This window comes from Bradyrhizobium canariense (genome assembly GCF_019402665.1).
Classification (GTDB): Bacteria; Pseudomonadota; Alphaproteobacteria; order Rhizobiales; family Xanthobacteraceae; genus Bradyrhizobium; species Bradyrhizobium canariense.
The window spans coordinates 57,431-100,213 of the sequence record NZ_VSST01000059.1; the positions used below are offsets into that span (position 1 = coordinate 57,431).

Annotated in this window: 34 protein-coding genes and 1 pseudogene (1 of these 35 running past the window's edge); 13 read left to right on the forward strand and 22 right to left on the reverse strand. The window is 64.0% G+C overall.

What is annotated here, in order from left to right; translation table 11 throughout:
- Positions 1-296 carry the final stretch of a LabA-like NYN domain-containing protein gene (locus FXB41_RS29355; RefSeq protein ID WP_007595558.1) on the forward strand. It extends 316 nt beyond the left edge of the window, so only the last 296 of its 612 coding nucleotides appear in the window; its start codon lies off the left edge, out of view; its stop codon occupies positions 294-296.
- 18 nt (positions 297-314) lie between these two features.
- Here FXB41_RS29355 and pcaG read toward each other — a convergent pair whose 3' ends face one another.
- On the reverse strand, positions 315-941 hold the full coding sequence (gene pcaG / locus FXB41_RS29360; RefSeq protein ID WP_219684240.1) for a protocatechuate 3,4-dioxygenase subunit alpha: 627 nt from the start codon (positions 939-941) through the stop codon (positions 315-317).
- 4 nt (positions 942-945) lie between these two features.
- The gene (gene pcaH, locus FXB41_RS29365) at positions 946-1,734 is read right to left on the reverse strand and encodes a protocatechuate 3,4-dioxygenase subunit beta (RefSeq protein ID WP_219684242.1); all 789 of its coding nucleotides are present in this window, start codon (positions 1,732-1,734) and stop codon (positions 946-948) included.
- A gap of 93 nt (positions 1,735-1,827) precedes the next feature.
- Here pcaH and FXB41_RS29370 point away from each other — a divergent pair, with 93 nt between their 5' ends.
- A complete protein-coding gene (locus tag FXB41_RS29370) occupies positions 1,828-2,757 on the forward strand; it encodes a LysR family transcriptional regulator (RefSeq protein WP_219684244.1) in 930 nt (309 codons plus the stop codon).
- Between the two features lie 388 nt (positions 2,758-3,145).
- On the opposite strand, the gene FXB41_RS29375 is transcribed toward FXB41_RS29370, so the two are convergent.
- The 5 genes from FXB41_RS29375 to FXB41_RS29395 form a co-directional block, all read right to left on the reverse strand.
- Positions 3,146-3,484 carry an immunity 53 family protein gene (locus FXB41_RS29375; protein ID WP_219684246.1) on the reverse strand — a complete coding sequence of 113 codons (339 nt, stop codon included), beginning with the start codon at positions 3,482-3,484 and terminating at the stop codon, positions 3,146-3,148.
- Between the two features lie 120 nt (positions 3,485-3,604).
- The gene (locus FXB41_RS29380; protein WP_219684247.1) at positions 3,605-5,251 is read right to left on the reverse strand and encodes a GMC family oxidoreductase; all 1,647 of its coding nucleotides are present in this window, start codon (positions 5,249-5,251) and stop codon (positions 3,605-3,607) included.
- 16 nt (positions 5,252-5,267) lie between these two features.
- Positions 5,268-5,861 (reverse strand): GNAT family N-acetyltransferase, encoded by a 594-nt coding sequence (locus tag FXB41_RS29385; RefSeq protein ID WP_219684248.1) that lies wholly within the window; start codon positions 5,859-5,861, stop codon positions 5,268-5,270.
- A 200-nt stretch (positions 5,862-6,061) separates the two neighbouring features.
- Positions 6,062-6,988, reverse strand: coding sequence for an SMP-30/gluconolactonase/LRE family protein (locus tag FXB41_RS29390; RefSeq protein ID WP_219684249.1), 927 nt, complete (start codon positions 6,986-6,988; stop codon positions 6,062-6,064).
- A 134-nt stretch (positions 6,989-7,122) separates the two neighbouring features.
- Positions 7,123-7,956, reverse strand: a complete 834-nt coding sequence (locus tag FXB41_RS29395) for an AraC family transcriptional regulator (protein WP_219684250.1) — start codon at positions 7,954-7,956, stop codon at positions 7,123-7,125.
- A 179-nt stretch (positions 7,957-8,135) separates the two neighbouring features.
- Here FXB41_RS29395 and FXB41_RS29400 point away from each other — a divergent pair, with 179 nt between their 5' ends.
- Entirely contained in the window at positions 8,136-9,239 is a 1,104-nt protein-coding gene (locus FXB41_RS29400) for a mandelate racemase/muconate lactonizing enzyme family protein (protein WP_219684252.1), read from the forward strand.
- A gap of 9 nt (positions 9,240-9,248) precedes the next feature.
- Here the strand turns inward: FXB41_RS29400 and FXB41_RS29405 are convergent, their stop codons facing one another.
- Entirely contained in the window at positions 9,249-9,599 is a 351-nt protein-coding gene (locus FXB41_RS29405) for a hypothetical protein (RefSeq protein ID WP_219684254.1), read from the reverse strand.
- A gap of 181 nt (positions 9,600-9,780) precedes the next feature.
- On the opposite strand from FXB41_RS29405, the gene FXB41_RS29410 reads away from it, so the two are divergent.
- Positions 9,781-10,005, forward strand: a complete 225-nt coding sequence (locus FXB41_RS29410) for a hypothetical protein (protein ID WP_007595594.1) — start codon at positions 9,781-9,783, stop codon at positions 10,003-10,005.
- A 280-nt stretch (positions 10,006-10,285) separates the two neighbouring features.
- Here the strand turns inward: FXB41_RS29410 and FXB41_RS29415 are convergent, their stop codons facing one another.
- Positions 10,286-10,942 (reverse strand): glutathione S-transferase family protein, encoded by a 657-nt coding sequence (locus FXB41_RS29415; protein WP_007595595.1) that lies wholly within the window; start codon positions 10,940-10,942, stop codon positions 10,286-10,288.
- A gap of 182 nt (positions 10,943-11,124) precedes the next feature.
- On the opposite strand from FXB41_RS29415, the gene FXB41_RS29420 reads away from it, so the two are divergent.
- The gene (locus tag FXB41_RS29420) at positions 11,125-12,348 is read left to right on the forward strand and encodes a polyhydroxyalkanoate depolymerase (protein ID WP_007595596.1); all 1,224 of its coding nucleotides are present in this window, start codon (positions 11,125-11,127) and stop codon (positions 12,346-12,348) included.
- A 129-nt stretch (positions 12,349-12,477) separates the two neighbouring features.
- Here the strand turns inward: FXB41_RS29420 and FXB41_RS29425 are convergent, their stop codons facing one another.
- Entirely contained in the window at positions 12,478-15,807 is a 3,330-nt protein-coding gene (locus FXB41_RS29425; protein WP_219684255.1) for an adenylate/guanylate cyclase domain-containing protein, read from the reverse strand.
- Between the two features lie 317 nt (positions 15,808-16,124).
- Positions 16,125-16,640, reverse strand: a complete 516-nt coding sequence (locus FXB41_RS29430) for a hypothetical protein (protein WP_007595598.1) — start codon at positions 16,638-16,640, stop codon at positions 16,125-16,127.
- Positions 16,641-17,209: 569 nt separating this feature from the next.
- On the opposite strand from FXB41_RS29430, the gene FXB41_RS29435 reads away from it, so the two are divergent.
- Entirely contained in the window at positions 17,210-18,136 is a 927-nt protein-coding gene (locus FXB41_RS29435; RefSeq protein WP_219684256.1) for a catalase family peroxidase, read from the forward strand.
- Positions 18,137-18,138: 2 nt separating this feature from the next.
- Here FXB41_RS29435 and FXB41_RS29440 read toward each other — a convergent pair whose 3' ends face one another.
- The 7 genes and pseudogenes from FXB41_RS29440 to FXB41_RS29470 form a co-directional block, all read right to left on the reverse strand.
- Positions 18,139-19,065, reverse strand: a complete 927-nt coding sequence (locus FXB41_RS29440) for an AraC family transcriptional regulator (RefSeq protein WP_219684257.1) — start codon at positions 19,063-19,065, stop codon at positions 18,139-18,141.
- 270 nt (positions 19,066-19,335) lie between these two features.
- Positions 19,336-21,204, reverse strand: a complete 1,869-nt coding sequence (locus FXB41_RS29445; RefSeq protein WP_219684258.1) for an ABC transporter ATP-binding protein — start codon at positions 21,202-21,204, stop codon at positions 19,336-19,338.
- A gap of 201 nt (positions 21,205-21,405) precedes the next feature.
- Entirely contained in the window at positions 21,406-22,332 is a 927-nt protein-coding gene (locus FXB41_RS29450; RefSeq protein ID WP_219684260.1) for a 2-hydroxyacid dehydrogenase, read from the reverse strand.
- Between the two features lie 12 nt (positions 22,333-22,344).
- Complete coding sequence (locus FXB41_RS29455) at positions 22,345-23,673, reverse strand: NAD(P)/FAD-dependent oxidoreductase (RefSeq protein WP_219684262.1); 1,329 nt, start codon at positions 23,671-23,673, stop codon at positions 22,345-22,347.
- Positions 23,674-23,731: 58 nt separating this feature from the next.
- Positions 23,732-24,607, reverse strand: a complete 876-nt coding sequence (locus FXB41_RS29460) for an ABC transporter permease (RefSeq protein ID WP_219684264.1) — start codon at positions 24,605-24,607, stop codon at positions 23,732-23,734.
- Positions 24,608-24,610: 3 nt separating this feature from the next.
- A complete protein-coding gene (locus FXB41_RS29465; protein ID WP_219684265.1) occupies positions 24,611-25,561 on the reverse strand; it encodes an ABC transporter permease in 951 nt (316 codons plus the stop codon).
- A gap of 27 nt (positions 25,562-25,588) precedes the next feature.
- Positions 25,589-27,278: pseudogene (locus FXB41_RS29470) on the reverse strand (peptide ABC transporter substrate-binding protein).
- A 220-nt stretch (positions 27,279-27,498) separates the two neighbouring features.
- On the opposite strand from FXB41_RS29470, the gene FXB41_RS29475 reads away from it, so the two are divergent.
- The 4 genes from FXB41_RS29475 (at position 27,499) to FXB41_RS29490 (ending at position 31,756) form a co-directional block, all read left to right on the forward strand.
- Positions 27,499-28,131, forward strand: coding sequence for a cupin domain-containing protein (locus tag FXB41_RS29475; protein ID WP_007595614.1), 633 nt, complete (start codon positions 27,499-27,501; stop codon positions 28,129-28,131).
- Positions 28,132-28,272: 141 nt separating this feature from the next.
- Positions 28,273-30,114: an ATP-binding protein gene (locus tag FXB41_RS29480; protein WP_219684267.1), complete on the forward strand. Its 1,842-nt coding sequence runs from the start codon at positions 28,273-28,275 to the stop codon at positions 30,112-30,114.
- A 77-nt stretch (positions 30,115-30,191) separates the two neighbouring features.
- Positions 30,192-30,641 (forward strand): cupin domain-containing protein, encoded by a 450-nt coding sequence (locus FXB41_RS29485; protein ID WP_007595617.1) that lies wholly within the window; start codon positions 30,192-30,194, stop codon positions 30,639-30,641.
- Positions 30,642-30,682: 41 nt separating this feature from the next.
- Positions 30,683-31,756, forward strand: a complete 1,074-nt coding sequence (locus FXB41_RS29490; RefSeq protein ID WP_219684268.1) for a hypothetical protein — start codon at positions 30,683-30,685, stop codon at positions 31,754-31,756.
- A gap of 191 nt (positions 31,757-31,947) precedes the next feature.
- On the opposite strand, the gene FXB41_RS29495 is transcribed toward FXB41_RS29490, so the two are convergent.
- Positions 31,948-32,466, reverse strand: a complete 519-nt coding sequence (locus FXB41_RS29495; protein WP_007595621.1) for a GNAT family N-acetyltransferase — start codon at positions 32,464-32,466, stop codon at positions 31,948-31,950.
- 16 nt (positions 32,467-32,482) lie between these two features.
- Complete coding sequence (locus FXB41_RS29500) at positions 32,483-33,301, reverse strand: ABC transporter substrate-binding protein (protein ID WP_219684269.1); 819 nt, start codon at positions 33,299-33,301, stop codon at positions 32,483-32,485.
- A gap of 255 nt (positions 33,302-33,556) precedes the next feature.
- Between FXB41_RS29500 and FXB41_RS29505 the strand changes: the two genes are divergently transcribed.
- A complete protein-coding gene (locus tag FXB41_RS29505; protein ID WP_219684270.1) occupies positions 33,557-34,750 on the forward strand; it encodes an efflux RND transporter periplasmic adaptor subunit in 1,194 nt (397 codons plus the stop codon).
- A gap of 15 nt (positions 34,751-34,765) precedes the next feature.
- Positions 34,766-37,921 carry an efflux RND transporter permease subunit gene (locus FXB41_RS29510; RefSeq protein ID WP_219684272.1) on the forward strand — a complete coding sequence of 1,052 codons (3,156 nt, stop codon included), beginning with the start codon at positions 34,766-34,768 and terminating at the stop codon, positions 37,919-37,921.
- 124 nt (positions 37,922-38,045) lie between these two features.
- On the opposite strand, the gene FXB41_RS29515 is transcribed toward FXB41_RS29510, so the two are convergent.
- Positions 38,046-40,313, reverse strand: a complete 2,268-nt coding sequence (locus FXB41_RS29515) for a cation:proton antiporter domain-containing protein (protein ID WP_219684273.1) — start codon at positions 40,311-40,313, stop codon at positions 38,046-38,048.
- A gap of 400 nt (positions 40,314-40,713) precedes the next feature.
- Positions 40,714-41,886, reverse strand: a complete 1,173-nt coding sequence (locus tag FXB41_RS29520; protein ID WP_007595638.1) for an MFS transporter — start codon at positions 41,884-41,886, stop codon at positions 40,714-40,716.
- 60 nt (positions 41,887-41,946) lie between these two features.
- Between FXB41_RS29520 and FXB41_RS29525 the strand changes: the two genes are divergently transcribed.
- The gene (locus tag FXB41_RS29525; RefSeq protein ID WP_219684274.1) at positions 41,947-42,783 is read left to right on the forward strand and encodes an AraC family transcriptional regulator; all 837 of its coding nucleotides are present in this window, start codon (positions 41,947-41,949) and stop codon (positions 42,781-42,783) included.

A 42,783-nucleotide genomic window follows, 5' to 3' on the forward strand; every position in this document is an offset into this window, starting at 1 on the left:
AGCTCGCCGAGCACGTCGATCAGATCGTGTTGTTCTCGGGCGATGGGAATTTTCGTTCGCTGGTGGAAGCCCTGCAACGCCTCGGTGTCCGCGTGACGGTCGTCTCCACACTCTCCACTCAGCCAGCCATGGTCGCCGACGAGCTGCGCCGACAGGCGGACATATTCATCGATTTGGCAGAACTGCAACCAAAAGTGGGGCGCGATCCGGCCAATCGGCCGGGATCGCGCGAGATGCGTCAGTCACCGCAATTCCGCGCGCGCGTAGCGATCGATCGCGGCGACCAGGTGGAGTGAACCTTCGGGCGGCGGCTCTCACACGTCGAAGAACACCGTCTCTTCGGGCCCCTGCAAATTGATCGTGAAGGCATACACGATCTTGCCAGCGCGTTCGCTGCGCTTTGCGATCAGCGTCGAACGTCGCATCGGCTGTTCGATCAGGCTGAGCACGGGGTCGGCGGCGTTGGCGGCCTCTTCGTCCGAAAAATAGAGGCGCGTGTTGAGACCGATGTTGATACCGCGCGCGACGATCCAGACATTGATGTGCGGCGCGCCTTTGCGGCCGGTCTTGTCGATGATCGCGCCCGGCTTGATGGTCTCGAAGGTGACGAGACCGCTCTCGAAGTCGGAGCCGGCGCGGCCCCAGCCGCGAAATTCCTCGTCAAGCGGGCCGGTCGACCGATCGGCCGGATGGTTGTAGCGGCCGGCCGCGTTCGCCTGCCAGATCTCCAGCAGCACGTCACGCAGCGGCGTGCCGCTGCCGTCGATCACCTTGCCCTCCAGCGTGATGCGTTCGCCTTGCGTGTTCGGCGTCACCAGCACATTGGAGAAGTTCTTCTCGAAAATGTCGAATCCGGCCATGGCCGGGATCAACCCGATATGCACGTAGGGCCCGGCCGTCTGCGAGGCGGTTTCCTTGAGGTAGTTGAGCGGCTGCGGCATGGACCTAGTTCCCTGCGGTGCGATTTTCAAAGTAAGTGGAGCGCCGGCCGCGCAAGACGATGTCGAAGCGGTAGGCGAGCGAGTCGAACGGGGTCGATGCATTGAGGTCGAGCGGCGCGACCAGGCGCTCCAGCGCATCCTTGTCCGGGATCGTCGTCAGGATCGGGCAGACCGGGATCAGGGGATCGCCCTCAAAGTACATCTGGGTGATCAGACGCTGCGCGAAGCCCGAGCCGAACACCGAGAAGTGGATGTGAGCTGGACGCCAGCTGTTGACGTAGTTGCGCCAGGGATAGGGTCCCGGCTTCACCGTGCGGAAATAATAGTAGCCGGTGTCGTCGGTCAGCGCGCGACCGCAACCGCCGAAATTCGGATCGATCGGCGCCAGATACGTGTCCTTCTTGTGCCGGTAGCGGCCGCCGGCATTGGCCTGCCAGAACTCGACCAGCGTGTCCGGCACGCCGCGGCCCGTCTCGTCCAGCACGCGGCCGTGGACGATGATGCGCTCGCCGACGGGATCGCCGTCCTTGGCGTAGTTGCGGATCAAATCATTGTCGAGCGGGCCGAGGTCGTTGTGACCGAATACCGGCCCCGTGATCTCCGAGACCGAGGTCTCAAGCGACAGCAGCGCCTGGCGCGGCGAGCGCAGCACCGAGGATTTGTAGCCTGGCGCGTGCGCCGGCGGATGCATGGAACGGTCGCGCTGGAAGAAGCCACCGTCACCGAGCGGAGGCGTGAACGGCTCGGGGCGGTTGAGGCGGGGATCCCGCAAAGCTGGCGCCTGGGCATGCATCGGCGTTGTCTCTCCCTCTGGCGCCCGTTGGGGCGCACGATTTATCGAGAGATGATGGCGCGAGCTATTCTCAAGATAAATAGATCGATTATAATGAATTCCATGAGAAAAATCGATCATTTGGCGCTCGATGGCCACGCGCTGGAGCTGTTCCTGTCGGTGCTGGAAGAGGGCTCGGTGACGGCGGCCGCAACGCGGCTCGGCCTGACGCAATCCGCGGTCAGCCACGCCCTCAACAAGCTGCGGCGGATCGTCGGCGATCCGCTGTTTGCCAAATCCGGCCGCGGCATTGTGGCCACGGCGCACGCCCAGGCGCTCGCGGCAAAGGCGCGAGCGCTGATCGACGAGATGCGGAGCTTTGCCGGCGGCGTCACGTTCGAGCCGGCGAGCGCGCAGCTTTCGCTGACAATCGCCGCGAACGACTTCCAGCGCGACCTGCTGCTGCCGCGGTTCTTCGATCATGTCGCCGCGCAAGTGAGGAGCCTGAACCTGCGCGTGATCCCCTCGCAGTCGCCGTCGCCAGCGATGCTTCGGGAAAACCGTTGCGACCTGCTGATCACACCGCTGCCGCCGTCCGGCGTCGACATCGTGCAGAAGCGCCTGCTGCAAGACCATTACGTTTGTTACTACGACCCCAAAGCGCGTGCCGCGCCGGCTACGCGCGGCGCCTATCTCGCGGCGCGTCACATCACGGTGGTCTACACTGACAATGAGCGCCTCGACTTCGATCGTCGGCTTGCAGCCAACGGCTTCCACCGCGACATCGCGATCTCCGTGCCGAGCTTCTCCGGCGTGCCGTCCTTCCTGCGTGGCTCGCAAATGCTGGCGAGCATGCCGAGCCTGCTGGCGCCCGGCGTGATGCACGGCTTCGCGCAGGTGCGGATACCGCTGGCCTCGCGCACGCGAACCCTGGCCGAGCTGCCGATGTTCATGGTCTGGCACCAGCGCTATCAGAAAGATCCGGCCCACCGCTGGCTCAGGAACCAGCTCGAGATCATCGCGGCGACGGCCGCGGGCCGCTGAACACCCCGGCTGCGGCGCATAAGCCACACCCAAATCCTGTGTGATTCCGCAAGGAAAACGCCGCCTTGCGCGCGAACCAGCAGTTGCACGAAGAAAATGCGGGCTGAAATCGTAAAATTGAAGCACAGTGCAACCTACGGGTCGTCCTGGCGAAAGCCAGGGCCCATACCGCGTGACCTTTCGATAAGAATCCCCCCGCGGTGACAGACTGGATTGCTTCGCTGCGCGCTGCGCTCGCAATGACGGAGCAAGGGCGAGCATCGCCTTCTCCAACTCGCATTTCAAATCGCATCCTCGCGGCGCATCCGCCCGAGCTATGCTCTCTCCATCACCTCCTTCAAACAAAGAGGGTGCAGGGAAGGCCGGGTACCGGCTTGGACCATCCGGTCTATCTTGCGAGCTTTTCGATCTGCTCCGCCGAGCGCGTTTCAGCCCAGCGCAAGAAGATCGAAATGACTTCGCCGAGCCTGTCAGGAGGACAGGCCCCCGCGAACACATCGTCCTTCACGCGACAATGAAAAAACTTCCGATGATCGCTTGATTGAGGCTCGGCAACTTCTTCGAAAGTCCGGCCGGACAAATATGTATCCCTTAGCTCCACCTTGAAATTCCAGCCGGGATTATCCAACGTCTCGATCGTTATACCGTAGGTATGCTCCCAATCTCCGTTGCATTGAGCCGCATACCAGCGCTCCAGTCGTTCAAGCACGTCGCCTACGTCTTGCATCGGATTTCTGTCCGTTGGATGATCAGCTTGTAGGGTGGGTCAGCGTCAGCGTAGCCCACCTCCTTTGTCTCCGCGTCGAGAGGCGTGGTGGGTTACGCTTCGCTAACCCACCCTACAAGGTCACGCCAGCGCCGCATCCGGCACGCGCGCGGCTTCCATCGGCTGCTTGCCGCGGATGAGGTCTGAGGCGCGGTCGGCGATCATCATGGTGGAGGCATTGAGGTTGGCCGAGATCATGCGCGGCATCACGGAGGCGTCGATGACGCGGAGACCTTGCACCCCGTGAACGCGGAGCTGGTCGTCGACCACCGCCCAGGTCGAATCCGCCGGGCCCATGCGGCAGGTGCAGCCGGGGTGGAAGGTGGTGGTGCCGCGCTCGGTGGCTGCGGCCAGGAATTCGTCGTCAGTGTTGATGTTGGGACCCGGGAAATCCTCGTAGGCGTAATAGGGCGACAGCGGCGCGCTCTTCAAAAGCCTGCGCGCAAGCTTCATGCCGCCGACGATGACGCGGCGGTCGAGCTCGGCGTCGAGATAGTTGGTTTGGATGATCGGCGGCGCGAACGGATCAGACGAGCGGATGCGGACATATCCGCGGCTCTCGGGGCGCTGCTGCCAGGAGGCCACAGTCATGCCGGGCTCGTCCTCGAGCTGGCCCTGCACGCCTTCCTTGTAGCTCGCCGGTGTGAAGGTGAGCTGCAAGTCGGAGCTATCCGCACTCTCGCCGGAGTGCCAGAAGCAATAGACCATGGTCGGCGACAGCGACAGCAGGCCGCCGCGCGTGGTAGCCCATTTCAGCGCTTCGACCCAGAGCGACAGACCACGGCGGAGCTCGTTGATAGTCCTGATGTCTTTGACGCGCGCGACCGTGCGCGGCGCGTAGTGATCTTGCAGGCCCTCGCCGACCGGCAGCGCGTGACGCACGGCGATGCCGTGGGCCTGCAACAGATCCGGTGAGCCGATGCCGGACAACTGCAACAGCTGCGGTGAATTATAGGTGCCGCCGGACAGGATCACTTCCTTGTTGGCGCGGACCTCGACCGGCGTGCCGCCAGAGCCGCCCTTCATGTAGCGCACGCCGACGGCGCGCTTGCCTTCGAAGATGATCTCGGTCGCGTGCGCGTGGGTGTGGACGTGCACGTTCGGCCGCTTCATCGCGGGCTTGAGAAAGGCGGTGGCGCCGGAGACGCGCAAGCCCTTATCGATGGTGCGCTGGCAATACGAGACGCCTTCCTGCTTCGCGCCGTTGTAGTCGGGGTTGCGTGGAATGCCGAGGCTCACCGCGCCTTCCATGAAGGCTTCGCAAAGCGGATCGCGCCAGTTCATGGTGGTAACGGTGAGATTGCCGTCGCGGCCGCGGTAAACGTCCTCGCCCTCGCCGACGCGCTTCTCCAGCCGCCGGAAGTAGGGCAGCACGTCGGCATAGCCCCAGCCGCGATTGCCCATCTGCGCCCAGGTGTCGAAATCCATGCGCTGGCCGCGATTGTAGATATGGCCGTTGATCGAGGACGAACCGCCGAGCGTCTTGCCGCGCGGCGCGTAGATGCTGCGCCCGCCGGTCCAGGGCCCGACCTCCTGCTGGTAGGCCCAGTTGATGCTCTTCATGTGGAAGGTCTTGATGAAGCCAGCCGGCAGATGGATGTAGGGATGCCAGTCGCTCGGGCCCGCCTCGAGCACGCAGACGCTGGTGGCAGGGTCTTCGCTCAGGCGGCTGGTGAGCACGCAACCGGCGGAGCCCGCGCCGACGATCACATAATCAAATCTGTCCATGGTGCCTCGGCCGCCTCTAGCGCGGCTTGTCGTTGAGTTGATAATTCAAATGCGTTCGCACCGTCGGCCATTCGGCCGCGGTGATGCTGTAGACCACAGTATCGCGCAGCGTGCCGTTCGGCGCGACCTGATGGCTGCGCAGGATGCCGTCCTGCTTGGCGCCCAAACGCTCGATGGCGCGGCGGCTCTGGTGATTGAAGAAGTGGGTGCGGAATTCCACCGCGATGCAGTCCAGGGTTTCGAAGGCGTGGGTGAGCAGCAGCAGCTTGCACTGCGTGTTGAGTGGGCCGCGCTGCGCGCTCTTGCCATACCAGGTCGAACCGATCTCCACGCGGCGGTTGGCGGCATCGATGTTCATGTAGGTCGTCATGCCCACGATCTTACCGTTGCTATCGAACACGGTGAAGGGGAGCATCGAGCCCGCGGCCTGAAGACCGAGCCGCCGGTCGATTTCCTTGCCCATGTTGTCCGGCGTCGGAATCGCGGTGTACCAGATGGTGGAGAGCTCGCCATCCTTCACGGCCTCGATCAGCCCCTCGCGGTGCTGATGCGACAGCGGCTCCAGACCGGCATGCTGTCCGCGCAGGGTGATGGGATCAGGCCAGGGCATTGCAGGTCTCTCTCTGTTGTCATTGCGAGCGAAGCGAACCAATCCAGGCTGTCAGCTCCTCATCCTGAGGAGCGCGGCACGCGCGTCTCGAAGGATGAAGGCCCTGCTGGTGGCCTCGCCCTTCGAGACGCGCGCGAAGGGCGCGCTCCTCAGGGTGAGGGTCTGCCGGATTGCTTCGCTCCTCGCAATGACGGCTTGGCTCACTTGTTCAGGAAATTCAACGGCAAACCGCCGCGCGGCCAGTCCATGGCGATCAGCTCGCCCTTGCCTGAGAGCGTGATGTAGGCGGTCTTCAGCTCGGGGCCGCCGAAGGCAATGTTGGTGGTGACGCGGTCGCCGGTCGGGACCTGCTCGACCAGGGTGCCATCGGGTGCGATCACCGAGATGCAGCCGGAGACGAGGGTGGCGACGCAGACATTGCCGTTCGCTTCGACCGCCAGCGAGTCGAACATCTGGTAGCCGCCGAGGCCGCAGATCGGTTTGCCCCGCTCGCCGCGATAGATCACGTCGCGCGGCTTCAGCGTGCCGGGCGCGGACAGCTCGTAGGCCCAGAGCCGGCCCGTCGGCGTCTCCGCGATGTAGACGGTGGCCTCGTCCGGCGACAGGCCGATGCCGTTTGCCGGCAACACGCCATGAACGACCTCGACGATCTCCTTCATGCCGGGCTTGAGATAGTACATGCCGCCGACGTCCATCTCGCGCGCGCGGCGCTTGCCGAGATCGGAGAACCAGAGGCCGCCCTGCTTGTCGAACACCAGATCGTTCGGCCCGCGCAGATCGTGCTCGCCGCAACGCGTCACGACGGTTTCGATCTGGCCGGATTGCAGATCGACGCGCTGGATCGAGCCACCGAGGTAATCGTCGGGCTGCGGACCCGGCATGATCATGTTACGGGTCGGGATCCAGGAGAAGCCGCCATTGTTGCAGATGTAGATCTTGCCGTCCGGCCCGAGGGCCGCGCCGTTCGGGCCGCCCGGAATCTTCGCGACGATCTCCTTGCGCCCGTCGGGATGGATCCGGGTCAGGCGCTGGCCGCGGATTTCCACCAACACCACCGAGCCGTCCGGCATCACGACCGGCCCTTCGGGAAATTCGAGGTCGGTGGCGAGAACGCGGACGTTGGACATGTGGGACCCTCCCGGCTGCTTGTTATGACTTGCACGGGATGTCCGGCACGGGCCCCACACGCAAGATTGCCTGCGGTTATGACAAAGTCGCCGGGGCTTGCCAAGCAAGCGGGATGGTATGCCAGCGTTGCGCGCTAATCTCGCACGGGTATCCAAATCTCCAGGCCGCCATTGCCGGTGGCGGGATCGAAGTTCTCGTCGTAGCGCTCGAAATTCGGTGCATCGGCAGCCTTCAGGCCGGAGGCCGGCAGCCACTGATTCCAGATCGCGTTGACGGTACGCCTGATCGAGGCGACGTGGTCGGCGTGGGTGAACACCGCGTAGCGCTGCTCGGGGATACGGATACGGCCGAAGCGGCGCGGCAGCTCGGAGAAATCGGCGACCTCGACGCCGGCGATGTAGTCGAAATTGCCGGCATCGTCGCTGTTGCAGCAGACGCCATAGGCGACGGGCCCAACGCGCGCGGGAATGTCGGCGACCTCCTGGTGGAAGCGCTGCCACAGTCCAGGAATGGCCGCGCCGTTGTCGCAGGAAATGCGCTCGTTGATGCCAGCGACGAGGAAGGCCCTTGTGGTTTCGAAGCGCGGGGCGGCGAGTTTGTCTGCGATGGTTGAGTCCATGAGGATCGGCTCCTGAAGCTTGAGATGGCCGGTGCATTGCGCGGCCCGCACCGCTTCGGGCGTGGTGCCGAACTGGTCGCGGAACGCGCGGGTGAATGCTTCGTGCGAGCCGTAATCCGCCTCCAGCGCCAGCGACAGGATGTCCGGCGCGCCGTTCGCAAGACTGCGCGCCGCTTCGCTCAGCCGCCGCGCGCGCACGTACCGCATCACCGGCAGGCCGGTGGCTGCGGCAAACGCGCGCACGATGTGGAACCGCGACACGCCCGATATCGCAGCGATCTCGTCGAGCGTCATCGGCTCGGCCAGATGGCTCTCGACATACCAGAGCGCACGCTGGGCTGGGTTCATGGCGTCTCTCTCGTTCGAAGCGCGACCATGATGCATGGAAGTCCGCGGGTTTCGCTTGATTGGCGTTGCGGTCCCGCAAGAGGATAACGCTGGAACAGCCACTGGCAACGTCCGGGCGTTCATGGCTACACTCGGGTTGTTCTTGAAACCGCTCACGAGAAAGCAGGAGGAACCGCGTCATGAAGATCACCGATGTGCGGCCGCACCATATCCGCATCCCCTATGACGCCGGTGTCGCGAGCTTCCGTCAGGGCGCCTCCGCCATCACCGCCCTCGACATGGTGATCGTCGAGGTCACCACCGACGCCGGCTTGACCGGCTGGGGCGATGCCTTCGCCTATGTCTGCCCCCGCACCACGCGCAGTGCCGTCGAGGAAATGATCGCACCGCAGGCCCGCGGGCTGGAGGTTCCCGATGCCGCCGGCATTCCCGCGGTGATGGAGCAGATCCAGCGTAACCTGCATCTGTTCGGGCGTTACGGCATCACCATGTTCGCGATCTCCGGGCTGGACATCGCGCTGTGGGACCTCGCCGCCAAGATCAAGGACGTGCCGCTGCACCGCCTGCTCGGCGGCACCAGGCGCCCGGCCATTCCGGCCTATGCGAGCCTGTTGCGGATCGGCTCGCCCGACAATATCGCCGCCGAATGCAAGAAGGCGCTCGCGCTCGGCTACGGCGCCATCAAGCTGCACGAGACCACGGCGCCGGCGGTGTTTGCCGCCCGCGCGGCGATCGGGCCCGGCATTCCGCTGATGGTGGACATGAACTGCCCGCTATCAGGCGAAGAGGCGATCGCGTTCGCCAGCACATGCCGGGACGCGCAGCCGATGTTCCTGGAGGAGCCGGTCTGGCCGCCGGAGGATTTTGCGGCGCTCGCCGAAGTCCGCAGCAAGGGCGGGCTCGGCGTCGCCGCCGGCGAGAACGCCTGCACCGAATATCAATTCCGCCAGATGATGGATGCGGGCGCGGTCAGCCACGCCCAGCCGTCGGTGATCAAGGTCGGCGGCATCACGGAATTTCTGAAGGTTGCGGCGCTCGCGGATCGGCTCGGCGTCAAGATCGTTCCGCACTCCCCGTATTTCGGCCCCGGCCTGCTGGCGACCTTGCATCTTTTGGCGGGGCGCGACGACGGCTTCGTCGAGATGTTTTATCTGAAGCGCGAGGCCTGCCTCTGGGGCGGCCGCGCCGATGTCGATGCCACCGGCCATGTCGCGGTGCCCACCGGACCGGGACTCGGCTATGAGCCCGATCGCAGCGTGATGGAGCGATATCGCGTCGCCTGAGCGCGGCGCCTATTTCGCCGCATCCTTCGGCGGCGCATCCTGTTTCTTCTTCACATCCTCTGCGATCTTCGCCTGCGCGGCCTGGAGATCGCCGAGCGTCTTCTGCAAACCGGCCACGGTCGTCTTCAACGCATCGATCTGGCGACCGGCGGCGTCCAGCTTCTGCTGGTGATCGAGGTTCAGCTTGGTGATCGTCTTCTGGAGGAAGTCGACATTGCTCTGGAGGCAGCTGGTGCGGCGCTCCATCGTCTTCTCGACGGTGCAGATCTCGATGCCGGGCACGTCCTGCGCGCGGACCGGCACAATCGCCAGCGTGGCGAGTACCATCGCGAAACAGACGCCGGCGCTTCGAAGCAACATGCAGGTTCCTCGTCAAATCAATCACGGCAATGTGCGCTTTTTGCACGCAGCCTGCCGAGGCTACCACACTCGCACCGCATTCTCGCGTTGAGCTTGCAGCTGTTCCCTCGGACGGGGAGCGATGATCTGCATGCGGAGGAAATGGGCGCTCCTTCCGCGGCTTTGTTTAGGGGAGTTTTTGATGGCAACGCGCGACAGACGACTGGCGGAATTCGACGGCGCCGGAGAACCGCCGCCTGGCCTTGCAGTCGAAGTGCTGTGCGAGGACCACAGCGGGACTTATCAGCTGCCGTTCGCCTGCCGCTATGTCGAGGGACGGTGGCAGAACCACACGGCCGGCGTCGCCGTCGAAGCTACCGTCATCGGCTGGCGCGTCCCGCGCATGAAGCATTCGGGCGTGGCCTGAGCACTGATTTCTGTCTCAAAATGCAACGGGGCCGCGTCCCGTCTTAACCTCGGGAACGCGGCCCGAACGAATCACGTCCGAATCAGCCGCAGGGCCCCGTACGCGCCTGTTCACGGCTAGATGTCGCAACTGGCCACCAGGCGCATACAATATCTGCGCAACGCGTGAGCAGGGCCAGCCGGCCACCAGCGCCAAAAGTTAACGGCTTTCAATGACATGACTGCGGGGGTGCGGCGGTTGGATGCTCGCTCCCAAAACAGGCAGATGGCAACCGGCCTGCCTAATATTCGACCTCGAGCTCCTCGATCTCGGCCGGCTCATCCCTTGCCGCCGCGATCCATTCCTTCATCTCCGGCATGGCCATGATGGTATCGGCATAGGCCTGCAGTTGCGGCTCGAGCTTGACGTTATAGGTCACGAAGCGCGTCACTACCGGTGCGTACATCGCGTCAGCCATGGTGCGGGTCTCGCCAAACAAGAAGGGCCCGCCCGATTTGTCCAGGCAGTCGCGCCAGATCGCCCAGACGCGATCGATGTCGGCCTGCGCGCGCGACCAGATCTTGAAGCCGGGGAAGTGCCCCTTCAAATTGACCGGCAGCGAGGCGCGCAAGGTGGTGAAGCCGGAATGGATTTCGCCGCAGATCGAGCGGCAATGCGCGCGCTGGACGCGATCCGCGGGCAACAGCCCTGCATTCGGCATCGCCTCGTTGAGATATTCGCCGATCGCCAGCGTATCCCAGACGACCGCGCCGTCGTGCCGCAGGCACGGCACCAGGATCGATGACGACAACAGCAGGATTTCGGCGCGCGCCGACGCGTCGTCCGGCGCGGTGACGATCTCCTCGAAATCGAGCCCGGAAAATTTCGTCAGCAGCCAGCCACGCAGCGACCAGGACGAATAGTTCTTGCTGCTGATGGTCAGTGTCGCCTTCGCCATGTGGCCTTCCCTCACGCCTGTGACTCACGCCTAAGACATGCACCCCGCCCGGACTGCGGGAGTGCGCAGCGCCTGTGCTTCCCGCAAAAAGAGCAGCAAGCGACGTGCCAATCTTGAGGGCGGCCCATCCCGGGTTTGGCTCCGATGTTGCATAGCAGCACGGGACAGGTGGGCGTTTCAGTATGATGTCGATGTATTATCAGGCCTTTCAGAACCAAATGGACCTGACGGCGCCGTGGCGGTCGGGCGCTTCGTCCGCGCTCAAATTCCTCAATCTGGTGCCGCAGGGCTTGTCGGATCAGGTCGTCGGCCGGCTGTCGGCCGCGCTGGAGCTGATCTCCCGCTCCACCCTCACCTATCACCGTCCCGCCTACGGCATCGACAGCGTCATGGTCGGCAATCGCGAGGTCGCCGTGACCGAGGAGATCGCTTACGCGACCCCGTTCGGCTCGCTGCTGCGTTTCAAGAAGGAGGGCGTGGGCGAGCAGCCGCGCATGCTGCTGGTGGCGCCGATGTCCGGCCATTTCGCGACGCTGCTGCGCGGCACCGTGAAGACGCTGCTCCAGGACCACGACGTCTACATCACCGACTGGCACAATCCGCGCGACATTCCCCGCAGCGAGGGCCGTTTCGGGCTCGACGACTATACCGAGCATCTCATCGACTTCCTCGGCCAATTGGGCCCGCGCCCGCATATGGTCGCGATCTGCCAGCCCTCGGTCTCGGCGCTCGCGGCCGCCGCGATCATGTGCGAGGGCAACCATCCTTCGCGGCCGGCGACGCTGACGCTGATGGCCGGCCCGATCGACACGCGCATCCAGCCGACCAGGGTCAACGAATTCGCCAAGAGCAGGCCAATCGACTGGTTCGAGCAGAACCTGATCAACTACGTGCCGATGCAGTGCCGCGGTGCCTTGCGGAAAGTCTATCCCGGCTTCGTGCAGCTCACCGCCTTCGTCTCGATGAATCTCGAGCGCCACATCAAGCAGCATATCGATCTCGCCGATCACATCGCCAAGGGCGAGAAGGAGAAGGCGGCCAGCATCAAGACCTTCTACGACGAATATTTCGCCGTGATGGACCTGCCTGCCGAGTTCTACATCGAGACCGTGCGCGACGTGTTCCAGGAGCATCTTCTGCCCCAGGGCAAGCTGATGCATCGGGGACGTCCGGTGGACACCAAGGCCGTCAGCCGCATGGGGCTGATGACGGTCGAGGGCGAGAAGGACGACATCTGCTCGATCGGCCAGACGCTGGCCGCGCAAGACCTCTGCACCGGCGTGCGCGCCTACCGCCGCGTTCACCACATGCAGGCCGGCGTCGGCCATTATGGCGTGTTCTCGGGCAAGCGCTGGAACAACGAGATCTACCCGCTGCTGCGGGATTTTGTGCACGTGAATTCGTAACCCGTCAGCCCCTGGCCCGTACGTCACGAGCGAACTTCAACGCGCATTGCAGTGAGGCGACCGGAGATGCTGGGGCAGGATCTCGACGCCTCTCCTGACCAAACGGCCAGCTAGAGAAACCGCACGTGCCTAATGCACTTGCTTGAGCAGCTCTCTGGCTTCAACGACTTCGGGAAGATTGCGCTCCGCATCGAATTCAGCGAGCACGGGAGCAAGCACCTCGGATACCGCGCCCGCTCGGCCATTTGTCTTGTGCAGGCGTGCAAGTCCAAGGGCGCTGCGCAGCTCGAAAGTCTTCACCTGTTGGTGCCGTGCGATTTCCAGCGCTCGGTTTAGCGCATTTTCGGCACTGGCTAGGTCCGAAGGATCATGACGCAACAAAAGCTCCCCGTAGACGCGATGCAGCTCGGCATCAAGCCAATGCTGACCGGATTGCCCCGCCCATGCGATCAATCCGCTCAAGATTTCGAGCCCGTTTTCGAGTCGGCCCGACTCTGCATCCGCCATCGCGACATGCATCCCCCAAAACGGCTCACAGAGGTAGCAGTCATTCTCGTGCAGCAAGGTCCAGCCGCGACGCATTTCCGTTAGCCCGGCCATTCCGTCGCCGGCACGCCACTTGGCCAGGCCATTCAGGTAGGTGCCGGCGGCCACATACAGCGGCATCGTGTGGTCGCGAGCGAGACCGAGCGCCAGGATCGTCTCTGTTTGCTGCAACATGCCCCCGCATAGTCCGTCGAACACAGCTCGATGAACAAGCGCATTGGCCTGAGAAAGCGCCCGTTTTTCTCCGGAAGCACTTATCGCTTCCACGGCGAGGCGACGTGCGCGAGCGATCCTGCCAAGCGGCCAAAGCACCAGGGCAAGAAACCTCATGATCACGAATGGGAGATCCAGTGCCGAGCCCCTAAACGTCGCGGGATCCGGCTCGTCACCATAGATCTCTAGTGCCTTCTCAAGATGTACTCTCGCGTTCAAGTAGTCGCCCCCGAACCAGCAGGTAACCCCGCCCGTCCAATGTGCAACGACGGCGGCCACCGGTGAGTCCGGTCGCCGTTCAGCGGCGTTCACGATGGCATCCACCAGCGCCCGCATCGGCGCGAGTTCGCCGTGTGTCAGGCAGGCATTGAAGAGACCCGAATGGACTGGCGCAAGTTCAACCGGATCATTGATGTCGGCTGCGAACTGTCGGGCGCGCGTCCATGCGGCTACCGTTTCGGGAGCGCTGTGCCCGAGGCTGCCCCGTAATGCACGGCCATATGCGATTTGAAGATGTAGCCTACTCATCATCCGGTCGTGCTCATCGGGCAGCTCATCGGCGACGGCAATCGCCTTGCCGAGATGTGCAATCGCCTCGGAATAGGCGGAGCGTTTCAGCGCCTGCAGGCCCGCCTTGCGCCACCATTCGAGGGCGACCTCGTTCAGCCCCGCCTCAGTGAAGTGGTGTGCCAGAACTTCCGGCTCAGTCTCGGCGACGACTGGAAACTTCTCGCGCAGGACATCGCCGATGCGCTTGTGAAGCACCTGCCGTTTGCTCTTGAGCAGGCTCTCGTAGGCCGCTTCCTGAACGAGAGCGTGCTTGAAACTATAGTTTGCTTCGGGCGGAGCCCCGCGACGCACCAGCAGTTCGGCCTCTTCGAGTTGCGCTAGCGCAGCGCTCAGCGTCAGATCATCGCGTCCCGCCACATATCTCAGCAGCGCGTATGAAAAGTCGCGACCGATGGCGGCGCCTATCTGCGCCAACTCCTTGACCGGGGCCAGCCGGTCAAGCCGCGCCATCAGCGAATCCTGCAGCGTCGCGGGAATAGCGAGCGGCGGGAGCGGATTATCGAGGCGATAGCGCCCGGCATCTTCGACGAGTAGCCCGGACTCCAGCACCATCTTGGTCAATTCCTCGACGAATAGTGGGATGCCATCCGTCCTATCGATGATCTGCTTCATCATCTCGCGTGGCAGCTGGCGACCAACGGCCACCTGTTCGACCAGCGCGCGCGAGTCCTGCCGATCGAGTCGGTCGAGCCGCAACAGACTGACGTTGGCAAGGCCCGACCAGGAGGGCTCGAACTCTGGCCGAGATGTCATGAGCACGAGTATCGGCAGTCCTCTGATCCGATCGACCGCGAGATCGAACAGTTCAAGTGTCGTGGCATCGGCCCAATGCATATCCTCGCAGATAATCAGCAGGGGTTGCTCTCGCGCCAACCCCTCAAGTTGATCCAGAAGGGCGGCAAATGTCTGTCGCCGCTGCTGCGCCGGGCTCAAACTCAGCGGCGGACAATGGTCGTCGGTGGGAATCGAAAGGAGAGCCGCAATGAGCGGTGTCGCTTGGGCGACCTGCTGTGTTCCAAGCGCCAGCATTGCCTCGAGCTTGTCGAGCTTTTGCCCAGGCGTGTCGTGCGACCTGATGCCGGCGGCGCGCTCGAGCTGCGCGACAAAGGGATGGAGCGCACTGTTGATATGGTAGGGCGAACACTGATATCGCACCCGGCGGTGAGCCCCCAACGAGGGGCTTTCGGACAGCGTTGCGACAATGCGCGACTTGCCGATGCCCGCTTCGCCAGAAATCAATACCATCTGCCCCTGCCCCTGCCATGCCAGCCGCTGGCGCGAGAGAGTGAACTCGATCTCGTCCCTGCGGCCGACAAAACCGATCGAGCGTACCGCGCGGACCGCCTCGAAGCGACTCTCGGATGCGATCGCTCCCTCCACCGCCCAGACTGCGATGGGTTCGGCTATGCCCTTGACCTCACGGCGGCCGAGATTGCGAAACGTGAAGAGATCACCAAGCAGCCGGCGCGTCGACGAAGCAACGACGACCGCGCCCGGTTCCGCCAGGCTCTGGAGCCGAGCGGCAAGGTTTGGTGTGTCGCCGACTGTTGCCTGTTCCTCTGACGCATCTCCGCTGATGAGGTCACCGACCACCACAAGCCCTGTCGCAATTGCGATGCGCAGTTCAACCCGTTCGTCGGCGCCTGTTTTGAGCTGCCCAATTGCGGAGATAGTGTCGAGACCCGCTCGCACTGCGCGCTCCGCATCATCCTCGTGGGCGCGAGGATAGCCGAAATAGACGAGTATTCCGTCGCCGACGAACCTGGCTATCCTGCCGTCATAAGCCGCAACGACGCTCGCGCAGGCGGCGCGGTAGGCCCGGATCACTTCCCACATATCCTCGGGATCGAGACGCGCCGAGAGCGCGGTCGAGCCGACCAGATCGCAAAACATAACGGTGAGGTGGCGCCGCTCGGCGTCCTGAGGAGGCGTCGGCGATGCGATCAACGCGGCTGGATCGAGGTCGGCAATAGCACGCAGCATTTTGCGGCGATGGCCTAGCAGGACTCCGAGCTTATCAAAGTCCTCGTCCATCAGTTCGGGGAGGATGCCCACGTCGATTGCATTCTGGGCAAAACGCTCTGCGTATTGCCCAAGCCCCAGTTTGTCGAGCCACTCCGCAATCTGCATTGGCTCCACCGATCGTGTGGTTGGCGGTTAGCAGGATTTTGGACCACGGCGCGGGGACGATATCCCAACATCGCCATGATGGCACGTCTTGTTTGTTGTGCGATAATTTAGGTTACTCAGTACCGACACGGCTTCCAAGCCGGGTCGCCGCCCGATGCGAACGACTGCGCTACCCAACATCGTCTTCACGCAGCGTTGCACGACAGAGGTTGCGATGAGTGATCACGACTCACTCGGGACCTGAAGCCGAATCCAACGCTGCGGCTTGTGCTCTCGTCATGACGCCAAGCAGACGTTATTGGGTGAGCACAATTCCTTCATTGCTTGTCCATGCGTGCTTCGTAGTTGCGAGCCATCGTGCCCGCCGCGACTTGGAGCGAAGAACCAACCACCCAACAGCCGGCAACAAAGGCTATCAGCCCATTGGCTGGGTTATGATCAAGGACAAGGATGCTGACGGACAGAGTTGCGGCAATCGCGGCGCCGAACGTTCCGGCCGCACTCATGATCTCAGCCGGCTCGGAACCATTCCACTCTTCCGAGGTGCTCGAAATCGACTTCCGCGCGACACTGCGAGACAAATCAATTCCGACGTAATAGCTAAGAGCTCCGTAGAGCATCGTTATCAGCACGATCCAGCCGCTTTCAAACAGTCCGCCTTTCTCACGCAACAGGGCCGCACCCACATAGAGGCCGCAAGAGGCCCCAACGGCTGCGAGCCCAATTCTTTCAAGAAGATGGGCCGACCTGATCAGACCGGAACGAGCGATCCGAAGATTGCCGGAGCCCCTCGTTAGGGAAAATGCGCTGGAAATTGCATCACTAATTTTCATTGGGGGTCTCCTTCTTAGGTAAGTAGCGGCCTACCGGCCGACCCCGAATAGAGGCAGCCTCGTGGACGCGTTTTGCGATTGCCTTGATTCCAACTTCTGAAAAATCTGTGCTGAGTGATGGGGCTGGCTTGCTCGTGAGCAAGACGAGAGCCAATCCAAAGCTGCGAGCACGCGGCTACGCAGGCATTGCATCTCACCCGTGCCTGTCAGTTAAATCCGGGTGCGGCAATTTCTTGCGGGAGTGATAGCTCGAAAAGAGAGTGGTGAATATGAGACGGTTCACATAACGCGGTTCCCCGTTGCTCTATCCGATCACAATTTCCGGAGGACAAGTCTGCATCGTCGCGAGACCCGGGAGCGCGGGAGCTGAAAGAGCCATCAGTAAACAAGTTGTCCCGCGTCTCGCCGACATCAGATCTATCCACTCATACCATGTTTTGCCCACGTGAATTCCCGAAGCGCGAGCAAGCAATCAGCAGGATCGGACAAGGCAGCGCGGCTTTGGGAAAGACGCCGGCGCTGCACCAGACCTAAAACCTGGCCATGCCGCTCGCGCCGGAGGCCAAGCCATGTCCGAACTTCCCACCCCCGCTGCAACACCCGCCGCGGTCGTCGATGCATTGAAGGCGGTCGCAGGCAATCCGCCGAAGGTGCGCGCGAGCTTCGCCAAGGGTCGATGTGTGCGCGGGACCTATGCCCCGTCCGATCGCGCGGCAGAGATTACGCGATCGCTGAGTTTCACCAAGCCCTCGCGCGTGCTGGCGCGCTTCTCCGTTGGCGGCGGCAATCCCGGGGTGACCGACACCAACAATCTCGTGCTGCGCGGCTTCAGCTTCAGGCTTGGCGACGACGCGCATCGCTCGGACATCCTGACGGAAACCGCTCCGGTGCATTTTGCACGGACGCTCGACCAGATGCTCGCCTTCCTCGAGGCGCGCATCCCGGGCGCGGACGGCAAGCCTGACATCGAGAAGGTCCGGGCCTTTTCCGCGGCCAATCCTGAAACACTGAACCAGGCGAATTACGTCGCGGCACGCCGGCTGCCCGGCAGCTTTGCCGGCACGACTTATTGGGGCGTGCACGCCTTTCCCGCGACGAACGCCAAGGGTGAAACCCGCTTCATCAAGTTCAAGGTCGCGCCTGTGGGCGGTGACGTCACCTTGAGCGAGGACGAAGCGAGGGCGAAGTCGGCTGATTTCCTGCATGACGATCTCGCGCGGAGGATCGCAGCCGGCGATGTCCGCTTCAACGTGATGGCCTTGCTCGACCGTCCCGGCGATCCCACCATGGACGTGACCCTGCGATGGCCGGACGAGGACAACCGTGAGCAGGTGCGGCTAGGGACGATCGTCATCACCAGCCTTGAGGCCAACGAGGCCTGCGACGGCTCCATCTTCAATCCTGCCAATGTTGCCGACGGCATCGGCCATCCGCCGGACGAGATCTTTGCGGCGCGCCGCACGGCCTACACGATCTCGCTGGCGAAGCGCCGGTAAGTTCAAGCCTTGTCCCGTCCGCCATCCGTTTCGCGGCGCCACGCGCCCGGACTGACACCGACGATGGACGAGAACACCCGCGTGAAATGGCTCTGATTGGCAAATCCGGCCGAGATGGCAATCTCGGACAACGGCAGGTCGCGGACTGTCATAAGTTGCTTGGCCGCCTTGACGCGCTGCTGAAGCAGCCATTGATGCGGCGGCAGGCCGGTGGAAATCCGGAATGCGCGTGAGAAGTGGCTGACTGACAGACCAAGCTCGGTCGCGATCAGCTGCAGCGCGATCTTGCCCGAGAGATCGGAATCGAGCCGGTCACACGCACGTTTCACCTGCCAGGGCGCGAGACCGCCGCGGCTCGGTTCTGCGGCTGGCTTCAGCCCACCATAGGTCTGGGCGACATGGGCGGTGAGCGCAAGCATCATGTGATCGACGAAAAGCTGGTTGGTCTCGTCGGGCCGGCACAGTCCTTGCCGCAAGGAGGCACCGACATGTCGAACGACCTCGTCGTCATGACCGACACCTGGCTCGTAGCTGAGCTCGCCAACGCGCGGCCCGCCCGGTTGCCTGGCAATGCCGTTGAGCGCCGAGCGCGGCAAATAGAAGAAGAGCGAGTGAAACGGCTTGTCGATCACATAGCGCGGGTCGCGCTTGAGGTCGTACAGATAGGTCGCACCTGCGCGAACATCCGCCTTGGTGACACAGCGGCCCTCCTCCCAGCATTCGCAATCCGGATAGTCGCGGAGTTTCAGGCTGAGGAGATAGGCATCTTCCGCAGCCAGGGAACCGGAAATATCCGGCGTCGGATCGTCGTTGCGAACCTCGGTGACCGCGAGCTCGGCGCTGTGCAGCGAACGCGTGATCAGGACCGGTGCTTGCTTGGAGCGAAGGCCCTGCCCGAGCCTCTGCCCGTAGACGCCTGCTTGTGTCATTCTAGTAAATCCATCCGTAAAGGCACGCCTTCGCCGGCCTTCCCGAGATCCGCGCATTATCGGAGATCGACGGCCAACGGTCCAGCTGCAGCGCATAGCACGAAGCTGGCGCGGCCGGCCGTCGCACCGGGTCGCGACGCGATGATTTCATTGTGATTTCAGCGTGATGTCACAGGCCCGGCAGAGCGAAAGACAACACCGTTGACCTGCCCGGCAGATCGCGGCGCGACCTCATCGTGCATTTTGGAAAGGATTTGCGGCCTGCGCACGTCAGTTGGACCATTCCTCGCCCCAGACCTGGACGACGTGGCCCGGCGACACCTCGCGATATTGGCGCACGGGCGGCTGGTAATCGGGCGAGCGCACCGGGCTTCTGATTTCGTCGTTCGCTACCTGGCGCCTGATGCCGCGGCGCGCTGGATCGGGCACCGGCACGGCCGCCATCAGCTTCTTCGTATAGGGATGCTGCGGATTGCCGAACAAGGCCGCGCGCGGGCCGGTCTCGACGATCTCGCCGAGATACATCACCGCGACGCGATGGCTCATGCGCTCGACCACAGCGATATCATGGGAAATGAAGAGATAGGCAAGTCCCATGCTGGCCTGAAGATCGAGCATCAGATTGACGACCTGCGCCTTGACCGAAACATCGAGTGCCGAAACCGCTTCGTCCGCGACGATCAGCTTCGGTCCGAGCGCGAGCGCGCGGGCAATGCAGATGCGCTGGCGCTGGCCACCGGAGAATTCGTGCGGAAAGCGCGCGGCCATGTCGGCGGTGAGACCAACGCGAACGAGCAGGTCGGCGACCTTCTCCCGCGCCTGCGACGCCGTGGCGAGCCCGTTCGCGAGCAATGGGGCCGCAATCGCCGTTCCCACCGACATGCGCGGGTTGAGACTCGCGAACGGATCCTGGAACACGATCTGCATCTGCTTGCGAAAGTCACGCAAGGTGCGGGCATTCATCGCCAGCACATCCTGCCCGTCGACCAGAACGGTGCCGCTGTCGGGCTCCGTCAGCTTGAGAATGGAGCGGCCCGTCGTCGACTTGCCGCAGCCGGATTCGCCGACCAGCGCCAGCGTCTCCCCGGCGCGCAAGGAGAAGGAGATGTTCTCGACCGCATGGACGCGGCCCGAGACCTTGCCGAACAGGCCCGAGCGGATTGGAAAGCGCGTCGTGAGGTTGGAGACCTCGAGCAGCGGTCGCTCGGCAATCGAGACCGTATCTGGCGTCTCCGCCGGCTCGTCGGAGGTCCCCGTCACCTTGTCCACGATCGGAAAGCGCATCGGCCTGGGGCGGCCGTCCATTGAGCCGAGGCGCGGCACGGCCGCGAGCAGCGAGCGGGTATAGGGATGCGAGGCTGAAGCAAAGATGCGCGCGGTCGCGTCAGTCTCCACCGCCTGGCCGCCATACATCACCACGGTGCGGTCCGCGATCTCGGCAACCACGCCCATGTCGTGGGTGATGAAGAGGATCGACATCTCCTCTTCCTGCTGAAGCTCCTTCAGAAGCTCCAGGATCTGGGCCTGGATCGTGACGTCGAGCGCCGTGGTCGGCTCATCCGCGATCAGCAGCCTCGGCTTGCAGGCCAGCGCCATCGCGATCATCACGCGCTGGCGCATGCCGCCGGAGAAGCGATGCGGATGCTCGTGGAAGCGCGATTTCGCCGCGGGGATGCGAACACGATCGAGCAGGCGGATGGTCTCGACCTCCGCCGCCGCACGCGACAGGCTGCGGTGCTGGATCAGTGCTTCTGCAATCTGGAAGCCGATGGTCAGCACCGGATTGAGGCTCGTCATCGGCTCCTGGAAGATCATGGCGACTTCGTTGCCACGAACATCCTTCATGCTCGCTTCGGGCAGCGTCAGCAGGTCGCGGCCGGCAAGCTGGACGCGGCCTTCGACGCGGCCGTTCTCCTTCGGAATGAGCCGCATGATCGAGAGCGCGGTGACGCTCTTGCCCGAACCGGACTCGCCGACGATCGCCACGGTTTCTCGCGAGGCGACATCGAACGACACGTCGCGGACGACGGGACTCCATTGCCGTTCGCGCATGAAGGACGTCGTCAGGCCGGAAACCGACAGCACCGGCGACCGCGCGTTGGCAGCGACGTGGTCAGGCACGCTTGCGCCGCTGCTCATGCATACCCCCTAAGGCCTGCCGCGGAGACAGCACGCTCCCTCCCCCGCTTGCGGGGGAGGGTTGGGGAGAGGGTATCTCCGCAGTCGAGAACCCCCAAGAGGAGAGAGCCCTCACCCGCGCCTTCGGCACGACCTCTCCCGCAAGCGGGAGAGGTAAGAGGAGCCCGCGGCTGGATCGATGTCACCATCATCATCGCATCCTCAGTAACCACGGTCACGGTCGACACGCCCCGGCAATTCTTCACCGCGGCGGTGGCGCGCGATCACATCGAGCACGAAATCGACCGCCGTGTCCGGCGTGGTCATGCTGGCATTGTGCGGCGTGACCAGGATGCGCGGATGGCTCCAGAAAGGGTGACCCGCAGGCAGCGGCTCCGGCTCGGCGACATCGAGGACGGCACCCGACAACGCGCCGCTGTCGAGCGCCGCGAGAAAGTCGGCTTCGACCAGATGCGGGCCACGCCCGACGTTGACGAGCGACGCGCCGCGCGGCAGGCGCGCGAACAGATCCGCGTTCAGGATGCCGCGGGTCTGATCGGTCAAAGGCAACAGGCAGACGAGAATGTCGGTCTGCACAAGGAAATCCGGCAACGTCTCCATGCCTGCGTAACAGGCGACGCCCTCGATCTCGCGCGGCGAGCGATTCCAGCCGAGAAGTGGAAAATCGAAAGCTCTGAGCCGTTCGAGCACGGCCTGGCCGAGTTGGCCGAGGCCCATCACGCCGACGCGCCGACGTTTGGCCGGCGTGATCCGGATCTCGCGCCAGACCTGTTCCTTCTGCTGGGCAATGAAGGGCAGGAGGTCGCGATGCAGCGCGAGCACCGCCATGGTGACGTATTCGACCATCGTCTCGGCAATGCCCGGCTCCAGCATGCGCACCAGCGGAATGTGCGGCGGAACTTTTGACGCGTCGAACTGGTCGACGCCCGCACCGACCGAGAAGACGAGCTCGAGATTTGGGAAAGTCGTCGCGATGTCGTCCGGCGGCACCCACGCCACGAGATAGCGGACGTCAGCGGGATCGCCGATGTCGGGCCAGAGCCGGAACGGCACATCGGGCGCGCGCTCGGCGAAGAAGCCCGCCCACTCCTCGCCGCGAACCATGTTGGCCTTGTAGAGAAGCGTCATGCCGCAAGGCCCTCAGAACGGGCTGACCGGCGCGAGCCGGCGGCCATCAATCAGGCGCTTGTGGCTGTAGGCCGCGGGATCGACCAGCGGCGTCGCGCCCGTCACGATGTCGGCGGCGAGCTTGCCGGCCGCAGGACCGATGCCAAAGCCGTGGCCGGAGAAGCCGGTAGCGAGGAAGAAGCCGGGCATGGCGTCGACCGGCGAGATGACCGGGATGGTATCCGGCGTGCAGTCGATCGTGCCGCCCCAGGCTTCCGCGATCTCGATGTCCTTCAATTCAGGATTCGACTTGATCAGCGAAGCCAGCGCGGCATTGACCAGCGACATGTCAGGCGCGGGATCGCGCACGCGCTCGGTCTCGAACGGCGACGGCTTGTCCAAGCTCCAACTGGTGCCCCGCGTGAGCTGGTCGAAGAAGGATTTGCCGAATGACAGTTTCAACCCGTTCTTGCGATGCAGATAGGTCGGCCAGAAGGTTCGCGCGTAGCGGAACAGATCGGGCGACAGTTCGACCGTGCCGCGGTTGCGCAGCGCCAGCGTAAAGCCGCCGTCGAGGCGGCGGCGGATGCAATAGAAATCGGTGCCGAGCGCACCGGAGGTAATCTCCGGCCCGGGCGTGGTCCGGCACGCGGTCGCATTGACAAGGCCGATCGGCAGCTCGATGCCGTGGCGGCGGCAGAATAGCGACGACCAGGCGCCGCCGGACAGCAACACCGATTGCGTGCGAATGGTGCCCTTCTCGGTGACGACGGCGCTCACCCGGCCGCCCTGCGTTTCAAGTCCACGCGCGGCGCAGCCCTGATGAATGGTGACGCCGTGTTTTCGCGCGGCGGTGGCAAGCGCCGGCACGGCCATCGAGGGCTCGGCGCGCCCGTCGCTCGGCGTGTGCAGGCCGCCAACCCATTTTTCGGCGTTGCCGGGCAGACGCTCGGCGACCTCCGCCGGCGTCAGGACCGTGGAGTGGACCTGCATCTCGCGCGCCGTTGCCGCCCATCGTTCCCAGCTGGCGAGCTCGTCCTTGCTCTTGGTCAGGAACAGCACGCCGGTGCGGCGGAAGCCGGCATCGACGCCGGCATCGTTCTGCATGTCTTCCCACAGGCGCAGCGCCTCGCGGGCCAGCGGGATCTCCTCACGCGCGCGACCCTGCTGGCGGCACCAGCCCCAATTGCGGCTCGATTGCTCGCCGCCGACATGGCCCTTCTCGACCAGGGCGACGGTGAGCCCCTTCTTCGCGAGATGATAGGCCGCGGAGACGCCGATGACGCCGCCGCCAATGACGACGACGTCCACCTGCGCCGGCAGGCGTTCATCGCTGTTTATACGGGTGAGCGGCGGGGACATGGGGCACTCCAGATATTCAGTTCGATCGGAGCAAGCTTGCTCATCGCTAGTTTGCAGATCATGGGATGTTCATTCGCGGATCGAGCGCGTCGCGCAGGCCGTCGCCGAGAAAGTTGAAGCTCGTCACCGCCAGCGTGATGGCGAGGCCGGGCGCAATCGCGAGCCAGGGCGCGCTGGTGAGATAGATCTGTGCGTTGTTGAGCATGTTGCCCAAGCTCGCCGCCGGCGGCTGGATGCCGTAACCGAGATAGCTGAGATAGGATTCCAGCAGGATCGCCTTGGCGACGTTCAGCGTCGCCGCCACCACGATCGGCGCGACCGCGTTGGGCACCAGCTCGCGGAACATGATCCGCAGGTTCGACGAGCCGAACGCGAGTGCAGCAACCGCAAACTCGCGTTCCCGCAGCGAGCGCACCTGGGCCTCGACGACGCGGGCCACCCACATCCAGGCAGTCGCCGCGATCAGCACGGTGGTGGTGACGAAGCCGGGCTCGATGAGCGCCGCGAGCGCAAGCAGCAGGAAGATGGTCGGAAAGCAGAGCATGGCATCGACCAGCCGCATCAGCACCGCGCCGACCACGCCGCCAAAGAAGCCGGCGAAGGCGCCGACGGCGATGCCCACCGCCATCGCGATCACCATCGCGACGAAGCCGATCGACAGCGAGACGCGCGCGCCCATCATCAGCCGCGCCAGCACGTCGCGGCCGAGTTCGTCGGTGCCGAGGATGTGCGCGCCCGACAGCGGCGGTGCGAACCGCTTCATGATATCGATATAAGTGTCGTCGAACGGCAGCAGATAGGGACCAAAGGCCGAGCCGAGGACGAGCACCAGAATGATCACGGCGCCCGCGAGCGCGAGCCGGTGCCGGCGGAAGCGGCGCCAGGCGGCATGGCCCGGCGCGAGCTGAACGGTCGAGAGGGCTGCGCTCGTCATCGCCTAGCCCACCCGTATCCTGGGATCGACGACGGCATAGAGGATGTCGGCGAGCAGCGAGCCGATCAGCACCATGATCGCCGAGAACATCAAAATGCCCATCACCACGGGGTAGTCGCGATAGCCGATGGAATCGAGAAACAGGCGCCCCATGCCCGGCCAGGTGAACACAGTTTCGGCCACCAGCGCGCCGCCGAGCAGCGTCGGAAACTGAAGGCCGGCAACGGTGATCATCGGCAGCAGGGCGTTGCGCAGCGCATGCACGGTGAGAATGCGCCATTCCGGCATGCCCTTGGCGCGCGCGGTGCGAATGTAGTCCTGGTTGATGACCTCGAGCATCGAGGAACGCATGAAGCGGCCCCACATCGCGGTCTCGACCAGCGCCAGCACCAGGGCCGGCGCGATCAGATGATGCAGAAGGTCGAGGAAGGAGCCGTCGCCGACGGTCTCGCGGTTGCCGGCCGGCAACCAGCCGAGCTTCACGGAGAAGATGTAAATCGTGACGAGTCCGAACCAGAAGGTCGGGATCGACAATGCGATCATGGCGCCGACGGTCGCGAGCGAATCGAACAGCGAATAGCGGCGCAGCGCACCGAGCACACCGATCCAGCCGCCGAGCAGCACCGCGATGATGGTCGCCGTCGCCATCAGCTCCAGCGTGGCGCCGAGGTGCGACGAGATCACCGACAGCACCGCCTCGCCGTCGCGATACGAGTGGCCCCAATCCCCCCTCAGCATCCGGCCGAACCAGTCGAGATACTGGATCGGCAGCGAACGATCGAGGCCAAGCTGCCTGGTGACGCGATCGAGATCCTCCTGCGTCATCTGCGCGGAGGCCGCGAATTGCGAGAGCGGACCGCCGGGCGCCAGATGCAGAATGGCGAAGCCGATCGCGGACACGATCACCAGCAACATGATCGCCTGCGCCAGGCGATTGGCGACGTAACGGGCCATCTCAGGCGATCTCGCGCACCTGAACCATCAGGCCCAATACCATTCGCGGATGTTCCAGCAGTTGATCGACATGTTGATGTTGGGGCGGAAACCTTGCAGCCCTTCCTTCACGCCTTCGGCGATGAAGCCCTGGAATAGCGGCAGGATCGCGAGGTCGTCGCGGATGAGCTTCTGCAGAGTGCCATAGGTCGTCTTGCGCTGCGCCAGATCGAACTGCTTGGCACCTTCTGCGAGAAGCCGATCGGCCTCCGGGTTGCGATACTGATAGGTGTTGTAGCCGCGGCCACCCTTGGCAGGAATGGCGCCGGAGCCGAAGCGGGGCGTCACGTCGGGGTCGCTGCCGAGCATGAAATTCACCCCCACGATCACCGAATTGAATTTCGATTGCTGCCAGAAGTCGCCCCAGATCACCGCGGCCGGCATGTTGTTCACGCGCATCGCGGCACCGATCGCGCGCCAGTCCTGGATCAGCAATTGCTGGGTCTGCTCGCGCACCGCATTGCCCGACGTCGTTGAATTGGTGAATTCGAGCTTGACGCCGCCCTTCTCGCGCACCCCGCCAGAGCCACGCACCCAGCCGGCCGCATCGAGCAGCGTGTTGGCCTTGGCCGGATCGTATTTGTGCTGCGGCAGCCCCTGCTGGAATGACCAGGCCTGCTGCGGCACGAAGCTTTCAGTCTGCGTCGGCAAGCCGTAGTTCAGCGCGTCGATGATCGCTTGCTTATTAATCGCGAGATAAAGCGCCTCGCGCACGGTGCGGTCCGCCAACGCGCCGAACTCCAGATTGGGAGCGATGTGCTCCACCGACGACGTCGAGGAGACGAAGATCTTGCGCCCCTTCAGCGTCTTCGCCTCCAGCACGAAGTTCGGCAAAATGCCTTGCAGGCCGGTGTAGTCGACCTGCCCGGTGCGGAACTGGGTGTAGAGCACGGTCGGGTCGGGAATATACTTGAACACCACGCGCTCAACGTAAGGTCCCTTGCCGTGATAGCCGGTATGGGCATTCAGCTGAATGTGGTCGCCGGGCACGCGCTCGCCCCAGCGGAACGGTCCGGTGCCGACGGGCGCATTGTGGAACGGCGAGGCGTTCGGATCTGTCACCTTCTCCAGGATGTGCTTGGGCACGATGAAGGTCAGCGATCCCAGGATCGACATGTAGGGCGAATAGGGAGCTTCCATGCGCCAGTGAACCTCGTCGGGCGCGACGACCTTGATGTCCTTCACGAGACTATGGCCGACGCGGCTGCGCGCGCGGAAATCGGGATTGTTGATCAGCTCGAGCGAGAACTTCACGTCCTCGGCCGTGAACGCCGTGCCGTCGTGCCATTTCACGTCGCTGCGGAGCTTGATGTTCCAGGTCAGGCCGTCGGCCGACAGGCCGCCATTCTCGATGGTCGGGACTTCGCGGGCGAGGTCGGGAACGAACTTGCCGTCGGGATCGATGAACCAGAGCGGCGAGAACACCTGCCACCAGATGCCCTGATCGACTTCGATGCCCGGCATCAGGGGATGAAAGACCGTCGGCTCCTGCGACCGCCGCGATCACCTGCCCGCGCGGCTTGTCCGGCGGATTGGTCGGGCGTTCGGTCTGCGCAAACGCGTGGCCCGAAAGCGTCCATCCCGCCGCGGCGCCCGCGCCGAGCTGAAAGATCTGACGGCGGTTCGGATTGCCGAGATGCAGTGCCCCAACGCCGAACTTCCCGGTGTCGTCCGCCATGACCACTCTCCGTTTTCGCACGCGGCACCGTCTCCCGCGCCCCCGAGATCCCCGGCAAAAGGACAGGAGTGGACTTTAGTGCTTCTAAATTTTTCTATCAAAAGTTCATCACGACTAAATACAGCTGTCAATCGGATTGCTAGGATGCGCGACCTTTTCACTCCGACTGAAGCTCCAGACCGCCATTGTCCGGGGCTGAGATGATGTATGGGAGAGCGACATGGATGGTCGCGGCGAGATCAACGATCCGAAGGACGCACCGGCGATAGAGGCCGACGATGCGGTCGACCAGCGCCTCGGCGAGACCGTGCGGCTGCTGCGCCAGCGTGCGGGCCTGTCGATCCAGGACGTCGCCAACAAGACCGGCCTCTCCAACGGCATGATCAGCCAGCTCGAACGCGCGCGTGCCATGCCGTCGATCCGCACGTTGCGCCTGCTCAGCATCGCGCTCGACGTTCCGATCTCCTATTTCTTCGAGACCACCGATCCCGCCGACGTGCAGCGCTACATCGTGCGCAAGAACAGCCGGCGCCTGCTGCGGCTCACCGCCAGCGGCGTCGTCAAGGAAGCGTTGACGCCGGCAGACAAAGGCCAGCTCGAACTCTACGAGCTCACGCTCAATCCCGGCGCCTCGTCCGGTACCGATTTTCTGCAGCACACCGGCGAGAAGGCGGGCTATATCCTCTCGGGCAGCCTGCGGCTGTGGCTCGACAACCAGGCCCATCTGCTCGAGGCCGGCGACAGCTTTCGCTTTCCGAGCATCGTGCCGCACATGTTCGACAACCCGACCCAGCAGACGGCCCGCGTGATCTGGGTGACGACGCTGCGCCAGACCGATTCGCCGGCAGGTTGAAGCGCCGCCAACCCGGCACCACCGCAAATTGCCCCTCGACGCCGCCGCGCGGAATCTGTAGCTCACATCTGTAGCTCAGGTGGAGCCGGTCATTGACAGGGCGGACACGAGGGTCTGCGACTGACGCGTTGGTGTGAGACCATGAAACTCAGGGGGCTTCTGACACTCGCGATGGCCGCGCAGGTCATCGTGACCGCGGCGGCTCTCCTCGTCTCCTATGCCGCGATCGGCACCGGGTTCGGCATTGCCCAGATCGTCGCGCTGCTCGCAAGCGGCGCCATTGCGGCCCTGCTGGCTCGTCTGTGCACGCGCGCGATCGAAACGGCGCAGGACAAACGCGCCGCCGCGCAACTGACCGAGCAGGCGCGGGCCAGCGCACAGCTGACGCAAGCCGTCATCAAGACCGCGCTCGATGCCTTCGTCCAGACCGACCAGAACGGCATCGTGCTGGAATGGAGCATTCAGGCCGAGGCCCTGACCGGATGGACGCGCAAGGAGGCGCTCGGCACCGACGTCGTCAACCTCCTCATCGCCGAGCCGCTGCGCGACGGCTTCAGGCAACGCATGATGCGGCTGCTGCCGGAATTGTCGGATACGCCGATCGGCATCCGGTTCGAAGCGACCCTGCTGCACCGGAACGGCGATGACATCCTGATCGAGGCGTCCAGCACGGCGCTCCACCTCGGGGGACGCACCCTCATCAACAATTTCGTCAAGGACGTCACGCGGAAGCGCGCCGCCGAGGAGCAGCTGATCCAGGCCCAGAAGATGGAGGCTGTCGGCCAGCTCACCGGCGGCATCGCGCACGAATTCAACAACATGCTCACCGTGATCACGGGCACGATCGAGATCCTCGCCGACGCAGTGAAGGACAATCCGCCGCTCGCCACCATCACCAAGCTGATCAGCGACGCCGCCGACCGCGGCGCCGCGCTGACGTCGAGCCTGTTGTCCTTTGCCCGCAAGCAGGCGCTCAAGCCGGCCGAGAGCGACATCAACGAACTGCTCGAAGAGCTCGCAAAGCTGCTGCTGGCAACCTTCGACAAGAAGATCGAGATCGTGACCCGGCTCGACGGCAACGTCTGGCTCGCCCTGGTCGATCGCGGCCAATTGAGCTCGGCGCTTCTCAACCTCGCAATCAACGCCCGCGACGCGATGCTGGATGGCGGCAGACTGACGTTGACGACGCGCAACGTCGTGTTCGGCGTCCGCGAGGCGGTGGCGGTCGGGGCCGGCTATGCCGGCGACTATGTCGAGATCGAGATCGCCGACACCGGCACCGGCATTCCGCCGGCCATTCTGGAGCGAATCTTCGATCCCTTCTTCTCGACCAAGGACGTCGGCAAGGGCACGGGGCTCGGGCTCAGCATGGTGTTCGGATTCATCAAGCAGTCCGGCGGCGGCATCAAGGTCGCTTCCGAGGAAGGACGCGGCACGACTTTCACGATCTACCTGCCGAAGGCGGAGGCGAGCACGCTTCGCCCCACCGGCTATGACGAGCGCAAGGTCGTGGGTGGGACGGAAACCATTCTTTGTGTCGAGGACGACCGCGACGTCCGCCAGTACGTCACGGTCCAGCTCGAAAGCCTCGGCTACAAGGTCATCCCGGCCGCCAATGCGGCCGAGGCGCTCGCCATCGCCGCCGAAGGAACGCCCTTCGACCTGCTTTTCACCGACATCGTGATGGCCGGCAGCTTGAATGGACGAGAGCTCGCCGACGAGATGGTGGCTGCGCGCCCCTCGCTGCGGGTGCTATTCACGTCGGGCTACGCCTACGACGCCCCGCATGCGCAGGGACGCGCCACCAAGGGCGCGCCGCTTCTGACAAAGCCCTACCGCAAGGCCGAGCTCGCGCGCATGCTGCGCCGCTCTCTCGACACCGCCGTCGACGACGCGGGCGATCCGATCCCGACGCCCTATTCCGTGCAGGCCGATCTCGAAGGCTTTCTGCGCAGGCAGGCCGCTGAACGCGACAGGCGGTAGGGCGCGTCTTGCGCATGGACAGCGCATGGCTGCTGCGCAACACTCCGTCTCGGTTACAATCCCATTGGAGGCGAGCCATGACTGCACTCGAAAAGGGCATCACCGCGAACGGTACGGGCTATGGCGGCAAGACCTGGAACATCCTCGGCCAGGTCTACTTCCCGAAGGCCGTCACCGAGTCTACTTTCGCGTTCGAGACCAACAGCGATCCTGGCCAGTTCGTGCCGGTGCACATCCATCCGACCCAGGACGAATTCATCCTGGTGCAGGAAGGCACGCTCGACCTCAAGCTCGACGGCAAATGGGTCAAGGCCCATGCCGGCGATCTCGTGCGCCTGCCGCGCGGCATCCCGCACGGCTATTTCAACAAATCCGACAAACCGGCCCGCGCGTTGTTCTGGGTCTCGCCGATGCAGAAGCTGGAGGCGCTGTTCAACCAGCTCCATGACCTGACCGACCCGGCCGAGGTCGTGCGCATCTCGGCGCTGCACGAGGTCGACTTCCTGCCGCCCGAAGCCAACGACTAGGCTACGATCCCCCGACCGACGAATCGTTGGGGGAACCGGCCATGACTGCACGACGTCAACTCCTCGCCATCATCGCGGCGCTTGGACTGCTCCTTACGACGTTCGTTCCGAGCCAGGCGCAAACGCTCACGGCCAGGCAAGCGGAAGCGGTTGCGACCTACGAGCGTGCGCTCGGCGATTTCAAGGCAATCCTGGCCGAGCGGCGGCGCCAGATCGAGGCGAAGCAGCCGCTGCCGAACCTGCCGGGCCAAGCGCTGTATCTGGCACGCGTCGCCGTGATCAGTGCTTACAAGGATCTCACCGACGCCATGCCGTCCCGGATCGGCAGGCCCAACAAATTCGAAATTCCTCCAGCCTATTTCGACGCCGATATCGAACCGTTGATCGACGAATACTCAATACTGTTCGACATCATGGAAGCGCCGCCGGCGGGCGCGCAGAACTCGGCGACGCCGTTCAAGGACGTGGTCGATCTCGCGGTCGCGATCGCACGCGCGAAGGGGCTGGCGCCTGACCACGCCGAGGCCGCGGGCCGGATCAGCCTCGGGCTGTTCTTCGCCGAAACCAACGGCAAGCAGAACGTCCGCAACGGACGCTCGAACACCTATATGGGTAGCTTCCAGACCGGCCCGTCCGAGGACCGCAACGGCCGCAGGAAATGGGAAGCCATCAAGGGCGAGATCGCGGCGGCCGATCCCGGGTTGAGTGCGCGCGACGACAAGGAGGAGGCGCGGGCCAGCGGTACCGATCATCGCTTCAATCACTGGACCAACGTACGCGATGGCCTGATGAACTCGCATGCGGATGTTTTCCGGGAGATCCCAGGAATCGTGAAGACGCTGCCCGACCGGATCGAGCAGATGAAGCTGTTCGAGCTGATCCAGATCATTCCTACGCCGACACGGTCGGCGCTCAAGTCCGGCGATCTCCTGAACTACAGGGTGTCCAGTCCGACGATCATGAAGCACCTGCGCAACAACAGCATCTTCGCATTCGGACAGGCCGACCGGGCGCGCACCTCGGCAAGCTTCCGCGAGATCCTTGGCGCAATGTGGCTGTTCAAGCGGAAATTCGAGAAGGCGATGGCGAAGTATGCGGAGATCAAGCCGCGCTGAGGATTACACCCCTACTGGATGCGCACTAGTCCTCCGGCTTGTAGCCGTCCGTCAGCATCTTCAGGAAGGTGATGATGTCGGCTTCGTCCGTTGCACCTGATAGCGTGCCATCGCAACCATCGCCTCCGCGATCACGAGCCGCTGACTATCAGCGCAACCGCCCTGAAGGCGCGCATTTTGGCGGAGGGCTGTCAAAGCCGCTTGGTGAAATGATAGCGACGAATGCCACCACCCACGGTCTTGTTGCTGGCGGCATCGGCAATCTCTTCGCGCTCGCTTCGGTATCCAGAGTTTCGATACAGCGCCAGCGCGTCCTGCTGAAGCTCCGACGTACTGAGTTGCAGTTGCTGCCGATTTCGCCGACGGCATTCATCCTCCGCGAACGCCAGCATCTTTCGCGCAATTCCCTGGCGGCGCAGGCCGGGAGCGACGTACATGCGCCGCAGCTCCATCGCATGCTCGCCTGAGGCCTCCAGACCGAACATGCCGACGATCTCGTCGTCGGCAACGGCGACCCAGAAACCGCTGTTCCGGCTTGCATAGTAATCCGCGAGCCGATCGATCTCTTCGGCGAGAGAGTGGACGATATAGCGTTCAAACGCCTCCGCCATATGCGCTGGTGCCAATAGACGATTCACCCGGACGAACAGCTCGCGCACGGCAGCAGCATCAGGCGGTGCAAAGGCGCGAATCTCAATCTCTCTTGTCATGGAGGCGCTGCCGCCGCTACTCTGTCCTTATCGGCGTGTCCTTCAGGCCATTGCTGTCATACGCCTTGCGCAAGGTGCCGTTCGTCACCGCCTCGTTCATGAACTTGGCGGCGAAGGTCAGCGCTTGGGGATGGCCGAGCGGGACGGCGACCGCGGTGACGGTCTTCTTGAAGGTCTCGTCGAGCACTCGCGTGCCCGGAATCTTCTGCGCCATCTTGTTGAGCTGGTCGCGCGACAGCGCGAAGGCGTCGATCTCGCCGCTCTTCAGGAGGCCGAAGATTTCGTCATAGGTCTGGTAGCCCGTGACCTTCGCATTCTTCAGATGGGCAACCGCGCCGCGCATGGTGGTGGTGGCGTTGACGGCCGCGACCTTGATGCCCACCTGGTCGAGCGTGGCGAAATTGGTGACGTTCGAGCCTGATTTGACGATGTAGGTGGCATCCGCGACCTCGTAGATCGGACCGAACGTCATCCTGCTCTCGCGCTCGGGATCCTTGGGGAGCCAGGTGACGTCCCAAGCACCTTTTTCAAGAGTGCCTTTCGATGCGGCATCGGTGATCTGGCCGGAATTCTGGTGCACGACATATTCGACGGGCACGCCGAGCTGGGCGGCCATCTCCTTGCCGAGATCGACCGGAACGCCGGCATAGCCGGCTTCGGTTTTGGTGGACCAGAACGCGCCGCCCGCCGGGCTGATCGCGATCGCGACCCGCAGCCTGCCGGTCGGCGCGATCTCGTCCTTCAGGCCATCGGCTAGCGCGGGCATGGCAACCGCCGCGGCGAGAACGAGGCCGGCAAGGACCGATTTAAGCACCGACTGGAGAGGCGTGGGCATGTCATGATCTCCCGACCTTTTCTTCTTTTATTCTTCTCTTTTTTGTCCCGACCGCTTCGCGCGCCGTCGCTCAGCCTGTGACATAATTCTGGTCGATCGTGCGCGCGATGAAAAGCGGTTTGTGACGGCAAAGCTGCCAAAGGCCACAGCGCAGTCTGCGGTGCAAGGCCGACGACTGCCATGGCTATGGTGTTCCACGTCCGGGCATTTGTTGATAGCCTCCCGCCCCGACGGACAGCAACCGGGGGCCACCGAATGACCTGCGCGAATCCCGCATCTCCCGCACGAAGCAACGGAGCGTGGAGACATGTCGGGCGGGCACTGGCCGCCGCGGTGGCCGTGGCCGCACTCACCGGCTGCGAGGACAAGAACAGTTTCGTCGCCCCGCCCCCGCCCAAGGTGGACGTGGCTACGCCCGTACAGCGCCCGGTGACGCGGTATGTCGAGGCCACCGGCAACACCGCGCCGGTCAAGAATGTCGATCTCGTCGCGCGCGTGCAGGGATTCCTGCAATCGATCGACTACCAGGACGGCGCGTTCGTCAAGCAGGGCACCCAGCTGTTCACGATCGAGCCCGAAACCTACAAGCTCAAGCTCGACCAGGCGCAGGCGGCCGAGGCCGGCGCGCAGGCCTCGCTCCGGCAGGCGGAAGCCGACTTCAAGCGGCAGAGCGATCTCGTGCAGCGGCAAGCGGTCTCGCAAGCGACTTTGGACAGCTCGACTTCGAACCGCGACAACGCACAGGCCAACCTCCAGCAGGCCCAGGCCAACACCCGCCTCGCCGAAGTCAACTACGGCTACACCAAGGTGATCGCACCATTCGACGGCGTCGTCAGCGCGCATATGGTCTCGATCGGCGAGCTCGTCGGGGTCTCCTCCCCGACTCAACTCGCCTCCATCGTCGCGATGGACCCGATCTATGTGAATTTCACCGTCAACGAGCAGGACGTGCTGCGCATCCGTGCCGAGGCCTCCCGCCGGGGGCTCACCGCCGCCGACATGAAGCAATTTCCGATTCAAGTCGGCCTGCAGACCGAGGCCGGCTATCCGCATGAGGGCAAGCTCGACTATGTCGCCCCGACCCTCACCCAGTCGACGGGCACGCTCGCGGTGCGCGGTCTCGTCCCCAACGACAAGCGGGTGCTGCTGCCCGGCTATTTCGTCCGCGTCCGCGTGCCCTTCACCCAGGAGAAGGACGCCCTGCTCGTGCCCGACACCGCGCTCGGCAGCGACCAGGGCGGCCGCTATCTCCTCGTCGTCAACGGCGACAACGTCGTCGAGCAGCGCAAGGTGCAGATCGGTCCCGTCGACAACGGCCTGCGCGTGATCGAAAGCGGCTTGAAGCCGGAGGACCGCGTGGTGATCGCAGGGCTGCTGCGGGTGATTCCGGGCCAGAAGATCGATCCGCAGGTGACGAAGATCGAGCAGCCGCAGGCGTCTGCCAAGTAAGTAGGAGCGCCTGCCATGATCTCAAAATTCTTCATCGAGCGGCCGGTCCTCTCGAACGTCATCGCGCTGTTGATGATCCTGATCGGCGGCGTCGCGCTGTTCAACCTCGCGATCGCGCAATATCCCGACGTGGTGCCGCCGACGGTGCAGGTCACGACCCGCTATCCCGGCGCCAGCGCCAAGACCGTGATCGACACGGTTGCCTTGCCGATCGAACAGCAGGTCAACGGCGTCGAGGACATGCTCTATATGCAGTCCTACAGCGGCTCCGACGGCACCTATGCGTTGACCGTGACGTTCAAGATCGGCACCGACCTCAACTTCGCGCAGGTGCTGGTGCAGAACCGCGTCTCCAGCGCGCTGTCGCAACTGCCCCAGTCCGTGCAGAACCAGGGCGTCAATGTCCAGAAGAAATCGACCTCGATCCTGCTATTCGTGACGCTGACCTCGCCCGACAAGACGTTCGACAGCCTTTATTTGAGCAACTACGCCACCATCAACCTCCGCGACGAACTCTCGCGCCTGCCTGGCGTCGGCAACGTCACCGTGTTCGGCGCCGGTCAGTATTCGATGCGGGTGTGGCTCGATCCGAACAAGCTGCAGGTCCGTGGCCTGGTGCCGCAGGACGTCATCCAGGCGATCCAGCAGCAGAGCCAGCAGGTCTCCGCCGGCCAGGTCGGCGCACCGCCGACACCGTCGGGACAGGCGTTTCAGTATACACTCAACGTCAACGGCAGGCTCGACGACACCGCCGAGTTCGAGAACATCATCGTCAAATCGGGCACCAGCGGCGACGTCACGCGGGTGCGCGACGTCGGCTGGGTCGAGCTCGGCGCGCAGACCTACAGCCAGATCTTCTCGCTAAACAAGCAGCCGGCCACCGGCATCGGCGTGTTCCAGTCGCCAGGCGCCAATGCACTCCAGGTCGAGCAGGCGGTCGAGAAGAAGATGGCGGAGCTCGCGAAGGCGTTCCCGCAGGGCATGAAGTACGACACGCCGTTCGACACCACCAAATTCGTGCAGGCCTCGGTGCACGAGGTCTACATGACGCTGATCGAGGCCGGCCTGCTGGTGCTGGTCGTGATCCTGGTGTTCCTGCAGGACTGGCGCGCGATGCTGGTGCCGGCCACCACGGTGCCGGTGACCATCATCGGCGCCTTCGCCGCCATGGCGGCGCTCGGCTTCACCATCAACATGTCGACGCTGTTCGCGATCGTCCTCGCGATCGGCATCGTCGTCGACGACGCCATCGTCGTGGTGGAAGGCGCGGCCCACAACATCGAGCAGGGCATGAACGGCCACGACGCCGCGATCAAAGCAATGGACCAGTTGTTCGCGCCGATCGTCGGCATCACGCTGGTGTTGATCTCGGTGTTTTTGCCGGCGTCGTTCCTCGCCGGGCTCACCGGCCGCATCTATTCGCAATTCGCGCTGGTGATCGCGGCGACCGCGCTTCTGTCCGCCATCAACGCGGCGACGCTGAAGCCGACGCAATGTGCGCTCTGGCTGCGGCCGACAGTGCCGCCCGAGCAGCGCAACTTCTTTTATCGCGGCTTCAACGCGGTCTATAACCGCGTCGAGCGCGGCTACATCCGACTGATCGGCGTGCTGTGCAGGAACAGCACGATCTCGGTCGCGATCGCACTGGTGCTGATCGTGATCGGCGGCTATGGCCTGTCCCGCGTGCCGACCGGCTTCCTGCCGATCGAGGACCAGGGCTATCTGATCGCCGCCGTGCAACTCCCTGACGGTGCCGCGCTGGAGCGGACCCAGAAGGTGCTCGACAGAGCGAGCGAGCTGATCAAGGACACGCCCGGAGTCCAGCAGGTCATCACCATCGCCGGCATCTCCGCGCTCGACAACAGCGCCAGCCTTGCCAACGCCGGCGTCGCCTACATCATCCTGAAGGACTGGGACGCGCGCAAAGGACCGGGCGAGGATCTGCGCTCGCTGGTCTACGGGCTGAACGACAAGCTCGCGGTCATCATGGAGGCGCGCACGCTGGTGCTGCCGCCGCCGCCGATCCAGGGCATCGGCAACGCGGCCGGCTTCTCGATGCAGGTCGAGCTGCGCGACGGCAACAGCGATTTCGCCAAGCTCCAGGCCATCACGGGCGCGATGGTCAGCAATGGCCAGAGCCAGAGCGCGCTGCAGCGCGTCCAGTCCTCGTTCCGCTCTTCGGTGCCGCAATTCAACGTCGAAATCGACCGCATCAAGACCCAGACGCTGCATGTCACGACGGACCAGGTGTTCGCGGCGCTGTCGACCTATCTCGGCTCGTCCTATGTCAACCAGTTCAACAAGTTCGGCCGCGTGTTCCAGGTCTACACGCAAGCCGATCCGGCCTTCCGCGTCACCGAGCGCGACATCGCCAACATGATGGTGCGCAACTCGAACGGCGACATGATCCCGATCGGCACGGTCGCCACGATCACGCCGGCCACCGGTCCGTCGCTGATCAGCCTCTACAATCTCTATCCGTCCTCAACCGTTATCGGCCTCCCCGCGCAGGGCTACTCCTCCGGCCAGTCGCTGAAGCTGATGGAGGAGATCGCGGACAAGACGCTGCCGCCGGGCACCGGCTACGAATGGACCGCGATGTCCTATCAGGAGAAGGCCGTCTCCAACCAGATCTACTGGGTGTTCGGGCTCGCCATGCTGCTGGTCTATCTCGTGCTCGCCGGCCAGTACGAGAGCTGGTACGCGCCGATCTCGGTGATCCTGGCGGTGCCGCTGTCGTTGCTCGGCCCCATGCTGATCCTCAATGCCCTGAAGATCGACAACAACCTCTATTGCCAGATCGGCCTGATCCTGCTGATCGCGCTGTCGGCCAAGAACGCCATCCTGATCGTCGAGGTCGGGCTCGAGCTGCACGGCCGCGATGGCAAGCCGGTGCTGGAATCCGCGATCGAAGCTGCGCGCGCCCGCTTCCGCCCGATCTTGATGACGTCGTTCGCCTTCATCCTCGGGGTGGTGCCGCTGGTGATCGCGACCGGCGCCGGCGCCAGCGCGCGGAAGTCGATCGGCATCACGGTGTTCTCGGGCATGCTGGCCTCGACCTGCCTTGCGGTGCTGTTCGTGCCGGCGTTCTTCGTGGTGGTGCAGCGCTTCGAGAACTGGCGTGCGTCGAAGAAGATTCCGAAGGCGGTGGCAGTGGCCGAGGTGAAGTAAAAGACGCGACCATCTACCACAGCCGTCATTGCGAGCGCAGCGAAGCAATCCAGACTCTTTCCACGGAGAAACTCTGGATTGCTTCGTCGCAAGAGCTCCTCGCAATGACGGCAAGGAGACCCCGTTACGCCTTCTCCGGCGCCACATGCCGCGCCTCGCCGCTCGAGACCAGGAGCACCGAGACTTTTGCCTGCCTGAGCACGGCGTCGGCGACGCCACCGAAGGAGAGGTGATCGGCCTGGATGCGATCGACGCCCATCACCACGAGATCGACGTCAGTGGTCTCGATCTCGCGCAGGATCGCCGCTTCCGGCGCCCGGTTCGCGCGCAAGGTCGTGGTGATGTCGACCTCGTAGCGGGCGGCAAGATCGCTGGCGTCCTTCAGGATGCCGGCCTCGTGACTCAGACCCCGAGAGGCCCCGCGTTGCGCGCCCTTGTCGCGCGTCGTCGCGACATAGATCACCCGGAGCGAGCCTGATCCCGCCTGCGCCAGCGCGACCGCGACCTCCGCGCCGCGCTTGGAGACGCCGCTGCCGGAGACCGGAACGAGGATGTTGAGCGCCTCGGGCACCGGCTGCTTTAGGTGCTTGCCCTTGGCCGCCACGATCGCGAGCGGTCCTTCGAACTTCGCTGCGATGTCCTCGATCTTCCTATCGAAGCGATCCTTGGCGGCAGCAACCTTGTCGACGCCGATGACCAGGAGATCGAAGCCCTTGCGCGCTTCGTCGGCGATGGCCTCGCCGAGCTCCGCACGCTTTGCCCGGGTGACGACATCGACGCTGCCGGCGTCGCCATCGCCATGGGCGGAGACGGTCTCGGCGGCCTTCTTCACCACGGCTTCGGGGCTCTCCTCCTCGTCGCGTCCCTTCTCCTGATCCTTGGCGCGCTTGCCGATGTGCAGCACCGTGATCGGCAGACCGCGCATGCCGGCGATCAGGCCGGCAATGTGGGCGGCGAAGGTGGCGTTGACACTTTCGTCTACTGCCAGCAAGGGACGTTCGAGATTGGCGACGAAGCCGCGCTTCTCGAACTCTTCGCGCTCCAGGCGCTCTTGCTCCTCCTCGTTCATCGGCAGCTTCGCCAGCGCCGCACGCAGCATCGGCGGCATCGCCATCGTGGTCACGATCGCCATGGTCACGATCATCGTGAACAGGTTCTGGCTGAGCACGCCGATCGAAAGACCGATGGTGGCGATGATCACCTCGGTCGAGCCGCGCGCGTTCATCCCGCTTGCGAGCGCCAGCGACTCCCGTGTGTTCAGCCCGCCCACGGTTCCGCCGACGAAGGCGCCGCCGAACTTGCCGACACTGGCGATCACGACCAGCAGGCCGGTGAGCATCAGCAGATGGGGATCGCGCAGCACCGTGAGGTCGGCGCTCAAGCCGGCCAGACCGAAGAACACCGGCATGAAGAAGCTGGATATCAACCCGCGCAGGCGCTCGTCGATCTGCCGCGTCAGGATCGGGGACTCGCCGACCAGAATGCCGGCGACAAAGGCGCCGAGCACGGTGTGAACGCCGATCAGATGCGTGATCAGCGCCATGGCGCACATCATCAGCAGGATCACCGTGATGACCGGCGCGGTGCTGACGAGATTGTCGTTGGCCCAGCGGATGAGCTGGAACGCGAGGCGGCGGCCGATGGTGAAGCTGATGGCGAGGAAGGCGAGCGTGCCCAGCACGGCTTTCGCCACCGAGGCGATATCCAACGCCCCCTGCGAGGCCAGGCTGAAGATGACCGCGATGATGATCCAGCCGATGGTGTCGTCGATGACGGCGGTGGCGACGATGATCTGGCCGACATTGCGGCGCATGAAGTTCATCTCGCGGACGACCACTGCGACGATCTTCACCGAGGAGATCGACAGCGCCGTGCCCATGAACAGCGACGCAACCAGGCGGGCTTGCGGATTCGGCAACAGCGTGTCCGGCAGGAACTCGCCGAGCGCGAAGCCGCAGGCGAAGGGCACGAGGATGCCGGCGATCGAGATCGCGATCGCGGCCTTGCCGACCTTCCTGACCAGCTTGAGGTCGGTTTCCATGCCGGTCAGCAGCAGCAGCAGCAGCATGCCGAACTGCGCGATGCCGTCGATCATCGCTTTCTGCTCGGGCGTCTTGGGGAAGATCGCGTGCTGCGCGTCGGGCCAGACCCAACCGAACAGCGAGGGACCGAGCAGGATGCCGGCGAGCAATTCGCCGATCACCGAGGGTTGGCCGAGGCGCTGCATGATCTCGCCGAGGCCGCGGCCGACCGCGATCAACAGCACGATCTGCGCCACCAGCAGGAATTCGGACGGACCGGCCGATTTGCCGCCCTCGGCACTGGCCGCAATTGTGGTGAGGACAAGCGCCGCGGGGACAAGGCCGACCGGTCGGAGCAGGCTCCACTGCATGCAGGAATTTTCCCCCTTCATCTGCCCCGGCGAGGTGCCGGGATGACGGGGATAGAACCCGCGGCAGGCAACCGGAGTTCCTTGAGTTCGCGGCCGGGTAAGGGGACAACACCAAAAAACGCGAAAACAACCCCATGCACAGTAGGGATGAGGTTGAAAAGACTGAAGAAAAATTTTGTCTCTGCGAAACTCAAATTTCGTCTTTGCCGAAACTGCTTGCGCCGTCGGGCAAAACACTGGCATGATGGCATCATGAGTGGTCTGCGCAGGGTGCCTCCTCATCCCCCGTCATTGCGAGCGCAGCGAAGCAATCCAGACTGCCGCCGCGGAAAGATTCTGGATTGCTTCGCTGCGCTCGCAATGACGACGTTGAGGCAGCCGCGCGCCTCATGCCGATCCCTCACACCGCGTGCGGTGTCCTGATCTCGCGCGGCAGAATGATCGCGGCTGCGATCGCGAGCAGGCAGAGTGCGGCGAAGGCATGCAGCATGGTGACGAAGCCGCCCTGCTCGTAGAGCCAGGCGACCAGGCCGACCGAGGCGCCGGCCGCGGTGAAGCCGATGAAGTAGCGCACGGCATAGGCGCGCGAGCGCCATTCCTCGCTGGTGTATTTGCCGACCATGGCGTCGTTGACCGTGACCTGCCCGAACGCGCCCATGACGATGCCGATCGAGACCAGGATCAGCGGCAAATTGGACAGGCTCGCGGCCAGATACAGGAACGGCGCCAGCATGAAGGACAGCGGCAGCGCCACCGTCTTCAGCGAATAGCGGTCGAGCAGCCGGCCGATCGTGTATTGCGTCATCGCGCCGAACACGTAGACGCAGGCGGCAATAACACCAAGCAGCGCCGGGCTTTTGGTGAGATCGGCGAGCCGCTCCGCGAACAGCTTTGGCAGCGCCACGGTGACGGCATTGAACGTGGTGGAGATCGCGATCACCACGATCAGCAGCGACAGGATCACGCGCCACATGTCCTGCTTGGCGACCCGCGCCTGCGCTGCCGCCTGCTTCGAGCCCTTGCGGTCCTCGTGCACGACCATCATCGCAAAGGCGATGCCGATCAGGATGGTGACGATGCCGGGTACGATGAAGGCGAAGCGCCAGCCGAGATATTGGCCGATTACGCCGGTGACCAGCGCCGACGATGCGACGCCGAGATTGCCCCAGACGCCGTTGATGCCCATCTCGCGGCCGAGCCTGTCGGCGTAGGAGACGATCATTGCGGTGCCGACGGGATGATAAATCGAGGCAAAAATGCCGATCGCGAACAGCGCCGCGCCGAGCTGCGCCTGCGTCTGCACGAACCCGACCGAGATCATGGAGGCGCCGATGCCGACGAAGAAGATCAGCATCATGTGGCGGCGGCTCCAGCGGTCCCCGAGCCAGCCGGTGAGCAGCGAGCCCGCGCCAAAGGCGACGAAGCCCGGCGTCGCATAAGGCAAGAGTTCCGAATAGGCCATACCGAGCGCCGGTCCCATGATGATCACCGCGGCGGCGAAAATCAGCATCGCGTAATGGTCGATGAAATGGCCCGCGTTGACGAAACTGATCACCCGGCCGGGGCTGTTCATTCCGAATCCTCTCCTGCTCCGAAATGAGTTATATGTCGGGCGAGTGACGGGATGCCGCCAATGACTGTCGTCGAGACGCCAATCCTCCGGGCGGTCCGGAGCAATCATCGCTCGCCCGCGGGCGTGCATCTGGTCGCGCGCGACTACCCCAAGGGCATGCGGATCGATCCGCATATGCACCGCGAGGCACAGCTGATCTATGCCGCCAGGGGCACCATGCAGGTGACGACGCCCGGGGGGCGCTGGCTGGTGCCGCCGGACCGCGCGGTCTGGGTCCCCGCCGGGCTCCAGCACGCCATCGATCTGCTCGCCGACATCGAGATGCGCACGCTGTATTTCGACCTCGCCTGGCTGAAGCGCGAGCAGTGCCATGAGGGACTGACCAGGGAATTCGTGGTGCGGGTGTCGCCGCTGCTGAACCAGGCGATCCTCGCGCTGTTCGACGCCCACAATACCGAGGAGCGGACCGATCTGCTGGTTCGCCTGGTGATGCTGGAGCTGGTCCAGGCTGAGGATTCCGCGACCTTCGTGCCGCTGCCACACGAGCCGCGCTGCCGGCGCGCGGCCATGATCGTACTCGACGATCCCACCGGCCTGCACGACATCGACGCGCTGGCGCGCGAGGTCGGAACCTCCGCGCGCACGCTGTCGCGGCTGTTTTCGACAGAGACGCAGCTGAGCTTCAAGAGCTGGTGCCAGCGCGCAAGAATCGCGGCGGCGATCCAGCGGCTGTCGACGGATGCCAATGTATCGGTGAAGCAGCTCGCGACCCAGCTCGGCTATGCCAGCGTGCCGGCGTTTTCGGCCGCGTTCCGTCAGGTGACGGGACGGACGCCGACGGAGTTTGCCACACACTCCGTGTCATCGCCCGGCTTGTTGTTTAGACCGGAGACATAG

Bases quoted from the DNA above. Each gene is read 5' to 3' on its own strand.
- pcaG (WP_219684240.1), bottom strand. From the start codon at position 941: ATGCCGCAGCCGCTCAACTACCTCAAGGAAACCGCCTCGCAGACGGCC.
- pcaH (WP_219684242.1), bottom strand. From the start codon at position 1,734: ATGCATGCCCAGGCGCCAGCTTTGCGGGATCCCCGCCTCAACCGCCCC.
- FXB41_RS29370 (WP_219684244.1), top strand. From the start codon at position 1,828: ATGAATTCCATGAGAAAAATCGATCATTTGGCGCTCGATGGCCACGCG.
- FXB41_RS29375 (WP_219684246.1), bottom strand. From the start codon at position 3,484: ATGCAAGACGTAGGCGACGTGCTTGAACGACTGGAGCGCTGGTATGCG.
- FXB41_RS29380 (WP_219684247.1), bottom strand. From the start codon at position 5,251: ATGGACAGATTTGATTATGTGATCGTCGGCGCGGGCTCCGCCGGTTGC.
- FXB41_RS29385 (WP_219684248.1), bottom strand. From the start codon at position 5,861: ATGCCCTGGCCTGATCCCATCACCCTGCGCGGACAGCATGCCGGTCTG.
- FXB41_RS29390 (WP_219684249.1), bottom strand. From the start codon at position 6,988: ATGTCCAACGTCCGCGTTCTCGCCACCGACCTCGAATTTCCCGAAGGG.
- FXB41_RS29395 (WP_219684250.1), bottom strand. From the start codon at position 7,956: ATGAACCCAGCCCAGCGTGCGCTCTGGTATGTCGAGAGCCATCTGGCC.
- FXB41_RS29400 (WP_219684252.1), top strand. From the start codon at position 8,136: ATGAAGATCACCGATGTGCGGCCGCACCATATCCGCATCCCCTATGAC.
- FXB41_RS29405 (WP_219684254.1), bottom strand. From the start codon at position 9,599: ATGTTGCTTCGAAGCGCCGGCGTCTGTTTCGCGATGGTACTCGCCACG.
- FXB41_RS29410 (WP_007595594.1), top strand. From the start codon at position 9,781: ATGGCAACGCGCGACAGACGACTGGCGGAATTCGACGGCGCCGGAGAA.
- FXB41_RS29415 (WP_007595595.1), bottom strand. From the start codon at position 10,942: ATGGCGAAGGCGACACTGACCATCAGCAGCAAGAACTATTCGTCCTGG.
- FXB41_RS29420 (WP_007595596.1), top strand. From the start codon at position 11,125: ATGATGTCGATGTATTATCAGGCCTTTCAGAACCAAATGGACCTGACG.
- FXB41_RS29425 (WP_219684255.1), bottom strand. From the start codon at position 15,807: ATGCAGATTGCGGAGTGGCTCGACAAACTGGGGCTTGGGCAATACGCA.
- FXB41_RS29430 (WP_007595598.1), bottom strand. From the start codon at position 16,640: ATGAAAATTAGTGATGCAATTTCCAGCGCATTTTCCCTAACGAGGGGC.
- FXB41_RS29435 (WP_219684256.1), top strand. From the start codon at position 17,210: ATGTCCGAACTTCCCACCCCCGCTGCAACACCCGCCGCGGTCGTCGAT.
- FXB41_RS29440 (WP_219684257.1), bottom strand. From the start codon at position 19,065: ATGACACAAGCAGGCGTCTACGGGCAGAGGCTCGGGCAGGGCCTTCGC.
- FXB41_RS29445 (WP_219684258.1), bottom strand. From the start codon at position 21,204: ATGAGCAGCGGCGCAAGCGTGCCTGACCACGTCGCTGCCAACGCGCGG.
- FXB41_RS29450 (WP_219684260.1), bottom strand. From the start codon at position 22,332: ATGACGCTTCTCTACAAGGCCAACATGGTTCGCGGCGAGGAGTGGGCG.
- FXB41_RS29455 (WP_219684262.1), bottom strand. From the start codon at position 23,673: ATGTCCCCGCCGCTCACCCGTATAAACAGCGATGAACGCCTGCCGGCG.
- FXB41_RS29460 (WP_219684264.1), bottom strand. From the start codon at position 24,607: ATGACGAGCGCAGCCCTCTCGACCGTTCAGCTCGCGCCGGGCCATGCC.
- FXB41_RS29465 (WP_219684265.1), bottom strand. From the start codon at position 25,561: ATGGCCCGTTACGTCGCCAATCGCCTGGCGCAGGCGATCATGTTGCTG.
- FXB41_RS29475 (WP_007595614.1), top strand. From the start codon at position 27,499: ATGGATGGTCGCGGCGAGATCAACGATCCGAAGGACGCACCGGCGATA.
- FXB41_RS29480 (WP_219684267.1), top strand. From the start codon at position 28,273: ATGAAACTCAGGGGGCTTCTGACACTCGCGATGGCCGCGCAGGTCATC.
- FXB41_RS29485 (WP_007595617.1), top strand. From the start codon at position 30,192: ATGACTGCACTCGAAAAGGGCATCACCGCGAACGGTACGGGCTATGGC.
- FXB41_RS29490 (WP_219684268.1), top strand. From the start codon at position 30,683: ATGACTGCACGACGTCAACTCCTCGCCATCATCGCGGCGCTTGGACTG.
- FXB41_RS29495 (WP_007595621.1), bottom strand. From the start codon at position 32,466: ATGACAAGAGAGATTGAGATTCGCGCCTTTGCACCGCCTGATGCTGCT.
- FXB41_RS29500 (WP_219684269.1), bottom strand. From the start codon at position 33,301: ATGCCCACGCCTCTCCAGTCGGTGCTTAAATCGGTCCTTGCCGGCCTC.
- FXB41_RS29505 (WP_219684270.1), top strand. From the start codon at position 33,557: ATGACCTGCGCGAATCCCGCATCTCCCGCACGAAGCAACGGAGCGTGG.
- FXB41_RS29510 (WP_219684272.1), top strand. From the start codon at position 34,766: ATGATCTCAAAATTCTTCATCGAGCGGCCGGTCCTCTCGAACGTCATC.
- FXB41_RS29515 (WP_219684273.1), bottom strand. From the start codon at position 40,313: ATGCAGTGGAGCCTGCTCCGACCGGTCGGCCTTGTCCCCGCGGCGCTT.
- FXB41_RS29520 (WP_007595638.1), bottom strand. From the start codon at position 41,886: ATGAACAGCCCCGGCCGGGTGATCAGTTTCGTCAACGCGGGCCATTTC.
- FXB41_RS29525 (WP_219684274.1), top strand. From the start codon at position 41,947: ATGACTGTCGTCGAGACGCCAATCCTCCGGGCGGTCCGGAGCAATCAT.